We start from the raw sequence: 45,638 nt of genomic DNA on the forward strand, positions 1-45,638 counted from the left end.
AAAGGGAAATCACAGTAAAATTCGTGCACTAAAATCGTCTCTGTCTGAATGCAAAACAAAATACTTCAGACCGGAGCAGCTTCAAAAGCATAAAATAAGGACATCTTATGAAAAATAAGTACATTGCTAGCTTCGAGCAAGCACAAATCGCTAACAAAAACGTTCCTGAGTTCCGCGCAGGTGATACTCTTCGTATTGCTGTAACCATTACAGAGGGCGAAAAATCACGTGTTCAAAATTATGAAGGTATCTGTATCTCTATTCGTGGAGAAGGTACTGGTCGTACTATTACTGTACGTAAAATCGGTGCTAACGGTATCGGTATCGAGCGTGTATTCCCAATCTACAGCGATAGCTTAGAGAAAATCGAAGTTCTTCGCCGTGGTCGTGTACGTCGTGCGAAATTGTTCTATCTTCGTGACCTTGCTGGTAAAGCTGCACGTATTAAAGAAATTCGCCGCAAATAATCCCCCTTGCCGCACTCTCTTGCGGCAAACTCATTACATTCCCTACCAATCTTTTTTATTCGAACAAGCCTAAGCTTATTCCCCTTTTAACGCCCGTTCCATATCCCGTTTGAGACTTTTCTCTTTCAAATCATCCCGTTTATCGTAGAGCTTTTTCCCTTTAACGATAGCCACTTGCATTTTGGCGAGGTTTTTGTCATTGAAATAGAGACTGAGCGGCACAAGGGTAAACCCCTCTTTCTCCACCGCTTTAAACATCTTGTCGATCTGCTTTTTGTGCAGAAGTAGTTTACGGCTTCCTCGTTCTTCGTGGGTGTAATAATGATGGGTTGTATCGAGTACACCGATATGAACACCAAAAACGAATGCTTCACCTCGTACGATCTTGATAAAGCCGTCTTTGAGATTGACACGTCCTGCACGGAGCGCTTTGACTTCAGAGCCTTTGAGGACGAGACCCGCTTCGAATTTCTCTTCGATGTAGTAGTCAAAAAAAGCTTTTTTATTGGTGGCTATATTTTCGCCCATGGTTATTGGTCCTTGATTCTAAAAAAACTGCTTCCGCTTCCTGAGAAAAACCATCCTGTTTTTTCTTGTAAAGTTGGGTAGCATCCTAGTGCGGCAGTGTAAAGATCGTTTGCCTCTTTAGCATTTACAGAGGCTAATATCTCTTTTGAGGAAGAGGCTTCCCATTTGGTAATCTCTTCCTCTGTAATTGGGGCATAGTAGTGTTCACGATAATAGCGATAGACGGCTGGAGTACTGATTTGAAGCTCAGGTGTTGTAACTTCAAAATCAAGGAGCGGTTCATTAAACGGTTCAACAATCTCACCGATCCCACGTACATTAGCACTTTCAAAGCCATAGACGAAAAAGGGGACATCGGCTCCGACGTTGGCACCGATCTCTGCGAGTTCTTCGATGCTTAATCCTAATTCCAACTCTTCATTGCACATCCGTAAAAAGGTAGCGGCATCGGAGCTCCCTCCCCCTAAACCGGCAAAAGAGGGGATTTTTTTTTCAACACACACAGCATGGTTCTCAAAAAAGGTTGAAAGATTATCGGATCGGGTGGCACTTTGGAGATATTTATAGGCCTTGTAGATGGTGTTAGTGTAGACTTCACAATCAAAATCACCTCGAATTTCAAACTCAGGAGTCGATTTCGGTTCAAACCAGAGGGTGTCAAAAAGTGTATTGACTCGCATAAAACGGGAGCTTAACGTATGATAATCACCCCGCATTCCGGTGATTTTTAGAAAAATATTGACTTTGGCGTAGGCACGATATCGGATCATAACTTTAGTTTTTGTACCAGTTGTTGAAAGAGAGACTCATCATGTCCACAAGAGGCTTCTTTATTAGAATCTTTAACCGCACGAACAAGTTCACTGCGTAATACACGAATATCATGTGGAGCATCAATCCCAAGTTTAACAACCCCTTTTTCGATTGATACCACTTTAACGGTGATTGTATCGGCGATAATAATCGATTCTTCGGCTCTGCGGGAGAGGATCAGCATGCTTCAACCTTATTGAGAATATAACGGACACCCTCGGCGGTAATCTCTATAATGGAGATGGTATCGCCGTTGTCGATCCAGTAGGTTCCACTCTCGTTTAGATCAAAATCTTCACGTGCTAATGGTTGACCTAAAAGAATTGTTTGTAATGTGCCATTATAGCGGTTTTTGGTGATGGCGAGAGAGGTTTTTATATCCAACTCTTTTTCATTTTCATAAACAAATTGCCCCTCATTAAGTCGCTCTAATGCACTAAGGGCACCATTTAAACCTAAACGATTGGCAATCATCTCTCCGAGCGAGCGAATATAGCTGCCCTCTGACACGGTTGCTTCGAAGGTGACAAATGGATGGCAATAGTGGATGAGAGAGAGATCATAAATCGTCGAGGTGATTTCATGTAAATCAACCTCTTTTCCCTCTCTGGCGAATTCATAGGCTCTGCGTCCTTCGATACGTTTAGCGCTGTATTTAGGAGGCAGATAGGTAAGAGAGCCCGTGAGAGAGAGACAAACAGCTTTTAGCTGTTCAATACTAACAGGTTGTGTGACCTCTATCGTCTCAATTTTTTCGATGTCTAATGTTGGAGAATAGGCTCCTAGCCACAATGTGGCACGATAACGCTTTGGGGTTTTGTTTAAAAAGCGGAAAAGGCGTCCATGATTGCCGAATGCGATAATGAGTACCCCTTTGGCAAAAGGGTCTAAGGTACCGGAATAACCCGCTTTTTTAACCTTATAACGTCGTTTGAGCTGTCCTAAGAGTTGGTTTGAGCTAATACCAGAGGGTTTATAAGCAACGAAGAGGCGATTCATAAGAGACTACAGCTTTTCGACAAATGAGGCCAAAATATCACGTTTATTGCCTCCGAAATTAATGCTGAGTTTGAATTCTCTGCCCGATTTACTAACACCTTCGACCCGTCCGGCACCGAAGATTTTATGGCGCACCAAATCCCCTTTTTTATAGGAGGTGTTTTTTTCTAAGATCAAAGAACCCTCACACAACCCCGCCTCATTGATAAAACGGCTCTTTTGCAGATCAGTACGACGTCCTTTGTAGAAACGGCTGTTGACGTTAGAGAGGGTGAGGTTATTTTTGGCTCTGGTGATAGCAACGTATCCTAATCGGCGCTCTTCTTCAAGATCACTCCCGTCTCCGATGAGAGGTAAAAATCCTTCTTCCATTCCAATGACGAAAAGATGTTCGAATTCAAGCCCTTTGGAAGCGTGGATGCTCATGATGTAGATACTTTCACCCTCGACTTGGTCTTGTTCGCTTTGTAAGGTGATGTCGTTTAAAAATTCTGCAAGTGAGCTTTCCGGATTTTGTTTGACATAATCACGAAAGAGTCCATAAAATTCGTCGACGTTAGCAATCTTTTCCGCTTCATCCGGAAGCCCTTTAAGGGTCTCTTTGATTTTAAAACGCTCTTCAAGCAGGTCAATAAAGCGGTAAATAGCCTCTTCGGAAACACGACGTAATTCGAGAATTTCATTGATAAAATCACGCAACTCTCCGGCACTTTTTTTCCGTACTAACCCTTCGAGTTCACTGTCACTGAGGGTCGCAATAAACTCAAACATTGATTTCTCTGCCTCGATAGAAGAGAGTTCGATTTTGTCGATGGTTGCTTTGCCTAAGCCTCGTTTGGGTTTATTGATAATTCGTTTGAGTGAAAAATTATCATGAATATTGGTAATGACCCGTAGATAACTGATGAGGTCTTTGATCTCGGCACGATCATAGAAGCGTAAACCACCGACGAGTTTGTAGGCGACTCCGGCACGATTTAGCCCCTCTTCGAGAGATCGGCTGAGGGCATTGATACGGTAAAGGACAGCGATTTCATTGGGGCGTACACCTTGTGTAATTAATCCTTTAATCGCCTTGGCTATCTTTTGGGACTCTTCACTCTCATCGTTGGAGGTGATGGTTTGAACATCGTCTCCCCCCTCTTTGGTAGCAAGAAGTGTTTTCCCTAAACGGGAACGGTTGTGCTCGATAAGGGCATTTGCCACAGTGAGGATCGGCTGAGTAGAGCGGTAGTTGTATTCGAGTTTGACCACCATTGCATCGGCAAAATCTTGATCGAATTCGAGGATATTGCGCACATGCGCTCCGCGCCAACCGTAAATGCTTTGATCATCATCACCGACGACACAGAGGTTGTTGTGGGTAGAGCATAGTTTTTGGAGTAGGCGCAATTGCAGTTCATTCGTATCTTGATACTCATCGATCATGATATAGCGGTACTTCTCAGAGGTTTGCTTGCATAAATCGGGATGTTCATCGAGAAGCTTATAGGTAAGACAGAGTAAATCATCGAAATCGACAAGATTATTTTTAAGGAGATACGCTTCGTACTCTTCATAGATCTTAGCGATGTGTTTATAGTTGGTGAGCTCAGCTTGTGCGTATGCTTCTGTGGGGTCAATGAGCGAGTTTTTATAGCGTGAGATTTCACTGGCGATAAGCGCCGTAGGGAGATCGGCATTGATTTTTTTAATGATCTTTTTTTTGTCATCCGTATCGATAACCACAAAATTATTGCCGCGTCCGAGTAAATGGATGTGAAATTTAAGAAAAAGGAGTCCGAATTTATGAAACGTACACAGCAACGGAGGGTAGGAATTTTGAGTGATTAGTCCCATCGCCCGCTCACGCATCTCTTTTGCTGCTTTATTGGTAAACGTCAATGTTAGAGTGTTGCCGGCTGGAATCCCTACTTGATCAAGAAGGTAAGCAAGACGGGTGGTGATAGTTTTGGTTTTACCACTTCCTGCTCCTGCTAAAATCAGCAAGGGACCATCAATCCGCTCCACCGCACTGCGCTGTGCTTCATTGAGATTTGAGAGAATTTCATCCATGCCGTTGTCGCCTTACTTATATTAATAGTTAATTTATTATAACCCAAGTTTTCTATTTTTTAAATTCCTTTGGCAATCTGGAATAAAAAGTAATTTTCAACTCTTGCATTGGTTATAATAATGAGTTATAATAGTGCTATTCATTCAGCTTATAGGAATTATTATGTTAAAAGATTTTGCAAAACTCATGACCTTTTTGACAGTTGTGAGAGAGAAAAGTTTTTCAAAAGCATCCGCAAAACTCGGTATTTCTCAGCCAGCGGTAACGCAACAGATTAAATTTATCGAAGATTACCTCGATACCCGTGTAGTTGAGCGTAAAAAGAACGGGATTAAACTTACTAAAGAGGGTGAAGACCTTTTCCGTATTGCGATCAAACTCGAAAAAGCAATCCAATCGAGTGAAAAAGAGCTTCTGAAAATCATCAATAAAGAGTTTACTTTTGTGGTAGGTGCTTCGTACGCTATCGGTAACTACGTATTGCCTTCTTATATCGGCCAACTGAAAGAGAAAATTAACAATGAAGTCCATATTCGTGTTGCTTTTTCAGAAGAGATTGTGGATCAATTGATTGATAAAAAGATTGACATTGCATTGATCGAATCACCGGTATTTAAAGATGGTTTGATTTACCGTGAGTGGGAAGAGGATGAGTTGGTCGTTTTCTCTAATCAGCCGATTCCAAAACAACTTCGCAAAGAAGACTTGTACAAATTTGATTGGATTTGCCGTGATGAGAACTCTCATACCCGTAAGTTGACGGCAGAAGTATTTGAAGAGATCGGCGTTGAGTGTTCTGGATTCAATGTAATCGGTGTTGTCGCAAGCTCTACAGCGATCAAAGAGACATTGATGCGTTCACCAAAAGATGCGGTTCGTCCTGTCGTATCGGTTATTTCCCGTCACGTTATCAGTGATGAAGTGGAAGAGGGAAAATTATTCGAAGCGCGGATCAAAAACTATAAAATTAAACGCAAGTTTTACATTGCCTACAGTAAAGAGCGTAAACACGATGCGTTTATCGACAATGTGGTCACTTATCTACTTGGATTAAAATTGTAATTTAGTTTCGTTCGTGGTGAGCTCACGTGCCCTTTGGGTATGTCGAACCATGAACACCCTTCGACATGCTCAGGGCGAACGGGATTAAGGATTTTACTTCTTCTTCAAAAACTTCTGATTTTCAGGATTCGCGAGTAACGCACTCATCGAGTTCTGAACCCCTTCATGCTTTTCGATATTAATAGCTGGGTGATGCTCTTGCGGAAGGGCGAGATTGACGAATGCAGGGGTGTCATCAATAATAATTTGAACAATAGAGAGTAGTGGAACCGAGACGAAACTACCGATATTCTCTTGACCGAACCCTGCTTCAAAAATCAAAATATCATTATCTATCCGCGCACTTTCAAAGGTATATCCTGCTAAAAAAAAGAGGGTCATTGCCCGAAATTCTTCGTTAAGATGTTGTGGGAGAGGAGGGTCAAATGTCACCTGTTCTATTTTACATAAAATGCCAAAATTTTGGTCATTTTCAAAAAGGTAAATAAGCATATCCCGAACATGGTTTTCCATTAAACGGGCGAATGAAGAACTTTTGATAATATCGAATAACATTAGTGCTGACCTATTTTTTAAGTAATTATACCATTTTCGACTTCAATGAATCCCATCATCGCATTCATTATGGCGATATTGCTTGCGCGCTCAAGATCTTTTTCGTGTAAAGGTGCAGGAAAAACAAGGCCCTGATCAATTAGCCTCGCACGTGTAGTTCCCATGAGTAAAGGTTTATCAGGTGTGAGCCATTTCCCCTCAATGAATAAGGCGATATTACTGATCGTTGTATCGGTGAGAAAACCATTCTTAATAATAAGAACATCGTCACATCTTCCGCGTTGCTCATATAAAGTATTTAAACACTCTCTGTTTGCATATTTCAAAGAGTAATCCACGTTGTCGACATACACCCGCTTCAGTGAGTCGATTTTTTTAGGGAGATAGGGGAGAAATTCCAGGAAAAAAGTATCGGCATTGTAGAGAAAGCGGCATCGGTAGAGAGCATTATCTGGTGGGGTAATCAGGCTGGCTAAATCATAGTACTTTTCCACGCCTAGTGAATAAAGAGTACGTTCTAAGCGTATTTGATGAAAGGAGAGATGTTGAGCCTCTCCATCGATGCACCGAATTGTCTCTAAAAGCATTTATGATTCAAACAACGGTGTACTAAGATAGCGCTCTGCAGTATCACATAGAATGGTGACAATCACTTTCCCTTTGTTTTCAGGGCGTGCTGCAATCAGGGAAGCAGCATGGACGTTAGCCCCCGCAGAGATGCCGACAAGGAGTCCTTCCGTTTTTGCAAGTGCTTTTGAAGCAGCGATTGCTTCTTCGTTGCTAACGGTAATAACTTCGTTATATAAGGTGGTATTGAGAACATCAGGGATAAATCCCGCACCGATTCCTTGGATCTTATGAGCTCCCGCTTTACCGCCGGAGAGAACAGGAGAATCTTTCGGCTCTACCGCGATGATTTGGATATTCGGTAAAGCGGCTCGGAGTGCTTCACCTGTTCCCGTGATGGTCCCGCCAGTTCCGACAGCGGCAATAAAGATGTCCACCTGAGTGTCAGTATCTCGAAGAATCTCTTGTGCGGTGGTAGTACGATGAATATCTGGATTCGACGGATTAGCAAACTGTTGTAAAACGATAGCATTTGGATGGGACGCTACGAGAGCATTGGCTTCATCAATTGCTCCTTTCATTCCTGAGGCAGCAGGAGTAAGTACCAAATTGGCACCGAGTGCTTTAAGGAGATTGCGTCGCTCGATCGACATTGATTCTGGCATAGTGAGGGTGAGATTTAGTCCGAGTGCGGCGCAGATAGAGGCAAGGGCGATCCCCGTATTGCCGCTAGTGGGTTCAATAATAAGGGTGTCCGCATTGATTTTCCCCTCTTCCATAGCTGTTTTAATCATGTTAAACCCGATGCGGTCTTTGACCGAGCTGGTAGGGTTCATAAATTCACATTTTCCTAAAATGGTTGCTTCGGTGTTGCTGGAGAGAGCATTTAGCTGTACTAGGGGGGTGTTGCCGATGAGTTCAGTAATGTTTGCCGCGATTTTCATGAGATAACCCTGTTTTTTTGGTCATTATAATAGCAAAATTTGAAAAAGCCAATATACCATAGTAAACAACTATGTTTAATAAGGCTCTTTAGTTTGGATTATTGCAAACAAATCGATACCCTATTCCAAGCTCCGTTTGGATGTAGGTAGGTGAGGTGAGATTGGGTTCAATTTTTTTACGCAGTGCATTGATATAGGTACGTAGGTATTGCATCTCGTGCTGATACCCTATTCCCCATACCTCTTTGAGAATTTTACTGTGAGTGAGGACTTGATTACGGTTAAGCATCAGGAATTTTAGGAGGTTGAATTCCGTAGGGGTGAGTTTGATAGGGAGAGACTCTTTGGTAAAGGTAAATTGTTCAATATCGATCTGCAAAACATCGCAAGTAATAATCGAACTGGAGGTATTGTGAACCAAAAAACGGCGTTGTGCAGAACGTACACGAGCAAAAAGTTCATTCGTAGAGAACGGTTTAGTGACGTAATCATCGGCTCCTTCATCCAGTGCGCTAATAATCTCTTCTTCATCACTTCGTGCGGAAACAATAATAATAGGGATTCTGAGTTGAGAGCGGATGGTACGAATCAGCTCTTTACCGTCTCCATCGGGAAGACCCAAATCGAGTAAAATAATATCGGGACTGCGTGTTTGAATCTCACGGAGTGCGCTTTGTTTGTTTTTGGCTAGGAGTGTTCGATGTCCTTGCTGGGTAAATGCCAACTGTAAAAGGCGACTGATCGCTTCGTCATCTTCGACGATTAAAATGAGCTGATGCGGTTTCATAAGGTCTCCATATCTAAAGATGCAGGGCGTTTGAGTATCGGTAATGTCACTTCGATACGGATGCCGTGATCAGAACTGAAAGCACGGATCTCGCCATGATGGGCACGGGTTATATCTCGTGCAATCGAGAGACCGATGCCACTGCCGGAGATATCTGCTGTATTTCCCGCACGGTAGAATTTTTTGAACAGATTATCCAATTCCTCTTGGGGAATTGGGGGACATTCGTTAAAAAAGAGGATCTGTAATTTCTCCTTGCTTACGGTGATCGAAATTTCAATCGCTTTTGCGTTATCGGAATATTTCAAAGCATTATCGATGAGGTTCACAAAAAGACGCATCAGTAAGCTACTGTCGCCAAAAAAGAGGGGAATATCATTCTCAATACGGAACACAACTCTCTCATGCAGGACATCACTGCGAAATTCTCGAAGCGCTAATGCGATCAGATCTTGGAGATCGCACCACTCTTTTTTTAGAGGTGTTTGTGTATCTTGGAGTCTGGCACTATCGAGCAGACTGCTGATCAACCGATTCATTTGACGGCTTGATTCGATGATTTGTGAGAGTGCTTTATAGCGTAACGCGGGATCGAGAGGATGGGTCTCGACTAAAAAGGTTGCATTCCCCATTATAGAAGAGAGAGGAGTTTTGAGATCGTGCGAGAGGGTATGGTACAAAATCTCTTTCATACTGTTGAGATGGATCCGTTTTGCCTGAATGGTGATGATGTATCCGACGATGTAAAAAATAATAAAACTCCAAATATAGATCATCTCATGAACGATCAAACTAAGCGTAGGGGGAATATAGAGTGCTAAGAGGGCAATGGAGAGGGTTGTGACGATCATGCTGGAGCGGATGTCTCCTCGAAGCGCAATAACAATAACCGGCAAAAGGTGGATCAAAATAATGTTAGTCATTGCTAGCTCATACCTAAAGGTGAGTGAAATCGCCGTGATCAGCACAAACAGCACGAGAGTGACAATGATATGCCGATATGAGTAGAATAATTGCATGAGAGTATTGTAGTGAGGTTTGGGTGAATTTAGGCCAAGAAATAATAGGCAGATTTTTTTTTGATACCGTTTTGATTTCGATTGATTTAGTATTCCACCATTCAAATATTCCAAAAGGAAACCTATGCAAACAACGAAAATTAAAAAAATTTTGATTGCCAATCGCGGTGAGATTGCTTTGCGGATTATCCGTGCGTGTAAAGAACTCGATATAAAAAGTGTAGTTGTTTTTTCCGAAGTGGATGTGAACGGGGTATGGGTTCGTAAAGCGGATGAGTGTTATCCGATTATGGGAGATCCGATTGCAGCGTATCTTGATTATGAGCGTATTATTTCTTTGGCAAAAAAAGCGGAGTGTGATGCAATCCATCCGGGATACGGTTTCTTGTCCGAGAGTGCCGAATTCGCACAGGCATGTATCGATAACGGGATCATATTTATCGGTCCAAAACCGGAGCACGTAGCCCTTTTTGGGGATAAAATGGCATCGAAAGTAGCGATGCGAGCAGTAGGTGTTCCGATGCTTCCAGGGACGGATGAGCCGATTGACAACATCAATGATGCCGAACAGATTGCTGCAGATATCGGATTTCCGGTGATTATCAAGGCAGCATTTGGAGGAGGTGGACGTGGGATGCGTATCGTTCAGAAAGCCTCTGATTTTAAAGAGATGTACGAATCGGCAACGAAAGAAGCATTGCGCTTTTTCAGTCGAGGTGAAGTATTTATCGAAAAATATCTCAAAAATCCTCGTCATATCGAGATTCAGATTGTTGCGGACAAATATGGCAACGTCGTTCACCTCGGAGACCGCGATTGCTCGATACAACGTCGTCACCAAAAAGTGATCGAAATCGCCCCTTCGCCGTTATTAAACGAATCAGTACGTCGTGAGCTTTATCGTGTATCGACCAAAGCGATGTTCAAACTCGGATATGAGAGTGTGGGGACGATCGAGTATCTGGTGGATGCGGATGATAATTTTTACTTTATCGAAATGAATACCCGCGTTCAAGTTGAGCATCCGGTGACTGAAGTGATTTCTGGGATCGATTTGATTCAGCGAATGATTCAAATCGCAGAAGGAGATCCGCTCAAATTTTTGCAAGAAGAGATCAAATTTCGAGGATATGCGATCGAGTTTCGTATCAATGCGGAGAATCCAAAAATGAACTTTGTCCCCTCGCCGGGATTGATTACTAACTACCTTGCTCCAGGTGGCCCGGGGGTACGTTTGGATTCTATGGCGTACACCAATTATCAGATCCCTGCAAACTATGATTCGATGATCGGGAAACTGATTGTTTCGGCATTGACATGGGAAGATGCGGTTCGTAAAGCACGACGTGCATTGGATGAGTTTTTGATCGAAGGGGTTCCTACTAATATCGCGTTGCATCGTCAAATCGTTCGTGATCAAGATTTTATCGACGGGAAACTCGATACGGGGTATTTAGATACGAAACTGAGTGAATTTAACCTCGAAGCAATCCATAATATGGATGATGAAGAGGCAAAAATGAAACAAGTACAATCGATCATTAATGTGATTAAAGCGAATAATCTAAACGTTCGACACTAAGAAAACGTCACCCAAAAGTTAAACGGTTTTCAAAGATACGTGAGTTGTAGATCATGAGAATATCTACGAAACGATAACTAAATGATAAAGGATTCATGTGGATTTAACCGTTATTTTAGGGATTGTTGGTGCTGTCGTTGCGATTTCAGTGGGGGATATATTAGATGGTGGGAATCCTTTACATCTAATTCACTTAGCATCTCTTATCATTATTTTTCCTACGGCAATGCTTGCTGCTATGGTTGCCACAGATGGTGAATTTGTTAGGGGGGCCTTTAAAAATTTAGGATTTGTGTTTAAAAAAAATCCTGTCGATCTAGAAGCTAGAATTAAACAGATTATTGAATTATCTTTACAAGCTCGTCGTGATGGTTTGCTCTCACTTGAAGCTCAAGTGGCTCAACTCGATAATCCCTTTTTAAAACAAGGTCTCAGTATGGCAGTCGATGGGAATGAAGTCGATACGATTATCGAAACACTGGAGCTTGTCATCGAAGAGACAGAACATTATTATCACGGTTCAGGACATTATTGGGTTCTTGCGGGGGAGACGTCGCCCGTTATGGGACTCATCGGGGCAGTTCTTGGTCTAATCCTTGCACTCAAAAAACTTGATAATCCTGCTGAAATGGCAGCTGGTATCGCCGGTGCATTTACTGCAACTGTTACTGGAATTTTTTCATCTTACGTACTGTTAGGTCCGCTTGGTAGAAAAATGATCGCCAAATCGCATCATATCATCAAAGAACAAAAATTGATGCTAGAAGGGATAATTGGTATCGTTCATGGAGATAACCCCCGTACTCTTGAAGCAAAATTACTTAATTTTCTCCCTCCGGGTGAAGCAAAACACAGTTCATTTAATTAAGTAAAACAATGGCAAGAAAACATAAATGTAAAAAATGTCCTGAATGTGAAGGCGGAGAGAAATGGGCGGTTCCAACAGCCGACTTTTTCAGTCTCCTTTTAGCACTTTTTATTGCTTTGTATGCGATTGCATCGGTCAATAAAGAGAAGTTGAAAGCGATTAAAGAGGAATTCGTCAAGATTTATGAATACGCTCCAGTCGATGAGAGAATTAATCCTGTTTTACCGATGATTCCTGATACAAAAAATCCTGATCCTGATGCAAGCGGCAAGCCTAGCGGTCAAGCCTTAACAGAGCAGGGAGGTTCAGTTTTGATTGGGGCAGAACCGACTGAACAAGAACTTAAAGATAGTGTTAGTAAAATTCAGCAAGAGCTACAGAATGCTTCCATGGGTGGAGGCGAAGGTCCTCTGGATCAAACGATGGATGGAGTTTTGCTAAAATTACCGGCTGCAATTCCGTTTCGAGGAGCCAATGCAACAATCGATGATGAAGAGATGCATATGTTTATACGTCGTGTTGCAATGATTATCGAAGCACTCCCGTCTAATGTTGATATTTCTGTGCGAGGTTATACCGACAATCAGCCACTTCCGAAGAACTCTCCATTTCGAGATAATATTGAACTCTCGGCAAAGCGTGCTGAAACCATAATGCGGGAACTTATAAAAAATGGAGTTGCTTCTGATCGCCTTTCAACTGCGGGTTTTGGTTCTGCAAAACCAATCGCATCCAATAATACGGAAGCAGATCGTGCTAAGAATCGACGGGCAGAATTTTATATTTTTATTTCGAATGAAATTCCATTAGACGCTGAGAAAAAACAAACAATTTTAGATGCTTTTAGTAAATTAAAGTAGTTGATTTTAGTCGATTGATTTACTAACCGTTTGCCCTCCTTGGCTACGATACTCCTAAGTTAGTGGGTATGCAATGTTTTTTTATTGTATTCCACCTTAAAAGTATATCTTTCTTAATAGCTACAAAGAAAGATTACTTTTCCTTCACGTTCTTTCACCCTCCTAAAGGAAATTTATGATCAAAAACAATCTTATCAACTTCTTCAAACTTGAATCGGTAACCGGTATATTGTTGGTTATAGCTACGATATTAGCCATGATTATGGCCAATACCTCTTTGCATACATGGTATGCATCCTTAACAGAGATTCCCGTTGTGATCAGTTTTGGAACTTTGGTAATTGCAAAACCTTTATTACTTTGGATTAATGACGGTTTGATGGCCATTTTCTTTTTTATGGTGGGATTGGAGATTAAAAGAGAGGTGATCGAAGGATCGCTTCGTGATCCGAAAGCGATTGCGGTACCTGCTTTTGCTGCTATCGGAGGGATGCTTGTCCCTTCCCTCATTTATGCGTGGTTTAACTGGGATAACCCAACGGCAATCGGTGGATGGGCAATCCCCTCTGCTACCGATATTGCTTTTGCATTAGGTATTCTAACCTTATTGGGTGATCGTGTTCCCAAAGGGCTAAAGCTCTTTTTATTGGCACTTGCTATTATCGACGATTTGGGTGCCATCATCATTATTGCCTTTTTTTATACTGCTGATTTATCAATCCTCTCTTTTATTATTGCCGCTTCAATGATAACGATTTTGATCACTATGAACCTTCGTGGTAATACTAATCATGCCGCGTATATCCTCGTGGGTATTGTGTTATGGACTGCGGTACTGAAATCGGGTGTTCATGCTACATTGGCGGGTGTTATATTGGGGCTTATCATCCCTTTGAAAAACAATCAGAGTAACTTTTATGCGTTGGAACATTCGCTTCATGCTCCCGTGAATTATGTGATTCTCCCACTGTTTGCTTTTGTCAATACGGGGATTGGTTTTTCAAACGTATCTGCAAAAGATTTTTATGACAGCGTCACGTTAGGTATTGCATTAGGGCTCTTTTTCGGAAAACAAATAGGTGTATTTGCTTTTAGTGCTTTGGCGGTATGGATGGGAATCGGAAAACTCCCTGAAGGGATGAATTGGAAACTGCTTTACGGTGTGTCGATCTTGAGCGGAATCGGATTTACGATGTCTTTGTTTATTGGTTCACTTGCCTTTGAAGGGGCACGTATAGAGGGAATTTCACTAACGGACGAGCGATTGGGAATTTTGATGGGATCGATTTTATCGGGAGTTATCGGATATGGGGTCTTAAAATTCTTTTTGCGCAAGGCGCATTAGTAAAGGATTCCGCTTCCCCCGCCGTTCGCGGCATGAAAAACTATCGTGTTGTTTTTCCGTGCATAAAACCGGATCAATAATTTTTGCACCGTCGGTTCGATGGAGGGTTTGAACCATCCGTTATTACTGACTGCGATCATATAGCGAACCTCCGGGGTATAAAGCTCTTCTCGGGTTGCTTCGTAGCAGACGGCGTTGCGGAAATGCACCCCTTTAACCTCAAAATCGGTCGGTTTGTCTGCCGTTACGAAATCGGCTCCTCCTCCGAAAATCTCACGATTGACCCATCCTCGTAAAAATTCAGGGAGGGGAATGTACTCGCCGAAGGGGACGAGGATCGTTTTTTTCGCGATCGTAAGAGTGCCTTCGCTATAGAGATAGGAGACGTTATAGTTGAGATTGTCCTCTTTATGGAGGGTTCCTGTGAGAATAGCAATATGCAATGAACGTGCTGCGAGTGCTTCAGAAATAGTGTCGTGTTCATTCATATAGATCGGAAATGCCGATTCGGGTAGAACTACGAGATCGTACCCTTGTGCAATAGCGTCATCAATAGCGGCAAAGTTTTCTGCTAAGGTTTGATCCAAGCGTTCATTTTGCCATTTGAAATCTTGGGAAATATCGGTAGAAACCAGTTTGATCTTTACATCAGGAACCGGTGGTGGAGTGTAGGCCGTTTCAACGGCTCCGAGAAGGAATACGAGGGGGATGATTTTTTTGACATTCTCAAAGTATTTTGTTGATGCAAGGGAGAATAGAATAAGTGCAAATTGCCATTTTTCAAATCCCATATAACTTTCGACAAAAATAAGTTCCGGCTGCATCCAGTTAAAATCCATCGGCCATACAAATGTGAGACCAAAGAGAATAAGGGCACGAAGATAAGCGTTAGTGGTAAGTGCCATGGTTCCATAGTAGAGAGAATAAACCATTCCAAAGCCCAAAGCAACGAGCCATGTCGCCCATCCAAGACCGTAATATTGAAAACTAAATCCGATCCAATAGCACCACAACAGACCGATGAAAAAGCCGCTGAGGAGAATGGTTTTTTTGGAGACGAATAAAAATCCGTACAGGGCAGAAAGCCCTAAAATAGTGTTGAGGAATTTGGATGTGAGATCAAAATGTTCAAAATAAAGAAATGCACTAAAGCCAAGGGCTATCCCCACAGAGAGGTAAAGTTCGCGATAGGTGATTATTGGTAATTTCATGATGGAATTATACCTCTGTTAGTCACATTTGAGTATAATGCCCCAATTTTATAGAATCAAGGTAGCGCAATGGAATTCGTTTCTCAAATCCTCCCATTTGTCTTTTTGATCGCGATTATGTACTTCGTGATCATTCGTCCTCAAAACCAACAAGCCAAAAAGCACAAAGAGATGCTAGAAGCCCTTGCAAAAGGGGATAAAGTGGTTACCAGTGGCGGTTTGATCGTGGAGATCAAAAAAGTAGAAGAGGGCTTTTTTGCCGTTAAATTAAATAATGAAACCGAAGTACGTCTTGTCAAAGACGCGGTTGCACGAAAGTACGAGGATGAAGTTTAATTATCGCGTCGTTCTTTTAATTATCGCTACGGTTTTCGGTCTTTTTTTCTCGTATCCTTCGTTTACACAAAGTTCGGAGGGAAAAAAAATCACTCTAGGGCTTGACCTCCAAGGTGGATTGCACATGCTTTTAGGGGTAAAAACTGAAGAAGCGGTGAACTCGCAAATTAAAGCGTTGGCTTCGGGAATGAAGCATTTTGCAGAACATAATGATATCTTGATCGAAGGGTTGAGTGTTCAAGAGGGGAAAGTCGCTTTTGAACTTCTAGACAGTGATGATGCCAAGGCTGTAGATGAACACCTTAAAACACTTGAGGGGACAATTGTCCATGCAAATGAGGGGAAATATAGCGTTTCCATTACCCCAGAAGCGGTCGAAAAACTGAAACTGCAAGCGGTTGATCAAGCGATCGAGACCATTCGAAATCGTCTCGATCAATTCGGTCTCGCTGAACCTACGGTTGCAAAACAAGGGCTTGATAAAATCCTCGTTGAACTACCGGGTATCAAAACCCCTGAAGAAGAGCAACGTGCACGTGAGCTGATTTCTCGTGCTGCCAAACTCGAATTGATGGCAGTGGATGAAGATCGTGCAATGCGTGTGAATGATCTCAGCAATGCAGAGGCGTTAAGTTTCGGGGACGTGATCCTCGAAGATGCTCTTGCCCCTGAGGTTAAGCATTTGGTAAATGAAATCCCTATTTTAGATGGGACGATGCTGACCGATGCTCAAGTCGGATATGATCAAAACAACCGTCCGGTGATCAATTTTTCACTAAACGCTGCCGGCGCACAGATTTTTGGTGACTTTACCGGTAAAAGTGTCGGTAAACGACTCGCCATCGTGTTGGATGGAAAAGTGTACTCTGCTCCGGTGATCAATGAGCGGATCGGTGGAGGATCGGGGCAAATCAGTGGAAACTACAGTGTAGCCGAAGCAAATGATTTAGCAATTGCACTGCGCTCCGGCGCCTTGCTCGCTCCGATTTACATGATGGAAAAACGCTCTGTGGGACCAAGCCTCGGAGCGGATAGCATTAAAGCCAGTATGGTAGCATTGATCGGTGGATTTGTATTGGTCGCTCTCTTTATGATCGTTTATTACGGAGCGGCTGGTGTGGTTGCAAATATCGCACTGGTAGTAAACCTCGCACTGATTCTCGCCGTTATGGCACTCTTTGGGGCGACGTTGACACTTCCGGGGATGGCAGGGATCGTCCTTACCGTCGGTATGGCGGTTGATGCGAATGTCATTATCACCGAACGGATACGTGAATTGATCCGTCAAGGGTATTCAGTGCGTAAAGCGATCGAAGCGGGATACGACAACGCGATGCGGGCAATTTTGGACGCTAATATCACCACATTGATCGCGGCGGTTGTGTTGTATGTGTATGGCACAGGTGCGATCAAAGGGTTTGCAATCACGATCAGTATCGGGATTTTGGCATCGATGCTAACGGCTATTTTGGGGACACACGGGATTTATCAGATGTTGGAAAACCGTATGTCTAAATCAAAAACACCGGGTAAATATTTCGGGATAAAGGGGTAAGTATGGAATTATTTAAAGCTGCCCGCTCAATCCCTTTTATGGGAAAATCGAAAATCGCGATTATTATCTCCATCATAATGGTCTTGGGTTCGTACGCACTTATCGCTACGAAAGGATTTAACTTTGGGATTGATTTTGTCGGCGGGACGATTGTTCAAGTCAAATATGAGGGGACCGCGCCGATTGATGAGATGCGTACACGCCTCAGTGGAAATGCCATGTTTGAAGGCTCTTCCATCAACGAGTTTGGTTCGCCTGATGAAGTTGTCATTCGTCTTAAAAGCAGTTCAGAGAGTGTGACTCAAGATATTGGTGATGCGGTACGTGAGAAATTGGCGGGAACAGGTCAATTTGAAATTCGTCGCGTCGATATCGTTGGGGCAAAAGTTGGGAGTGAACTGCGCGAAAAAGGGATTATGTCTCTCACTCTCGCAATGATCGGGATATTGATTTATGTCGCTTTCCGCTTTGAATGGCGTTTTGCTGTAGCATCGGTTTTGGCATTGGTTCATGATATTTCGATTGCGATGGGGGCTATTGCCCTTATCGGTTTGGATGTTAATCTTGATGTTCTTGCAGCCTTACTGACGGTCTTAGGATATTCGATTAACGATACCATTATTGTTTTTGACCGTATCCGTGAGGGAATTACCGATTCAAAAGAGACGAGTTTAGTAGATATCATCGATGAATCGATTACAAAAACTCTTTCTCGTACAACCTTGACGTCATTAACGACCTTGTTGGTAGTTGTGGTATTGTTTCTTTTTGGCGGAGAGATTATCCACGCCTTTGCGTTTACCTTACTCGTGGGTATCGGCGTCGGAACTTACAGTTCGATTTTTGTTGCATCACCGATTTTACAGTGGTTTGGATTTGATGTGAAGAATTATCGTGCTAAACTCTCACAAAAGGCGGCACGTCAAGCGGAAAAAGAGCGTCTGCGTGCACAGTTTGAGCAAGGTGTAGTTTAAAGGAGTCATTTATGGATTGGGGTAAAGTAGTTTATGTATTTTTCACGCTGATGAGTTTAACCTCTACAGCGGCATTTTTATACGATCATACATCAATCATGTTGTTTATTGCAGCCAGTTTGAACTTGATTTCGACGATTTTGAAATTGGGTGTTCGTAATCTTTTGGCGGCAGAATTACTCGCGGCGTCGTTGGTTGCGGATCTTCATTTGATTCCTGCGTTCATCTATATAGAAGTAGTTGGTAACTTAGGTTGGGCAATGTCATTAGCGATCGGTGCATTGATTGCCAATCTTTTTTCTATCGGGATGGTTTTTATCGAAAGTGCCAAAGCCAAAGAGAATTATGAATAATAGGAGTTTTGTTTGAATTATACCCCTGCATCTATCGAATCCAAATGGCAGAATCTTTGGAGTGCAACCAAAGCATACGAACCTAGTGATGATTTTTCAAAACCAAAAAAATATGTTCTCAGTATGTTCCCTTACCCATCAGGGCGTATCCACATGGGACACGTCCGTAATTACACCATCGGTGATGCCTTTGCCCGCTATTATCGTCAGCAAGGTTTTAATGTTCTCCATCCGATCGGATGGGACAGTTTCGGTATGCCGGCGGAAAATGCGGCGATTAAACACGGCGTTCACCCGAAAAAATGGACCTATGAGAATATCGCGACGATGCGTGGCGAGTTGGCAGGTTTGGGGCTATCGTTTTCAGAAGATAGAGAATTTGCTACTTCGAATCCTGAATATACAGCCTTTGAGCAGGGATTTATCATCGATATGTTCAACAAAGGGTTGCTATATCGTAAGCAAGGATTTCTCAACTGGTGTCCGCACGATTTGACTGTTTTGGCAAATGAGCAAGTGGTTGATGGGGGATGCTGGAGATGTGGGACGGAGATCGTCCAAAAAGAGATGTATCAGTACTACCTAAAAATCAGCGACTATGCTGAAGAACTCCTAGAATCGCTTAAAACCCTAGAGGGGAAATGGCCGAAACAGGTTTTGACGATGCAGGAAAACTGGATCGGTAGATCGTACGGTTTGGAGTTTGCGTTTAAACTAGATTCGGAGAGTGAAGCGCGTTTGGGTGCCGTGTACCAAAGCTTTGATGTTTTCACCACCCGTCCTGATACGATTTATGGGGTGAGTTATGCCGCTCTCGCACCTGAGCATGAAATCGTTCGCCATATGATCTCGTTCGGATTGCTCGATCAAGCGACAACCGATGCGATTAAAGCGATGCAGCGTGTCAGTGCCCGTGATCGTGCCACAAGCCCGAAAGAGGGTGTATCGCTGGGTATCAATGTGATCCATCCTCTCACGGGAGAAAAAGTTCCGGTCTGGGTAGCGAATTTCGTCCTTACCGATTACGGCTCAGGTGCGGTTATGGCGGTTCCTGCCCATGATGATCGCGACTTCGAGTTTGCAACTAAATACGATTTACCGATCAAATCGGTTATTTTCCCTTCAGAGGGGGAATTGCCAACAGGATGTGCGTATACCGAAACGGGAATTTTACGTGATAGTGCAGAGTTTAGCGGTCTGGATAATATCACCGCTAAAGCCTCCATCATGGATCATTTTGAAGCGAATAAGCTCGGTAAAAAAGTGATCAATTTCCGTCTCAAAGATTGGGGGATCAGCCGTCAGCGTTATTGGGGTGCTCCTATTCCGTTGATCCATTGTGAATCGTGCGGAATCGTCCCTGAGGATAAGGCTAACCTCCCCGTGGCACTTCCTGAAGATGTTATCATTAACGGTGAGGGGAACCCGCTCGAACACCATCCGACATGGAAACATTGTGCGTGTCCGAAATGCGGCAAACCTGCACTCCGTGAAACCGATACGATGGATACGTTCATCCAGTCGTCATGGTATTATCTCCGCTATACGGTTAAAAATGATTACAAAGAGGCTTTGGACAAAGAAGCACTAGATTATTGGATGGGAGTTGATCACTACATCGGCGGGATCGAGCATGCGATCTTGCATCTGTTGTATGCGAGATTTTTTACGAAAATGCTTCGTGATTTGGGATACGTAAGCTCAGATGAGCCGTTTGAGCATCTCCTAACTCAGGGGATGGTTCTAAAAGACGGTGCGAAGATGTCGAAATCCAAAGGGAACACCGTCGATCCGGGTGCGTTGGTAGAGAAATATGGTGCCGATACGGCGCGTCTCTTTATCCTTTTCGCCGCTCCTCCGACCCAAGAGTTGGAATGGAACGACAGTGCGGTTGAGGGGGCATATCGATTCCTTAAACGTTTTGCTGATCGTAGCCAATATGTCAATGTTACTAAAGCATTGCCGAGCATCGATCATGCTTCTTTGACCAAAGAGGAAAAAACAGCTCGTAAAAAAGTGTACGAAGCGCTTAAACGTGCCCAAGAGGTTTATGGTGAGCGTCATACGTTTAACACCATGATCGCGGGTGTAATGGAAGCGATGAATGCACTGAACGAGCAAAATAACCGCGATGTCTGGACGGAGGGTTACTGGATTTTGACCTCTGTACTGGAGCCAATCGTTCCTCATATTTGTTGGGAACTCTCAACCGAGTATTTCGGCGGGAAAAATTTCGGTGTTCAAGTGGTACGTGAAGAGGTATTTGAAGTTGATAGCGTAGCTCTCGGTATTTCGATTAACGGTAAAAATCGTGCCACGATCGAAGTGGGTGTTTCGGAGTCTCAAGAAGCGGTGATCGAGATTGCAAAAGCCGCAGTTGAGAAGTGGATTGAGGGAAAAGAGATTGTAAAAGCGATCGTTATTCCCGGTAAACTTGTCAATCTCGTGATAAAAGGCTAAGAGAATGAAATATTGGATACTGAGCGCTTTGATCCTACTCGGTGGATGTGGCTATCAACCTGCAAGCCATTACGCTAAAAATATAGTAGGAGAAAGTGTCAGTACCGAAGTAGTAATTTCAATGGAAGATCCGCAAAATACGGTAATCATTAAAGATGCCGTTGACATGGCGGTGATTACAAAATTTAGGACGTCACTAGTTGCCAAAAATCTTTCTCAAACTCATCTGAAAATTGCTATTTCGGGAGTTGGATTTACCCCTTTGCGCTATGATACTAATGGGTACGTTATTACTTACCGAACTACCGTTTCAATGTCCATTGAGCGTTCAAGAGATAAAAAGAAAGAACTATATTCGACGCATGGAATGTATGATTTTGCGATAGAGCCTAATGCTATCATCAGCGATCAAGCACGTTTTGAAGCGATTCGGCAAGGTGCACAAAAAGGGATCGATTCATTTATCGCTCAAGTAGCCGCTCAGGGTGCGAAGTCGAAATAAAAGGTAGAATATGACCATAAATCAAATTGTTCGTAACACGGTTGAACGGCTAAAAGCAGAGGGGAAAGTATGGACTCCGGATGCTTACAGCGAAACATTTTGTGCAGAAGCGAAAAAAGCAGGATTTGTGGTTGAAGACTGCAGTGGGATTGATCGCTATCTCTCTTTACTTGATAAAAAAACGGCAGAAGAGATTAAATTATACCGCGTTCGAACAACGGCGGAATTGATTCGATTTTTGATCTCAAAACTCAGTCGTATGAATCCTAATGAAGCATCGATATTGGTAGAATTATTGAGCTCTTTGGCGAAACAAATGGCACTAAGCATCGATGCATTACATAATCCAGAGGCTTCCGCACTCGCTAAAAAAACCGTTACTATCCTAGAAACCCAGGGTGGAGCTACGCAAATCGATCTGCTGAAACAAGCATGGATTAATTTTCTCTCTTTGTATGACGATTCATTTTTTATGAAGTTAATCCCTTTTGGTTCCGTTGATGCTACGAATTTACGTCGAACCATTGAAAATCTTAAGTTTCATGAAGGGGTTCCGGAAACTTCAGACTATGTAAAAACGGTTCGCTTACTGGTCTCCTCACTCGTCCCCTCGATTGCTCCGACTATGGATGCTTCAACAATTGAACTTTCCCGAAAATTGCAAAATAACCCTGCCTATGTTGCTACCGCAGAGTGCGAAAAAGAACTGAAAATGGCCATTGCTATGCGGGTCGCTCTCGATAAAGAAAGTGTTGAAGAGATGGTGAGTGCACTGGACATACTTCTCGAAAAACTCTCCGCTCAGTTGATTGAGTTGATTGAACGGAGTGAAAATTCGACTACTGAAATTAGAGAGGTTAAACGCGATCTCGAAGCATTGGAAAATGACAAACCGACTGATTTTAAAACAGCGCATAAACGTCTTTATAAAATTGCCAGTACTTTAGAAGAAAAAGTAGAAGTATTAAGCAAAGATCTAAAAGTCCACAATGAAAAAGTGACCCAGATGGGGAAAAAGATTACGATGCTAGAAGAGGAATTAGCACAAGCCACCCAAGCATCACGTGAAGATTTTTTAACCAAATTATTTAATAAACGGGCAATTGAAGAGTATCTTAAAATCAAAGAAGCTGAATTTGAGCGACACGGGCGCAGTTTTTGTGTTGCAATGCTTGACTTGGATTATTTTAAAGCGGTAAATGATACCTATGGGCATGATGCGGGAGATGCAGTTTTGCTCGCCTTTTCTAAAATTCTCAAAGAAGAGGCACGTACCAGTGATATTGTTGGGCGTTATGGAGGGGAAGAGTTTCTCGCAATTTTAGGAGATACCGAACTCTCCGGTGCGAGAGTATTTTGTGAAAAAGTACGTAATCATGTTGAGCAAGCTCATTTTATGTATCAAGGGCAGCGTATCAGTGTCAGTGTCAGTATAGGTGTGGCTGGGCGTAGTGATTACCCCTCTTTGAAAGCTTTGGTGAACGGGGCAGATGAGCGGCTTTATGATGCCAAACGTAAAGGGCGAAATCGCGTAGAGCCCGCATGAATTTAGACGATTTCCTCTCCGCAAAACCTCTTTTTTACGATGTGATCGATTACGAGCGCTTTCCTAGCGCGTATCGACAGATCAAACACTCTTTAGCGATCCCAAAAACAATTCACCTCGTCGGAACCAACGGCAAAGGCTCAACAGGGCGTTTTTTGGCAACTGCACTGCACCGTGCAGGGCAAAAGATCGGGCATTACACCTCGCCTCATATTTTGCGATTTAACGAGAGGATATGGTTGGACGGCTCTGAAGTGAGTGATGATGTTTTAGAATGTGCCCATCAGAAGCTTTTATCTCTATTATCCACGGCAATCGCACAGTCGTTGAGCTATTTTGAATATACGACACTCTTGGCGATGGTGGTGTATGAGGGGTGCGATTACGTCGTATGTGAGGCGGGTTTGGGCGGTGAGCATGATGCGACTGCTGTTTTTGATAAGGTTCTGAGTATTTTTACCCCGATCGATTTTGATCATGCGGCGTTTTTGGGCACGTCGATCGATTCTATTGCGACGACGAAACTGCGAAGTATGCACTCTATCGCTTTGTTGGGAAGACAAAAAGACTCCGAAGTGGAGTCGATAGCTCGCCGCATTGCAGAGGCAAAAGGGTGCACGCTTTATACCTTAGCGGAGCGTTTGACTCCACGTATCGAAGAGATGGCATTGCAACTTGCCATGAAAAATGGTCTCAGCGATTATTTACGTGATAATCTGACATTGGCGATGGCGGCGTATGAGATATTGGGATATGAAGCAACGGAAGCGCTGTTTGATCAGAGTGCGTTGTTTGGGAGATTGAGTAAAGTAGCCACCAATATTACCCTCGATGTGGGGCATAATGCCCTTGCGGCAGAGTCGATTGCTAATGCCTATACTGGGAAAAAAGTAACCTTGATTTATAACACCTATGGGGATAAAGATTACCGCGAGATTTTGAGTATATTAGCACCCATCATTGAATCGGTTGAGATCATCGAGGTGAGTGAGGGGCGGATTGTTGAGCGTCATTTGCTTGAATCTGTTTTACGTGAGGCAGAAATACCGTTTAGTCTATTTGATGCACTCCATGAAGATAAAGAATATTTGGTTTTCGGCTCGTTCAGCGTCGCCGAAACGTTTTTAAAGAGGATAAATGTCACAAGCACGATGGTATGAGTACCTAAAAAACAACCCGAAAAATCGCCCTGAAATTCTCCTCTGCGAGGATGCTAAAGAGGCGTCGGAACTGAGCGATGTTTCGACCTTTTTAGAGGTACCCCATATCGTATTACCCGATTTTCGTGCAACCTATATGGACGACTTACGCCCGTTTTCTGAGGAGCTTTTTGCCCTCTTTGCCGCACTTCGTACCTATCATACGTCGTCCAAAAAACCGCTGATTATAGCACCTCTTAAAACCCTTCTTTTTCCAATGCCCGATCCCTCACTGCTTCAAAGCGAGACGATTGAATTCGCTTCACGGATTGATTTGGGTGCGTTTAAAGAGAAGCTGATCCACTGGGGATACACCTTTGTCGATATGGTGGAAATGGAGGGGGAGGTATCCCATCGCGGTGACATCCTCGACATCTATGTCCCTAACCAAAGCAACCCGTACCGTATCAGCTTGTTTGATGATGAGGTCGAAGAGATCAAAGTCTTCGATGTCGAAACCCAGCGTACCGACAAAGAAGAGTTAGCGAGTATTGAGGTGACGAGCGCCTTTTTCTCCCTCGATGCACAGCAGTACAAACATTTCGAAAAAGCGATAGCTCAGGCGCAAAGCGACAGTTTTGTGAAAGACATCGCTTCGCTCGGTTTTTGGGTATTGGGAGAACACGGAGTCGATTTGTGTGAAGGGAAGAGGGTTGCGCGTATCCGTGAGATGAAAAGCGTCCTCGATGAAGCGTACGGTCTTAATCAGCCTGTATTGCCACGCGAACGATTGGAAGTCGACATCCTCCCTGAATCTGAAAAATACACTCCGTTAGGAGGTGGAAATTTCGAGACTCTTAGAAGTGTCCATAAAGCTAAAAAATTCACCCTGATCGCCGCGAGCGATACGCAGCTCAAAGCGGCGGGGATTTTTGATATTAAGGGAATCACGGTAAAAACATCAGGGATCGTCCTCAACCTGATCGGCCCTGATGAGATCATATTCTCCCTTAACCGCCATGAGAAAAAACGGCGTCGCCGTCGTACTTCCATTCTACTCGATGATCTGAAAGTAGGGGACTACGTCGTCCACGAAGAGTACGGAGTGGGGATATTTGTCGGGATCGAGCAGGCGGAGATTCTAGGCGGGATCAAAGACCTTGTCGTCATCAAATACATGGGGGATGACAAACTTCTCCTCCCCGTCGAAAATCTCGATGCGATTGATCGCTATATCGCCTCAGGTAGCCTTCCTGTCCTCGATCGTCTAGGCAAAGGGAGCTTTGGTAAACTCAAAGAATCGGTCAAAGCGCGACTGTTCGAGATCGCTTCGGAGATTGTGGGGATCGCGGCGAGCCGTGCCCTGATCAAAGCATCCGTCATTAACGTCGATGCGGGGGAACTGCGTCGTTTCCAAGCAGAATCAGGATTCGATTATACTCCTGACCAAGCGAGTGCGATTAGCTCCATCGTCCGTGATCTCTCTTCGGGGCAGATTATGGATCGTTTGCTCAGTGGGGACGTCGGATTCGGGAAAACAGAGGTGGCGATGAACGCCATTTTTACCGCCGCAAAGGGGGGATACCAATCGCTCCTCGTCGTTCCGACAACTTTGCTCAGCTCTCAGCACTTCCAGTCGCTCAAAGCCCGTCTCGCACCGTTTGGACTTCGTGTCGCGAAATTGGATCGATTCGTCAGTACCAAAGAGAAAAATGCGACACTGCGAGCACTCGAAGCGGGGGAGCTTGATTGCGTCGTCGGAACCCATGCCCTATTTGGGGTGAGCTGTGCGAAGCTGGGGATTGTGATCATCGATGAAGAGCATAAATTCGGGGTAAAACAAAAAGAGAAACTCAAATCGCTCTATGAGAACGTCCATCTCCTCAGCATGAGTGCGACGCCGATCCCGCGAAGCCTCAACCAAGCCCTAAGCTCGATCAAAACGATGTCTGAGCTCCTCACCCCTCCAAGTGAGCGTTTAGGGGTACGGACGTTTGTGAAAAACTACGACGAAAAACTGATCAAAGAGGTGATTTTGCGCGAACTTCGTCGCGGCGGTCAAGTGTTCTACGTCCACAACTCGATCGATTCGATGATTATCAAATCGGGGGAACTCAAAGCGATCCTCCCAGAATTGCGTATTCTCATCCTCCATTCTCAGATCAGCGCGACCCAAACCGAAGAGGAACTGGCGAAGTTTGCCGATCGCCAATACGATGTACTCCTTGCCACCTCGATCATCGAATCGGGGATTCATATGCCCACCGTCAACACGATGATCATCGACGGGGCGGATCGCTTCGGAATGGCGGATCTGCATCAGCTTCGCGGTCGTGTCGGACGGGGGCATATCGAGGGGTATGCGTACTTCATCGTCGATGACAAAGACCACCTCACCGAAGAGGCAAAAAAACGGCTCGTGGCGTTAGAGTCGAACTCTTTCTTAGGCTCAGGTTCGATGTTGGCGTACCACGATCTCGAAATTCGCGGAGGGGGAAATCTCGTCGGTGATGCCCAAAGCGGTCATATCAAAAATATCGGATACGCTCTTTATCTGCGGATGTTAGAGGATGCGATCAAAATTCTCACCAATCAATCGACCGCCGTTCGTGCCAAAGTGGATATCAAACTCACCGTAAGCGCCTTTATCAGCGATGAGATCGTGAGTGAAGATCGTCTTAGACTTGAGCTCTATCGCCGCCTCAGTCAGTGTGAATCTCCGAGTGATATTTATGAGATTGAAGAGGAGGTGGGAGATCGTTTCGGCAAACCTGATACGCCGACGAAACAGTTTTTTGAGATCATGGTAATCAAACTCCTCTGTATCGAGAAGAAAATCAAAATGGTGAGCAACTACAATCAAAACATTACGATTGAGTATACAAGCGGTATGAAAGAGACATTACAAAGCAAAAGTAAAGACGATGATGATTTGATTGGTACAGTTTTGAACTATCTACGTACACTAAAACCAAAAAATGGCTAGAAATTTTATCGAATCAATAGCTATATAACGTATTTGTTCGTATTTTAGATGTATAATTTATCAACTGATCTGAGGGAAAACGATGGATAAATCGGTAACATTACAACTGTTGGGAGATGCGAAAAAAGCCCATGTAAAATGGGTGCAGCGTGCAAAGCTGTTAATTGAAGGGCTGCCGATAGATGAAGGTGCTATCCCTTTGAGTTGTACCGATTGTAATTTCGGTCAATGGTTTTATGGTGAAGGACAAAAACTCAATGCATTAGGCAATATGTCATGTTTAGGCGATATTGAGAAGGCACACTTTACACTTCATGATCAATACATGAATATTTTTAAAATCTATTTTGCAGATAATGATCGTTCGTTTTTTTCAAAATTGTTTAGCTCTAAAAAAAAGGTCACTGAAGAAGAAAAAGAGATGGCAAAAGAGCATTTTAGAAAACTTCAAGCTGCCTCAGATGAAGTTCTGGATCATCTTGGAAGACTGGAACGCCGATTATATGCAATCCCTCAAAGCTCTTTTGATTCCAGTGAAACAGGTCTTTAGCGTTTAGATGAGTTTTTGCTCCTATTTTGATACGTATCAATGTCGTTCATGTGGATGGATCGACTACCATTATGCCGAACAGTTGAAACTCAAAAGTGATCATCTTCATACTCTTTTAAATACCTATCAACCGCGTGATTGGCTCAAACCTGCTACCTCAACGCTCAAAGGTTTCCGCAATAAAGCTAAAATGGTGGCTACCCCGACACCGGAGGGGATAGTTCTCGGACTCTGTGAAGAGGTAAGCCTGATTGAGTGTTCATTGTACGATTTGAGCATGCAAAAAGCTTTACACACCATCCAAGAGTGGCTTCGAGAATTAAAAATCAAAGGGTACGATGTCAAAAAGAAAAAAGGGGAACTAAAGTACGTTCTTCTTAGCCGCAGTAAAGCTAATGGCTCGATGATGCTCCGTTTTGTATTGCGATCACATGGAATTATTGCAAGATTAGAGAATGCTCTTGGTGATTTACAACAACGTGTTCCGGAGCTCAAAGTAATTACTGCGAATATACAGCCCGTACACATGGCGATTTTAGAGGGGGATGAGGAGATCTTTTTCACCGAAGCACGTCGTCTCGAAGAGCGGTTCAACGGTATCCCCCTCTATATCCGTCCTAAAAGTTTTTTTCAAACCAATCCCGAAGTTGCCGAAAAGCTCTACCGCACGGCAAGCGAGTGGGCAGGTGAGAGTAAACCGAAGATTTTATGGGATCTGTTTTGCGGGGTAGGGGGATTTGCTCTGCATTGTGCCGCGCCGGATCGTCATATCATCGGAATCGAGATCGAACCTGAGGCGATAGAGTGTGCCCGTGATTCAGCTACACAGTTAGAGATGAAAAATCTCCGTTTCGAATCTCTTGATGCAGCGAGTTTCGGAGCAACGGCGGGAGAGAAGCCTGATGTGATTATCGTTAATCCCCCTCGGCGAGGATTGGGTGAACAGATATGCAAATGGCTAATGCGTGTAGGAACGGATCGTATACTCTATTCGAGCTGTAATGCAACGAGTTTAGCCAAAGATCTTGAAATCCTTGGTGGATACAGTGTAAATCGGGTTCAGCTTTTCGATATGTTCCCCCACACTGCCCACTATGAGGTTTTGGTGGAACTGGTACGAGAGTAAATATCTCCAAAACACTCAATTTGTGTCAAATAGAGTCTAACCTCAAATTCGAGCTGATGATAGTCCGGTTCGATATGGGTGCAAAGTTTATAAAACGCTTTATTGTGCTCTTTCTCTTTGAGATGGGCAAGTTCATGGGTTACGATCATCCGTAAAAACGGTTCAGGTACTTTTTTAAATATATGGGAGATTCGAATCTCATTTTTCGCTTTGAGCTTCCCACCCTGTACCCGTGAGACGAAGGTATGAGTTCCGAGCGCGGAACTGAGATCACGGATCTTGGTGTCATAAAGAACCTTGGAGATTACGCCAGAACTGCGAAAATGGGTGTTTTTAATGGCCATAACGTACTCATAGAGGCTTTTATCTGTGTTGAGTGTATGGGTATCGGGATATTTGAGTAAAAGGCGCTCGCCAAGGGTATCCGTATCGATCAGTTTTTTTACCTGCGTCCGTATCTCTTGGCTGTAGTGGGTCAAATATTTAAGTGATTGCATACGCAATTGTAGTATAGTTACACAACATAATGCAAAGGTTCGGGATGGAACATCAAAAGATCGACGAACTCGTCGCTAAGATCAAAGCACTCGAATCGGAGCTGGAAGCGGAACTGCACCAAGAGTATGAGAAATTTACCTGCGAAATAACGAAAAAACGGGAGGAACTTCTCGCCTCTTATCGAAAAGAACACCAAGGGTTATTACGCTATTTGGCGACGACACCGATGTTGCATCTGCTGAGTGCACCCATAATTTGGGCGGTTATCATCCCTGCCATTATTCTTGACGCATTTGTAAGTGTCTATCAGTGGATCTGTTTTCCGATCTATAAGATCACCAAAGTCAAACGACAGGACTACATTATCTTCGATCGTCATAGGCTCGGCTATCTCAACAGCATCGAAAAACTAAACTGTCTCTATTGCAGTTATTTCAACGGATTGATGGGGTACATTAGCGAGATTGCCGGTCGAACCGAACAATACTGGTGCCCGATACGCCATGCATCGCGGGTCAAATTTATGCACAACAATTACAAAAAATTTTTCGATTATGGAGACAGTGAGAACTTTCGTCAAAGAAGCGCAGAGCTTAGAGAGGATCTCAAAGAGGAGAAAGAGTGAAAATAGCGTTTATCGGAGATATCGTCGGCCGTCCGGGACGGACGATGATAAAAGAACACCTTACAAAGCTTAGACGTGAACACGAAATTGATTTCGTCATTGCCAACTATGAAAATGCTTCGCACGGTTTCGGGGTGACACTCAAAAATGCCCAAGAGTTGATCGGAATGGGGATTGACTGTATGAGCGGTGGGAACCATACGTGGGATAAAAAAGATATTCTTCCGCTATTGGAGACATTGCCTCTTTTGCGTCCGCATAACTACCCTGAAGGGGTCAAAGGGACAGGCTGCAAGGTTTTCGACGTTGCAGGAGAAAAACTCGCTGTCCTCAATATTATGGGACACTACGGAATGCCGTACGTCGATAACGCGTTTCGATGTGCTCGTGACACCGTTGCAAGTCTCAAAAATGACGGGATCGATCATATCTTCCTCGATTTCCATGCCGAAGCCTCCAGCGAGAAGCGTGCGATGATGATGCTCCTTCAGGGAGAGGTGAGCGGTATTATCGGAACCCATACCCACGTCGGAAGTGATGATTTTCAGATTGCCAAAGGGACGGCGTATCTCACCGACATCGGTTTGAGCGGGTGTCGCGACAACGTCATCGGGATGGATTCGAAAGTTCCGTTAGAGCGATTTATCACGGGAGTATCGGGACGGTTCGAAGTGCCTGAAAAATGCCGCAAGATTCTCCAAATTGCTATAATGACATTCGATGAGGGGAAATGCACCGAAGCATTCAAACTCAAAATATTTGATGACGGCAGAGTATTCCGCACCGATGCGTGGTGCGAGGAATAAAAGGAGTAGAGATGGAACTTTCCGATTCTTTCGAACTTTTCAGTGCATTGGAGGGCCTTAAACTCTTAGAGGAGTCTCCTCCGCTATGGTGGCCTGCCTATGGTACTTTTGAAGTGGTAGTCGGTGCTATCCTCACCCAAAACACCCAATGGTCACGTGTTCAAATCTCCCTCGATAACCTCCGTATCAAAGAGTTTCTCGCCCTTCATGTCTTAGCCCATTGCGATATCGAGGAGCTAATGGAACTGATCCGACCCAGCGGTTTGTTCAAAGCCAAAGCCCAGAGCCTCATCCGCCTCTCTTCCGCTATTATTGATGATTTCGGCGATTTCGAGACCTTTGCCCTCAGTGTTGATCGAGAGTGGCTGTTATCTCAAAAAGGGATCGGCCCTGAGACAGCGGACAGCATCCTCTGCTACGCCTGCGCCCGTCCCGCGATGGTCGTCGATAGCTACACGGCGCGGCTGTTAAATGCGTTCGGATATGAGTTCGAGAGTTACGATGAGTTGCAGGAGTGGTGCGAAGAGGGAATCAGAGGTTATTTCGATACCGTTCAGCTCCCTGCCGCTTACGCGCGCTTTCATGGGATGATAGTGGAGTATGTGAAGAGCAATAGCAAGGGGAAAGTGGTGAACATCGAATTTATAAATTCAATTATGTAACATATAAGCCTGATTCGATTTTACATTCGTATGCCAAAAATGTACAATTTTCTCAGATAAGAGATTTGAAAAGGAAAGATATGAATGATAGAACATTAAAAGAAGCCGAAGAAGTTCTTGGAAAACCATTTCTCCCAGATTTCTCAGAGTATACGAGAAAGATACGAAATTATGTAATGGTAATTGGAAGCATTTCTATAGTGATGATTTTAAACCATCTGAATTTATCAGGTGAGGTTACATTACTTGGATTGAAATTTCAGAATATGGATATGAAGATCATATATCAAATACTTTTAGCTACTGAAATTTACTTCTTATTACATTTCATGTGGCTTGCAATCGACAATTTTTTTGCGTGGAGATTACGGTTTAGCGGTACACATAAAATCTATGGAGGTGGGTTTGCTTTAGGAGGAGGTGCAGATAGTTTACCTGACCCATCTCAAACAACTTTATATTTTTGGTGGTCGAGGGAAGCTCATACTTTATCTAACACTCAAAATGAGATTGCAAAAATAACAAGTGGTATTGCAAAATTAGAAGAAAAGCTTGATAAGCATGATTTAGATGAACTTAATAAACATATTAAAACTTTGAACACTACTTTTACAAAAACAGCAGAAATTGTTTCAAGTACTCGTATTCCTGACTCTCTTATACTTTATAACAATTGGTTTAAATATTTTCATAACGTGCAAGGATGGCGTTGGATTATTATTGAATTAGCCTTACCAATAGCAATAGGGGGTTGGTCTATTTTTTTACTATGTCAAAAATATTGTCTTATCAAAATATTTCTTTAACCCGTCCAACTTCCCTACTTTTCTTATGAAAAAGAAAAGGAGAATAAAGCTATCTTTAAATAACGAGTGCTAAAATACGTGTATTAATACGGATTTTAACGAGTGTTTATCCGGAATGGGGAAAAAGATGAGAATAGCATACACACAAGATGAACTCGTAGGGACAACTGAATTGGCAAAAAGTTTTGGTGGTTTTATCGATAAAGTGGTTGATAAAACATTAGAAAAAATTGCGATTGTACGACACAATAAACCCGAAGCCGTCATTCTTCCAATTGCTGAATATGAACGGATGAAAGAGATTTCCGATCTCGTAGAAGATATGGAGATTGCGGCGATGATTGCAGAGCGTGACCCTGATGGGACACGCAAAGGGACAATTTCTCTCGATGAATATCGCGCTACTCGTGCGGCAAGAGGAAAAAAAGTTGTTTGAAATCGTCCTCTTTCCTGAAGTTGTGGCAGATCTTGATCTGCTGAATGATGATGTGTATGCAGAGGTAGATCACTATTTTGAGCGGCTCAAAATAAATCCTCTCGCGTGTAGTCTTCCCCTTCACGACTTAGATGGAAGAGACCTTCGCGGATATCGAAAAATATATGTTGCCAACGCAACGTATCGCATTATTATCAAAGTCGAGCAAGGGGTAACAAAAATTGTGGAAGTTGTAGCCGTAGGCGAACGCAACCGTATGAAAGTCTATACGGATGCTTTTGCACGGATATTATCTCGGCAGAAGTAAGTCAAAACACCTCTTTAACCCGTCCCACTTCCCCACTTTTCTCTTTAGCGGAAAAGTAGCAAAAGAGCATACTGCGATCCAAGAACGCTCGTTCCTCACTTTTATCCTATTAAGATAAGATACCTCTCATATTACGCGAGCAAATTATCAGGAGTCTATGTGGTTAAATTTTTTGTTATGGCGCCTATTTTTATCGATTACAACGGCGATTTGGTAGAAGAAAATTTGGTAGTTTTTTCTTCTGGGAATAAAAAAACCGTTGAAACGATCGTGACGGGTGCAGGATTAAAAAAATTTTCCTCAGAAGTATTTCATTACCACGCCAATCAGCAAGAAGTTTTAAATATCGCTAATGCGTTGGCGCAAGAGCGAAACCTCTACCCGTACTATCTGGAAATATCACACAAGAGTACAGCTGAAATATCAACGGTTGCTTCATTGATTGTGGATGACAATTTGAAGTTTTTGGTGGCATTTGAGATCGAATGTACCGGATATACGGATGCAGGAGAGTTTATTTACGAATCTCTGAAAAACAGGTCTCCGATTGAAAATCTTGGCTTGAGCGGATGGTGTGATGAGGTTTTAGCCAAAGCAAAAACTGTCGTTTTGGATATTATGGGGCAATGTGCAAAATCGATAGGTGTATCAGCCCCTCTGGGGGCATCGTTCGTCCTCGATTCGTTTTATCCGCTGGTGATATCTGATGAAGCGGCACAGATAGACATGTCGGAACTTTTCAGTAATGAGGAGAGCAGTGCTGAGCAGAGTCATTCCACACTTGGCGGTGATAATAAAGAGGCTTTTGTCCGTATCGGGTGGAACTATGGGCTCTCTTTGGGTCTTAACGATGCAACGGCAAATCTAAAAATAATCAGTTTTTTACTTTTTTTACAGAGTTATTATTATCAAATGCGGTTTTTTAAACTTTATTTTTTGAACAAACTCGAAGATTTGATTGTCCAAAAAGAGATATCCAAGACGGAGAGCGAGACTTTTGCCCGATTAAAGCTCTCATATCACAAATTTACCCTCCATTTTATGAACTACAAAACCGGACTGAATCCAAAGTATTATTCGGAATTTGAAAAAGTCGAATTGCTGTGGCATTTGAAAGACGATATGAAAATTATCGATCGCGCTTTTGAGATACAAAATGAGCGAGCCGATAAACTCTATCAGGCAACCGTAGAAAAAGACAACGATACCCAAAATCTCGCTCTCAAGCTAATCACGGTACTGCAAATATTCGGTATCTACAGTATCTATTATGACGGACTACAGTTGTCGAAAGAACCGATTTCCTACTTTAAGGGGGCGACACTCCTAGCCGTTATCTTGAGTGTCGTGATCGTGGCGCTGCTGTGGAAAAACGGGTTCAAAGCGGTGTTTGCGAATAAGAAGCGCGATTAAGAGGGGATACCGGAGAGAAAGATGATCTGGTCTCTGAACTCGATCATCTCTTGGTCTGCATGGATGGATTCTAACTGTGATATCCCCTTTGAAATCTCTTCATCGGTAAAGTTTTGCAGATTAGACATAAACCGGTTTCGCAGCATCCCGTACCATCGCTCTTTGGGCATACTAAAGACAAACTCCTCTGTTATCGAGGTAGGGTTGATTCCGGCTTCGAGCAGCTCTTTTTTCATCGATTCAAGTGCGGGTTGTCCCTGTGCAAACGTTTCGAGTGCTGCTGCAAAAAATGGCAACGGGGTATTTTTCGGACGGGTGACGATTAACAGTTTCCCCTTTTCACTCAGCTGACGACGGATTCCTTCAAAAAGTGTTTTACGTTCATCTACAAAATGAACCATCTCTTTGAGTAGTATTTTGTCATAGCGGATATCGCGTTCGGAAAACGATAACGCATCAGCGCAGACAGGTTCGAGGTTATCGCTTTGTTGTATCTGGGAGAGCATATTTTCTGAGGGTTCTACGCACAGCGGTTTGTTATGAAGGTCCGCTTTTTTAGCGATGAGTTTGGTGTAAAATCCCGTTCCGCCCCCAAGATCGACGAATCGATCATCGGGCATTAAATTCAAAGTGGAGACAATAGTCGTACTCATCCAGTTTTGATACTCGGGTGTCATCTGCCAAAGGCCGTTAAATTCATCGGCAATGCTGTCAAAATGGTTCTCTTTTTGTACGTTCATCTTTAAAACACCTCTTTGACTCGTCCCACTTCTCCGCTCATGAGGCGTACTTTTATTCCGTGCGGATGATTCGGTGATTTGGTGAGGATGTCACGAACGACCCCCTCTGTGAGTCTCCCCGTAGATTGATCCTCTTTGAGGACGATGCTCACCCGTTTTCCTGACATGATATTTTTACGTTCTTTACCGTCCATAGTTGATCCTTTTTCTTATGGATGCAATGATAGCGGATAGAACCGCATTTGCATACCCAAAAATAGTATATACCAAAGGGGACTTATGACGATTGACGTCAATCTATGCCGTGCTGATGAAACATTTTTAGCCGATATCGAAGAGATTATGGAAGATACGATGGTGCAGATGTTTATCCTCCATCCCAAATCGATTTCCGAGATAGAGGAAACCCAAGAGATTGCGGATGAGTATGAGAGTATCTTTTACTCTGTTCCCCTCTCTTTGCAGGATAATGCGGGGAGTAAGTGTGTTGCCTATTCTATCACTAGTGAAGCAGAGAGTATGCTCCTGAGCATTGAAAAGCCGATAGTCATCGATGCTGAACTATTAAATGATGCGATGATCACGAAACTGAGCGGATCAAGAGGTATTATCCTCAACCCGGCTCAGGAGTACAAGGCGTTAGAGGGATTTTATCTCGCGATGGGGATTGGAAATATCGGAGCGTTTGAGACAGAGGTATTAGCACAGATGAGTATGGACAAGATTGTTCTCCAAAGTACCTATCCGAATCATGGGTTTGATGAGATTATGGAGTGTGTCAAAGTGATCTCCAATGCGATGTTTAGACCGGAGCAGAGTATTATCGCCCGTGCGACGAAAAGTTCACTCGAATTATTCGGATTTCGTAAGAGCTGAGAAGTAGAGTATGAACACTAAAGACGTTATAATTCTAATTATTTTACAATTTTAGGAGAATCAATGATCCGTTTCGTATTGATTTCGCTCATGGGTATGTTAATTTTAGGCGGCTGTACGGCCAAAGAATTTAGCGATGGTGTGAGTGACGGTGTGGATGATGTTAAACGTGTGATTCGCGGGACCAATAACTAATCCCGCATCCTCGTTAGCACGCCAATACTTCGATAATGTCTACCCCTTTAGGGACGAGACATAAAAAACTGTAGGTTTCATCTCCAAGGGTCTCATAACTGTGAGGAACTCCGGCGGGGATGAGTAACGCATCTCCCGCACCCGCTTCAATCGTTTTATCTCCGATGATCACTTTCGCACGTCCACTCAGGACATATTGTTCATGTTCAACCGTATTGGTATGTAGCGGCATATGACCACCTGCGGCGATGGTAAAGTTACGCATGGCAAAAGTGGGGGATTCATCGGGTGAGAGAAGCATTTTCATGGCCACACCTTTACCCGCTTTTTGGGGAGTTGCTTCGATGGTGTCAATTTGTTTGTGTAGAAACATAGTTGCCTCGTAATAGTGAATTACGAAAGAGTAGCATAGGAGAGTTAAAAATTTCTAACGGACATAACGGAGCATCTGCCCCTTAAACGGTAGGGTAAGATAGGTCATATCCAAAGGTCTGCTCTGAGTAAGGGAGAAATCGAGATTCACCATCTTTTTACTGAAATTGGAGTGGTTTCCGCGCCCGGGATCGACAATGATCACTTCGCAATGCTCTTTGGTATGGCGATCGATAAATCCCGCTAAAAGGTTAATATGGTCTCTCTCATAAAGAAGATCACTTCCGATGATAAGATCGAATTCACCCAGCGTATCGTCTAAATCTCCCCACCCTGTACGGGTAAAAGGGATAAGTTTGTCGTTATTGATACGGACATTGACGTCCATAAAGCGTTCGGCTTCGGGATGGTAATCGGTGGCGGTGATATCGGCAGCTCGGTGATTGAGGACAAGGCTAGCGAGTCCAATCCCACACCCCACCTCTAAAATCCTCTTATCGGCAATATCAAAATCACTCATCAGATGAGCTAGAATTTTACTCGAATCCCAGATAACTCCAAACAGCGGCCATGACGCGGAGGATATCCCGAGGTTGTGTGCCATATCGTCGGTATCGTGATATTGTTGAGTATCTCTGAGGGTTCGGACGTGGATGTCAGCGTTGATAAATTCGAGGGTTTGATAACGGAATCGTAAGGGTGAGGTCATAGCTACCTTGCGCTTACGCGCGAAGGTTTAGCCACGATGGAGGATTATCGAAACTGAGTTCACTTTCGTGCCAGTCAGTTTTTTCGCCGTTTCGGGCGTGGAGTTGCCCGCCGATCAGGGTATATTGTAACCCTGTTACATTACTGGTAAGTTTTTTACCCTCTTTTAACGCATCTAAAACGGCTTCTCTGCTTTCCATAGTGGTCCTTTTAAAATCGGCTTGGAAAAACACCTACATAGTGTCTTAGTAAAATGATTTGTGGAAGAAATGGAATCTTTCGCATAAATGCGGAAAGCTTTAGGGGATTGCAAAGGACAAAACTGTCCTTGCCATCCAAATGAGCTTAGCTCATTTGGATGTGTAACACAAGTAGAAGTTACAGAGCTGTAACGTTTTCTGCTTGTGGACCTTTGTCACCTTGACCTACTGTGTAAGTCACTTTTTGACCTTCGTCAAGAGAAACACGGCCATAACCAGTGCTGTTAATTTGACGGAAATGTACGAATACATCTTTCCCGCCGTTATCTTGTTGGATAAATCCAAAACCTTTTTCGCTGTTGAACCATTTAACGGTTCCGTTTAGTACGTCTGCCATAGTAAACCCTTTGTTTTAAAAATACACTTCGTTGCCAAAGTGGTCGAAAATATAAAGTGGAGTATTCTAAGGTAGATCGTACTGTTAACTAAAAGGTCTTCAATAAAAAGCAAACCAAAGATGAAACTCTAAATCATCTTTCTTAATGACAAGTATAGCTGAATAAAAACTTAATAGCAAGGTTTTTCTTAAACTCTTTTTAAACTTTCGATTGAACCGTAATCTTGGTTGCTTCAAATAGCTCAGCGGCTTTTTGGATCATCGGTTCTTTGAGGACATCACTGCCATCGAACTCTTTAACACTGCTCTCATCGCATTGACTAACACAGCTTCCGACACCGATTTCAACATCTTCAACCATCGAAACAGGTTCGTCGAAACTCTCTTGAATAGCAGATTCAATGAGATCAGGCACTTCTACTTCTGCGATTTGCGGAGCAATCACTTCTGACTGTTTTGTGCACCCTTGCGATTTGATTTGAGTGGTAATCCCATAAATCTCTCTCACAAATTGGCGGATGATCCCAAAACTGTTTTTGAGGAGCTCTTTATCATCACCCTCTGCACAGCTCTCCCAGGTCAGTGTTTCATTCTCAAACGAGAGGAACATAACATTTTTTTGGAAGCAGATACCTAATTCTAAACTTCGATCACTAATCCGTTCACACAGTTGCTCGTAAAGAGATTTGACAGGCGGCGGCGTCTGGGTGACGTGGATGGTCGGTGCTTCAGTGACGTTTGCGATAACTGGTGCTACGGTTGTAACGTGGTTCGTAACGCGTGATTCAAGCGATTCGATCATTTCATCAATCTCTTTGATCTTGAGTGATTCGATCATTTTAAAGAGGGCGAGGCTAACCACAAATCCACCGTCTGCATTAATCGCAAAAAGGGTTTTGGCATCACTGAGGATTCTGAAAAATCGCTCGATGATCAGGGGACTGAATCGGTGATCCCCCTCATAAAGGCGCTCTTTGAGATAGGCGATTAGCTCATCAACAACCATCTCCGACTCATACGCTTCGAGTTCTTGGAGCATTGGAGTTAATGTCGCACGATCTTTGGCAAAAATAGCGTCAAAAAGACGGCTAATGTAATCGGGATCGAGAAGCCCCAACATATCGGCAACGGTTTTAACATCTACGAACCCTTTGGAGTAGATGATGGCTTGATCCATGAGGGTGAGGGTGTCACGGAGGCTTCCCGAACCGCTACGTGCCAAAATATCAAGTGCTTCGGCTTGGTACTCGATGTTTTCGAGATGGAGGATGTGACTCAGATGATGGACGATGTTCGGGTGGCTAATTCGTTTGAACCGAAAATGTTGTGTTCGGCTCAAAATGGTCGGGGGGAGTTTAAGCGGATCGGTCGTCGCGAGGATGAATTTGACATATTCCGGTGGCTCTTCTAGGGTTTTAAGGAGGGCATTGTGAGCCTCTTTGGTAAGCATGTGCACTTCATCGATGATAAAAATTTTAAACTTTGCACTTGCAGGGCGATATTTGGTATGTTCGATCAAATCGCGGATGTCATCGATTTTACGGCTTGATGCTGCGTCCATCTCGATAATATCGATGTGACGACCCTCATTTGCCATGACACAGTGGCTACAGACATCACAGGGTGCAGAAGTGGGGCCATTGTCACAAATGAGCGATTTCGCAAAAATCCGTGCTGTAGAGGTTTTACCCGAACCACGTAAACCTGAAAAGAGATAAGCGTGAGAGAGCCGCTTGGAATCCAGTGCGAGGGAGAGGGTTTGGGAGATACTCTCCTGTCCGATAAGCTCTTCGAAACGTCGCGGACGGTATTTGAGTGCTAATACCTCAGAATTTTGAGCCATGCTGTCTCCTTTATACGTCCGAGGAGTAAAACCCCTCGGTCTACGTTAACACTGGGTTTCCTTCGGCAGGATGCCCACGCGCAGTATACCGCGCTGTTCCTGAAAAATCCTATTATAAGGACAACCACTCTTTGGCGACGCGGCGAAGCCCTTCGGGATTTTCGGAAGCGAAAAATTTGAGGCTGGTCTCTTCATATCGTTTCGTAAAGTCGTAATGGCTCTCCAAATATTCGACGATCGCTTCGCCGGAGTGAATCAGGGTGCTTTTTCCTTCGAAATAGCCGTCAATCGCTCGTGCGACGAGGGGGAAGTGGGTACATCCGAGTATGATCGCATCGGGTGTTTTTTCTAATGAACTGAAATAATGGTGCAATGCACTTTGGAGTACTTCACCCTCATAGAGCCCCTCTTCGACGATAGGAACCAGCAGTGACGTTGCGATAGCGCTGAGATTTTTATACCCTAATTCGTGCAGCTTTTTTTCATAGGCTCCCGATTTGACGGTCGCTTTGGTTCCTAAAATGAGGATATTTGCATCGGCATCGCCAATAGCGTTTTTGAGTGCCAAAACCCCCGGATCGACCACTCCGATAACGTCACAATCGCTGTGTTCTCTCATCTCATCGAGAGCATAGGCACTGACGGTATTACAGGCGGTGATTAGGAGGTCGATTTCAAAATTTTTGAAAAATTCGAGGGCTTCGAGGGAGTAACGAATGATGGTGTTTTGATCTTTGACACCGTAGGGGACACGGGCGGTATCGCCGAAGTAGATAATCTCTTCAAAGAGTTTATGTTCCAACAGCGATTTTACGACGCTTAGCCCTCCAACACCGCTGTCAAAGACTCCAACTCTCATCTTATTTAGTCGACTCGTTCATACTGTCGAGGAATTCGATATTGGACTTACTTTTGAGCATGGTACTGTAGAGGAAACGGAGTGCTTCCACTTCGTCTTCTTGTTTGTGTAACATAGAACGAAGGACAAATACTTTTTGCAATACTTCCGGTCCAAGGAGGAGCTCTTCTTTTCGGGTTCCTGATTTGAGGATATCGATAGCCGGGAAGATACGGCGATCGGAGATTTTACGGCTGAGGACAATCTCGGAGTTTCCGGTTCCTTTGAACTCTTCGAAAATAACTTCATCCATACGGCTTCCCGTATCGACAAGGGCAGTTGCGATGATGGTGAGACTTCCGCCGTTTTCGATGTTACGTGCCGCACCGAAAAAGCGTTTCGGTTTATGGAGCGCATTAGCATCGACTCCCCCTGAGAGGACTTTTCCCGAACTCGGAGTAACGGTATTGTACGCACGAGCAAGTCGGGTGATGGAGTCGAGGAGGATCACGACGTCTTTACCAAGCTCAACGCGTCGTTTGGCACGCTCGATTACCATTTCAGCCACTTTGACGTGATTTTTAGCCGGTTCATCGAAGGTTGAACTGTAAACTTCTCCTTTGACGGAGCGCTCCATATCAGTAACCTCTTCGGGGCGTTCATCGACGAGGAGAACCATCAGTTCGATTTCAGGGTGGTTATTGGTGATACCGTGAGCGATCTCTTTCATCAGCTCTGTTTTACCTGAACGTGGAGGGGCGACGATAAGACCGCGTTGCCCTTTACCGATAGGAGAGAACAAGTCCATCATCCGTCCCGTTAGTTTGGTCGGCTGATATTCGAGTTTGATCTGCTCTAGTGCATAGAGCGGTGTGAGGTTTTCAAAGAGAGGACGTTTTTTAGACTCTTCAGGTGGGAGATAGTTGATCGCTTCGACTTTAAGAAGGGCATAGTAGCGCTCTTGATCTTTCGGTGCACGAACCTGTCCCGTAACGATATCTCCGTTACGCAGAGCGAAGCGACGGATTTGGGTGCTCGATACATAGGCATCGTGCATGGAGTCGCTGAAGCTTTGGTCTACCGCGCGTAAGAAGCCGTAACCGTCTTGCATAATCTCTAAAATACCGGTAAAGAGGATGAATCCCCCTTGCTGAACTTGTGTTTTTAGAATTTCAAAAATAAGATCTTGACGTTTAAGTTCGTTAGGATCTTCAATGCTTAATGAGGTAGCAATTTCGAGAAGGTCTTCGAGCTTTTTAGTACGGAGGGCTTCAATCGTGAATCCATCTACAGGGACATGGGTACGATTTTTTGTGTTGTTTCGAGGAGTTTTTGCGGTATCGCTCATGCGTGGAGTGCCTTAAAGTGTCTGGATTTAATCGGCGAGTTCTAGGTGAGATGTCATTGACAGGTCATTTTTTTGTTTTGACATTATAAACTATAGCGAAGCGGGTTGTCAAGCGGTGAGAAAGACTAACGTATTAATACGATTCCTATAACTTTCAACTTAATCTTAGTTTTTAGTGGATAAAGTTTAAAGTATTATAGTTTTTATTTATGTGAACCCATTGAAAAAAATTCCCTACTTTAAAGATAAAGGATTTTAGAATGTTATTTTTCTATCAGTTTTCCATACGTACGATTTTAAAGGTTGTGATGGGAATTATCACCTTTTTTCTCTCTATTAGCGTATTGATCAGTTATAACTTGGTGAATGAAATCGAAGAGATGCTTGAAACTCAGAATTCAAAAACAATTCCTCAAGCAATGCATTATATAGATCTAAAAATTAGTGTTATTCAGATTCAACAATGGTTGACAGATATCTCGGCTACTCGTGGACAAGACGGTTATGATGACGGATACGCAAAAGCGCAAGAATATTATAAAAAAGCGTCTGGGACGATTGATAAAATGATTGCGGAACATGAGGATGAGCCTGCGGTAAAAGCCGATTTGGAAAAATTCAAGAAAAATTTGGATGATTACTATTCTATTAGTAAAAAAATGGCGGAAGCATATATTGAAGGTGGGTCGCCTGCAGGAAACCCATGGATGGGTAAAGTCGACCCTTATGCTGAGGAACTGGCAACGCGTTTAGATGTTTGGGTTGATCAGCATATTAAAGAAGTAGAAGATCAATCTGCCGAAATAACCGCACTCTCAAACAGTGTCAAAATCAAAAATTTTTTACTCTCCAGTGCATTGTTCTTAGTAGTTGCGATTGGATTTTGGATTATCCGTATTGTGTTGGATGGTGTGAAGCAATTAGTAGAACGTATTGAATATTTATCTGATTTGGATCTGAGTAAAACCATGTCACTTAAAGGAAAAAATGAGATTGCACAGATAGCGAAACACCTCGAAAGTGTTCGTCTCCATTTGAGTCATTTTATCGATCAGGCTAAAATGACTTCTAATGAGAATGCATCTGTTGCGCATCAACTTTCAGTGACTTCGTTGCGGGTAGGTAGTTCCGTCGAAGAGTCCTCAAAAATCACCGATCAAGTCTCGAATAAAGTTGAAGACATTACCCATGATATCGATGAAGTTATCACTCACGCTCAACGCAATAAAAGTGAAATAAAAAAAGCTGGCGATGCACTGCTACGGACAACAGAAAAAATCACTATTTTGACTGGACAAGTACAACAAAGTGCACAGGTCGAAAATGAGATGGCAATTCGTATCGAACAACTCAGCAGCGATACTAAACAAGTCAAAGAAGTTTTGGGAATCATCTCTGACATTGCTGATCAAACCAATCTTTTGGCATTGAATGCGGCTATCGAAGCGGCGCGTGCGGGTGAACATGGACGGGGATTTGCGGTCGTTGCTGATGAGGTACGAAAACTTGCTGAACGGACTCAAAAAAGTTTGTTAGAAATTCAATCTACTATTAATGTCATCGTCCAAGCAATTATTGAAGCGAGTGAAGAGATGAACCGTAATTCAAAAAATATGCATGCGTTAGCAGAAACATCACATGAGGCAGAAGCGGAGATTGTGACTGTTGCCCAAACAATGTCTCAGGCTATGAGAACGACTGACGAAACAGTGAGTATTTTTGCCCACACAGCTGAAATGGTTCAATCGATTGCCGGTGAAGTGAAAAAAATTAATGATCTTGGTTCTATTAATACCCGAAGTGTTGAGGAAATTTCGAAGGCTGCCGATCACGTTAATGAGATGACTGAGAATCTCAATACTCAATTAAATCTTTTTAAAATCTGACATTATTTCTCTATGCATCGATAATCTTTAGTATCAGCCTTTTTTCAGCGGATTTTCTCCTCTGATAATCCTCGACAGGTATCAAACTTATTAAAGATGTGAACGCTTTTTGCTACACTGATTTTTATAAGTGTAATAAACATATTTTAAAAGGTTCATTTTGTTCGATTTTTTAAAAAAGAAAACCGAAGAAACTGCCCTGATTGAAACGGTAGAAGCTCAACGAGATTTTACGAATTCAATCGGGATGGAGTTTCTCTACATTGATGGCGGAGAGTTCATGATGGGACGTAATCCGCAATACAATGAAGGGGGAGACGTCGAATCTCCCGAACATCCTGTCAAAATCAGCGGATTTTGGATCGCAAAATATCCCGTGACGCAAGAACAGTATTTTAAACTTACACGTGTCAATCCATCGTATTTTAAAAATGATAAAGTGGAAGAGGAAAATTCACGCCGACATCCAGTAGAACAAGTGAGCTGGTTTGATGCCAAGGGATATGTGGAGTTAATAAACCGGTATGAGGGCAAAACACGCTTTTATGCGCTACCAACGGAAGCTCAGTGGGAATATGTTGCAAAAGCAGGAGGTAATACCCGTTTTACGTTTGGTGATTCTGAGGCAATGCTGGATGATTATGCTGTATATGAATACACGGCAAATGTTCGAACGGCAACAGTAGGGACCAAACAACCTAACCGATTAGGGATCCATGATTTGATGGGGAATGTATGGGAGTGGTGTGAAGATGACTTTTTTGCCAACTATAACAGTGCGCCGAGTGATGGAAGCCCCCGCATTGGCGGAGCTGAGGGAGAGTCGTTTAAAGTGCGTCGTGGTGGAAGCTATAAAACGGGGTATATGTGTTTGCGGAGTTCATTCAGGGGATACTCTCGCCCCGATTTTATCTCGAACGATCTAGGTTTTCGGCTTGTGATTAATGGGGATCCGTTACATTGATTAGATAAACTCACCGCTTTCGTAGAGCCATTTCCCCTTTATTTTTAAAAAGCGGCTTTTCTCTTTGAGGATACCGCGATCTAGCAGTGCTTCAAATGTTACAAATGCTTCTGTTTCTCCATCGATAACTTCTACAATTTTTAATCCATTAAATCGCGTGCTGTCCGAAAACTCTAAAATACTTTCTTTCCAGTGTGTTAGATCCTCCGTAAAATCAGTGTTATCGGGATGTGTTGTAGTCATGATGTATTCACTCAAACCAAGGGCAAAGGCACTGTAACGTGAACGCATCAACTTTTGGGCATTCGAGGGAAGTATCCCTTTATGATAAGGTAGACAACAATGTTTGTATTTTTTGCCGCTGTGACAGGGGCAGGTGGAATTGAGAGAAATTTTCATATTGTCTTCGTTTTTTTTAGTTTATTATAGCGTAAGTATTGAAGCGGTATGCTATGAGATTATTATTCAAAAAAGGACAACAATGGAAGATATGCATTCTTTGATTCGAGAAAAACTTCGAGCCTTTCG

Annotated in this window: 50 protein-coding genes; 28 read left to right on the top strand and 22 right to left on the bottom strand. The window is 43.4% G+C overall.

The genetic code is table 11. The features are described 5' to 3' along the window. The first annotated feature begins 107 nt into the window (after positions 1-107). Entirely contained in the window at positions 108-467 is a 360-nt protein-coding gene (gene rplS, locus PHR02_RS04605; RefSeq protein WP_299989612.1) for a 50S ribosomal protein L19, read from the top strand. A gap of 75 nt (positions 468-542) precedes the next feature. Here the strand turns inward: rplS and smpB are convergent, their stop codons facing one another. Genes smpB through PHR02_RS04630 form a run of 5 tightly spaced genes read right to left on the bottom strand, consistent with a single transcriptional unit; the run spans position 543 to position 4,862 of the window. Then, positions 543-995 (bottom strand): SsrA-binding protein SmpB, encoded by a 453-nt coding sequence (gene smpB / locus PHR02_RS04610; RefSeq protein ID WP_299989614.1) that lies wholly within the window; start codon positions 993-995, stop codon positions 543-545. Between the two features lie 2 nt (positions 996-997). Further along, positions 998-1,765, bottom strand: a complete 768-nt coding sequence (locus tag PHR02_RS04615; protein ID WP_299989618.1) for a 4-(cytidine 5'-diphospho)-2-C-methyl-D-erythritol kinase — start codon at positions 1,763-1,765, stop codon at positions 998-1,000. Continuing rightward, positions 1,762-1,992 (bottom strand): carbon storage regulator CsrA, encoded by a 231-nt coding sequence (gene csrA / locus PHR02_RS04620; RefSeq protein WP_299989620.1) that lies wholly within the window; start codon positions 1,990-1,992, stop codon positions 1,762-1,764. Before csrA ends, PHR02_RS04615 begins: the two co-directional genes overlap by 4 nt. Beyond that, positions 1,986-2,807, bottom strand: coding sequence for a tRNA pseudouridine(55) synthase TruB (gene truB, locus PHR02_RS04625; protein ID WP_299989623.1), 822 nt, complete (start codon positions 2,805-2,807; stop codon positions 1,986-1,988). Before truB ends, csrA begins: the two co-directional genes overlap by 7 nt. Positions 2,808-2,813: 6 nt before the next feature. Next, on the bottom strand, positions 2,814-4,862 hold the full coding sequence (locus PHR02_RS04630) for a UvrD-helicase domain-containing protein (RefSeq protein WP_299989626.1): 2,049 nt from the start codon (positions 4,860-4,862) through the stop codon (positions 2,814-2,816). A 163-nt stretch (positions 4,863-5,025) separates the two neighbouring features. Between PHR02_RS04630 and PHR02_RS04635 the strand changes: the two genes are divergently transcribed. After that, entirely contained in the window at positions 5,026-5,925 is a 900-nt protein-coding gene (locus tag PHR02_RS04635; RefSeq protein ID WP_299989629.1) for a LysR family transcriptional regulator, read from the top strand. Positions 5,926-6,018: 93 nt separating this feature from the next. Here the strand turns inward: PHR02_RS04635 and PHR02_RS04640 are convergent, their stop codons facing one another. From PHR02_RS04640 to PHR02_RS04660, 5 genes are all read right to left on the bottom strand, one after another. Beyond that, a complete protein-coding gene (locus tag PHR02_RS04640) occupies positions 6,019-6,480 on the bottom strand; it encodes a hypothetical protein (RefSeq protein WP_299989631.1) in 462 nt (153 codons plus the stop codon). Between the two features lie 17 nt (positions 6,481-6,497). Beyond that, a complete protein-coding gene (locus PHR02_RS04645) occupies positions 6,498-7,067 on the bottom strand; it encodes an aminotransferase class IV family protein (protein ID WP_299989634.1) in 570 nt (189 codons plus the stop codon). Next, positions 7,068-7,991: a cysteine synthase A gene (gene cysK / locus PHR02_RS04650; protein WP_299989637.1), complete on the bottom strand. Its 924-nt coding sequence runs from the start codon at positions 7,989-7,991 to the stop codon at positions 7,068-7,070. It abuts the gene before it with no gap. An 88-nt stretch (positions 7,992-8,079) separates the two neighbouring features. After that, entirely contained in the window at positions 8,080-8,778 is a 699-nt protein-coding gene (locus PHR02_RS04655; protein WP_299989638.1) for a response regulator transcription factor, read from the bottom strand. Further along, a complete protein-coding gene (locus PHR02_RS04660; RefSeq protein ID WP_299989641.1) occupies positions 8,775-9,797 on the bottom strand; it encodes an ATP-binding protein in 1,023 nt (340 codons plus the stop codon). The genes PHR02_RS04655 and PHR02_RS04660 overlap by 4 nt, the downstream gene beginning before the upstream one ends. A gap of 124 nt (positions 9,798-9,921) precedes the next feature. Between PHR02_RS04660 and PHR02_RS04665 the strand changes: the two genes are divergently transcribed. The 4 genes from PHR02_RS04665 to nhaA all read left to right on the top strand — a co-directional run bounded on the left by PHR02_RS04665 (position 9,922) and on the right by nhaA (position 14,452). After that, positions 9,922-11,379 carry an acetyl-CoA carboxylase biotin carboxylase subunit gene (locus tag PHR02_RS04665; RefSeq protein ID WP_299989643.1) on the top strand — a complete coding sequence of 486 codons (1,458 nt, stop codon included), beginning with the start codon at positions 9,922-9,924 and terminating at the stop codon, positions 11,377-11,379. Positions 11,380-11,476: 97 nt separating this feature from the next. After that, positions 11,477-12,247, top strand: a complete 771-nt coding sequence (motA, locus tag PHR02_RS04670) for a flagellar motor stator protein MotA (protein ID WP_299989646.1) — start codon at positions 11,477-11,479, stop codon at positions 12,245-12,247. An 8-nt stretch (positions 12,248-12,255) separates the two neighbouring features. Next, positions 12,256-13,107, top strand: coding sequence for a flagellar motor protein MotB (gene motB / locus PHR02_RS04675; protein WP_299989650.1), 852 nt, complete (start codon positions 12,256-12,258; stop codon positions 13,105-13,107). Positions 13,108-13,282: 175 nt separating this feature from the next. Beyond that, positions 13,283-14,452, top strand: coding sequence for a Na+/H+ antiporter NhaA (nhaA, locus tag PHR02_RS04680; protein ID WP_299989653.1), 1,170 nt, complete (start codon positions 13,283-13,285; stop codon positions 14,450-14,452). Here nhaA and PHR02_RS04685 read toward each other — a convergent pair. Beyond that, positions 14,449-15,663 carry an apolipoprotein N-acyltransferase gene (locus PHR02_RS04685; protein ID WP_299989656.1) on the bottom strand — a complete coding sequence of 405 codons (1,215 nt, stop codon included), beginning with the start codon at positions 15,661-15,663 and terminating at the stop codon, positions 14,449-14,451. The genes nhaA and PHR02_RS04685 overlap by 4 nt on opposite strands. Positions 15,664-15,732: 69 nt before the next feature. On the opposite strand from PHR02_RS04685, the gene yajC reads away from it, so the two are divergent. The 11 genes from yajC to rlmC all read left to right on the top strand — a co-directional run bounded on the left by yajC (position 15,733) and on the right by rlmC (position 29,190). Then, positions 15,733-15,999, top strand: a complete 267-nt coding sequence (gene yajC, locus PHR02_RS04690; RefSeq protein ID WP_299989659.1) for a preprotein translocase subunit YajC — start codon at positions 15,733-15,735, stop codon at positions 15,997-15,999. Next, complete coding sequence (secD, locus tag PHR02_RS04695) at positions 15,989-17,554, top strand: protein translocase subunit SecD (protein WP_299989662.1); 1,566 nt, start codon at positions 15,989-15,991, stop codon at positions 17,552-17,554. Before yajC ends, secD begins: the two co-directional genes overlap by 11 nt. Positions 17,555-17,556: 2 nt before the next feature. Next, positions 17,557-18,528: a protein translocase subunit SecF gene (gene secF / locus PHR02_RS04700; protein WP_299989665.1), complete on the top strand. Its 972-nt coding sequence runs from the start codon at positions 17,557-17,559 to the stop codon at positions 18,526-18,528. Between the two features lie 11 nt (positions 18,529-18,539). After that, the gene (locus tag PHR02_RS04705; RefSeq protein ID WP_299989667.1) at positions 18,540-18,881 is read left to right on the top strand and encodes a DUF6394 family protein; all 342 of its coding nucleotides are present in this window, start codon (positions 18,540-18,542) and stop codon (positions 18,879-18,881) included. Positions 18,882-18,893: 12 nt separating this feature from the next. Continuing rightward, positions 18,894-21,341, top strand: coding sequence for a leucine--tRNA ligase (gene leuS, locus PHR02_RS04710; protein ID WP_299989670.1), 2,448 nt, complete (start codon positions 18,894-18,896; stop codon positions 21,339-21,341). A gap of 4 nt (positions 21,342-21,345) precedes the next feature. Then, on the top strand, positions 21,346-21,843 hold the full coding sequence (lptE, locus tag PHR02_RS04715; protein WP_299989673.1) for an LPS assembly lipoprotein LptE: 498 nt from the start codon (positions 21,346-21,348) through the stop codon (positions 21,841-21,843). Between the two features lie 10 nt (positions 21,844-21,853). Beyond that, positions 21,854-23,389, top strand: coding sequence for a GGDEF domain-containing protein (locus PHR02_RS04720; protein WP_299989676.1), 1,536 nt, complete (start codon positions 21,854-21,856; stop codon positions 23,387-23,389). Next, positions 23,386-24,549, top strand: a complete 1,164-nt coding sequence (locus tag PHR02_RS04725) for a Mur ligase family protein (RefSeq protein WP_299989680.1) — start codon at positions 23,386-23,388, stop codon at positions 24,547-24,549. The genes PHR02_RS04720 and PHR02_RS04725 overlap by 4 nt, the downstream gene beginning before the upstream one ends. Further along, complete coding sequence (locus PHR02_RS04730; RefSeq protein ID WP_299989683.1) at positions 24,527-27,514, top strand: DEAD/DEAH box helicase; 2,988 nt, start codon at positions 24,527-24,529, stop codon at positions 27,512-27,514. The genes PHR02_RS04725 and PHR02_RS04730 overlap by 23 nt, the downstream gene beginning before the upstream one ends. Before the next feature lie 82 nt (positions 27,515-27,596). Then, a complete protein-coding gene (locus tag PHR02_RS04735; protein ID WP_299989686.1) occupies positions 27,597-28,064 on the top strand; it encodes a CZB domain-containing protein in 468 nt (155 codons plus the stop codon). Positions 28,065-28,071: 7 nt separating this feature from the next. Beyond that, positions 28,072-29,190: a 23S rRNA (uracil(747)-C(5))-methyltransferase RlmC gene (gene rlmC / locus PHR02_RS04740; RefSeq protein WP_299989688.1), complete on the top strand. Its 1,119-nt coding sequence runs from the start codon at positions 28,072-28,074 to the stop codon at positions 29,188-29,190. Here rlmC and PHR02_RS04745 read toward each other — a convergent pair. Then, positions 29,157-29,687 carry a YgjP-like metallopeptidase domain-containing protein gene (locus tag PHR02_RS04745; protein ID WP_299989691.1) on the bottom strand — a complete coding sequence of 177 codons (531 nt, stop codon included), beginning with the start codon at positions 29,685-29,687 and terminating at the stop codon, positions 29,157-29,159. The genes rlmC and PHR02_RS04745 overlap by 34 nt on opposite strands. A gap of 44 nt (positions 29,688-29,731) precedes the next feature. Between PHR02_RS04745 and PHR02_RS04750 the strand changes: the two genes are divergently transcribed. From PHR02_RS04750 to PHR02_RS04780, 7 genes are all read left to right on the top strand, one after another. Then, on the top strand, positions 29,732-30,313 hold the full coding sequence (locus tag PHR02_RS04750; protein ID WP_299989693.1) for a hypothetical protein: 582 nt from the start codon (positions 29,732-29,734) through the stop codon (positions 30,311-30,313). Continuing rightward, positions 30,310-31,119: a TIGR00282 family metallophosphoesterase gene (locus PHR02_RS04755; RefSeq protein WP_299989696.1), complete on the top strand. Its 810-nt coding sequence runs from the start codon at positions 30,310-30,312 to the stop codon at positions 31,117-31,119. The genes PHR02_RS04750 and PHR02_RS04755 overlap by 4 nt, the downstream gene beginning before the upstream one ends. 11 nt (positions 31,120-31,130) lie before the next feature. Further along, positions 31,131-31,781 carry a 3-methyladenine DNA glycosylase gene (locus tag PHR02_RS04760; RefSeq protein ID WP_299989699.1) on the top strand — a complete coding sequence of 217 codons (651 nt, stop codon included), beginning with the start codon at positions 31,131-31,133 and terminating at the stop codon, positions 31,779-31,781. 80 nt (positions 31,782-31,861) lie between these two features. Continuing rightward, complete coding sequence (locus tag PHR02_RS04765; protein WP_299989702.1) at positions 31,862-32,587, top strand: hypothetical protein; 726 nt, start codon at positions 31,862-31,864, stop codon at positions 32,585-32,587. Between the two features lie 127 nt (positions 32,588-32,714). After that, positions 32,715-33,023 carry a type II toxin-antitoxin system Phd/YefM family antitoxin gene (locus PHR02_RS04770; protein WP_299989705.1) on the top strand — a complete coding sequence of 103 codons (309 nt, stop codon included), beginning with the start codon at positions 32,715-32,717 and terminating at the stop codon, positions 33,021-33,023. Next, on the top strand, positions 33,016-33,330 hold the full coding sequence (locus PHR02_RS04775; protein WP_299989708.1) for a hypothetical protein: 315 nt from the start codon (positions 33,016-33,018) through the stop codon (positions 33,328-33,330). Before PHR02_RS04770 ends, PHR02_RS04775 begins: the two co-directional genes overlap by 8 nt. Before the next feature lie 159 nt (positions 33,331-33,489). Beyond that, positions 33,490-34,743, top strand: a complete 1,254-nt coding sequence (locus PHR02_RS04780; RefSeq protein WP_299989711.1) for a hypothetical protein — start codon at positions 33,490-33,492, stop codon at positions 34,741-34,743. On the opposite strand, the gene PHR02_RS04785 is transcribed toward PHR02_RS04780, so the two are convergent. Both PHR02_RS04785 and PHR02_RS04790 read right to left on the bottom strand, forming a co-directional pair. Continuing rightward, positions 34,740-35,483 (bottom strand): methyltransferase domain-containing protein, encoded by a 744-nt coding sequence (locus PHR02_RS04785; RefSeq protein ID WP_299989713.1) that lies wholly within the window; start codon positions 35,481-35,483, stop codon positions 34,740-34,742. The genes PHR02_RS04780 and PHR02_RS04785 overlap by 4 nt on opposite strands. 2 nt (positions 35,484-35,485) lie before the next feature. Then, complete coding sequence (locus PHR02_RS04790; protein ID WP_294870613.1) at positions 35,486-35,677, bottom strand: YwbE family protein; 192 nt, start codon at positions 35,675-35,677, stop codon at positions 35,486-35,488. Between the two features lie 85 nt (positions 35,678-35,762). Between PHR02_RS04790 and PHR02_RS04795 the strand changes: the two genes are divergently transcribed. Together PHR02_RS04795 and PHR02_RS04800 are read left to right on the top strand one after the other, a co-directional pair. Next, on the top strand, positions 35,763-36,359 hold the full coding sequence (locus PHR02_RS04795) for a hypothetical protein (protein WP_299989716.1): 597 nt from the start codon (positions 35,763-35,765) through the stop codon (positions 36,357-36,359). A gap of 63 nt (positions 36,360-36,422) precedes the next feature. Next, on the top strand, positions 36,423-36,554 hold the full coding sequence (locus PHR02_RS04800) for a hypothetical protein (protein ID WP_299989719.1): 132 nt from the start codon (positions 36,423-36,425) through the stop codon (positions 36,552-36,554). Between the two features lie 13 nt (positions 36,555-36,567). Here the strand turns inward: PHR02_RS04800 and PHR02_RS04805 are convergent, their stop codons facing one another. The 7 genes from PHR02_RS04805 to rho form a co-directional block, all read right to left on the bottom strand. Next, on the bottom strand, positions 36,568-36,927 hold the full coding sequence (locus PHR02_RS04805; protein WP_299989722.1) for a cupin domain-containing protein: 360 nt from the start codon (positions 36,925-36,927) through the stop codon (positions 36,568-36,570). A gap of 54 nt (positions 36,928-36,981) precedes the next feature. Further along, a complete protein-coding gene (locus PHR02_RS04810) occupies positions 36,982-37,635 on the bottom strand; it encodes a methyltransferase domain-containing protein (RefSeq protein ID WP_299989724.1) in 654 nt (217 codons plus the stop codon). 13 nt (positions 37,636-37,648) lie between these two features. Beyond that, a complete protein-coding gene (locus PHR02_RS04815) occupies positions 37,649-37,834 on the bottom strand; it encodes a hypothetical protein (RefSeq protein ID WP_299989727.1) in 186 nt (61 codons plus the stop codon). 178 nt (positions 37,835-38,012) lie between these two features. Further along, a complete protein-coding gene (locus tag PHR02_RS04820) occupies positions 38,013-38,231 on the bottom strand; it encodes a cold-shock protein (protein WP_294896378.1) in 219 nt (72 codons plus the stop codon). 199 nt (positions 38,232-38,430) lie between these two features. After that, on the bottom strand, positions 38,431-40,074 hold the full coding sequence (locus PHR02_RS04825; protein WP_299989731.1) for a DNA polymerase III subunit gamma/tau: 1,644 nt from the start codon (positions 40,072-40,074) through the stop codon (positions 38,431-38,433). Positions 40,075-40,186: 112 nt separating this feature from the next. After that, on the bottom strand, positions 40,187-40,933 hold the full coding sequence (gene murI / locus PHR02_RS04830; protein WP_299989732.1) for a glutamate racemase: 747 nt from the start codon (positions 40,931-40,933) through the stop codon (positions 40,187-40,189). Position 40,934: 1 nt separating this feature from the next. Then, a complete protein-coding gene (gene rho, locus PHR02_RS04835; RefSeq protein ID WP_299989734.1) occupies positions 40,935-42,260 on the bottom strand; it encodes a transcription termination factor Rho in 1,326 nt (441 codons plus the stop codon). A 260-nt stretch (positions 42,261-42,520) separates the two neighbouring features. On the opposite strand from rho, the gene PHR02_RS04840 reads away from it, so the two are divergent. Further along, the gene (locus PHR02_RS04840) at positions 42,521-44,146 is read left to right on the top strand and encodes a methyl-accepting chemotaxis protein (protein ID WP_299989737.1); all 1,626 of its coding nucleotides are present in this window, start codon (positions 42,521-42,523) and stop codon (positions 44,144-44,146) included. A gap of 160 nt (positions 44,147-44,306) precedes the next feature. Then, complete coding sequence (locus PHR02_RS04845) at positions 44,307-45,110, top strand: formylglycine-generating enzyme family protein (protein ID WP_299989739.1); 804 nt, start codon at positions 44,307-44,309, stop codon at positions 45,108-45,110. On the opposite strand, the gene PHR02_RS04850 is transcribed toward PHR02_RS04845, so the two are convergent. Further along, on the bottom strand, positions 45,111-45,509 hold the full coding sequence (locus PHR02_RS04850; RefSeq protein ID WP_299989742.1) for a YchJ family metal-binding protein: 399 nt from the start codon (positions 45,507-45,509) through the stop codon (positions 45,111-45,113). Positions 45,510-45,638 lie beyond the last annotated feature (129 nt).

It is taken from the genome of Sulfuricurvum sp. (assembly GCF_028688295.1).
Classification (GTDB): Bacteria; Campylobacterota; Campylobacteria; order Campylobacterales; family Sulfurimonadaceae; genus Sulfuricurvum.

Excerpts from the sequence above, each read along its gene's own strand:
- rplS (WP_299989612.1), top strand. The coding sequence starts at position 108 with ATGAAAAATAAGTACATTGCTAGCTTCGAGCAAGCACAAATCGCTAAC.
- smpB (WP_299989614.1), bottom strand. The coding sequence starts at position 995 with ATGGGCGAAAATATAGCCACCAATAAAAAAGCTTTTTTTGACTACTAC.
- PHR02_RS04615 (WP_299989618.1), bottom strand. The coding sequence starts at position 1,765 with ATGATCCGATATCGTGCCTACGCCAAAGTCAATATTTTTCTAAAAATC.
- csrA (WP_299989620.1), bottom strand. The coding sequence starts at position 1,992 with ATGCTGATCCTCTCCCGCAGAGCCGAAGAATCGATTATTATCGCCGAT.
- truB (WP_299989623.1), bottom strand. The coding sequence starts at position 2,807 with ATGAATCGCCTCTTCGTTGCTTATAAACCCTCTGGTATTAGCTCAAAC.
- PHR02_RS04630 (WP_299989626.1), bottom strand. The coding sequence starts at position 4,862 with ATGGATGAAATTCTCTCAAATCTCAATGAAGCACAGCGCAGTGCGGTG.
- PHR02_RS04635 (WP_299989629.1), top strand. The coding sequence starts at position 5,026 with ATGTTAAAAGATTTTGCAAAACTCATGACCTTTTTGACAGTTGTGAGA.
- PHR02_RS04640 (WP_299989631.1), bottom strand. The coding sequence starts at position 6,480 with ATGTTATTCGATATTATCAAAAGTTCTTCATTCGCCCGTTTAATGGAA.
- PHR02_RS04645 (WP_299989634.1), bottom strand. The coding sequence starts at position 7,067 with ATGCTTTTAGAGACAATTCGGTGCATCGATGGAGAGGCTCAACATCTC.
- cysK (WP_299989637.1), bottom strand. The coding sequence starts at position 7,991 with ATGAAAATCGCGGCAAACATTACTGAACTCATCGGCAACACCCCCCTA.
- PHR02_RS04655 (WP_299989638.1), bottom strand. The coding sequence starts at position 8,778 with ATGAAACCGCATCAGCTCATTTTAATCGTCGAAGATGACGAAGCGATC.
- PHR02_RS04660 (WP_299989641.1), bottom strand. The coding sequence starts at position 9,797 with ATGCAATTATTCTACTCATATCGGCATATCATTGTCACTCTCGTGCTG.
- PHR02_RS04665 (WP_299989643.1), top strand. The coding sequence starts at position 9,922 with ATGCAAACAACGAAAATTAAAAAAATTTTGATTGCCAATCGCGGTGAG.
- motB (WP_299989650.1), top strand. The coding sequence starts at position 12,256 with ATGGCAAGAAAACATAAATGTAAAAAATGTCCTGAATGTGAAGGCGGA.
- nhaA (WP_299989653.1), top strand. The coding sequence starts at position 13,283 with ATGATCAAAAACAATCTTATCAACTTCTTCAAACTTGAATCGGTAACC.
- PHR02_RS04685 (WP_299989656.1), bottom strand. The coding sequence starts at position 15,663 with ATGAAATTACCAATAATCACCTATCGCGAACTTTACCTCTCTGTGGGG.
- yajC (WP_299989659.1), top strand. The coding sequence starts at position 15,733 with ATGGAATTCGTTTCTCAAATCCTCCCATTTGTCTTTTTGATCGCGATT.
- secD (WP_299989662.1), top strand. The coding sequence starts at position 15,989 with ATGAAGTTTAATTATCGCGTCGTTCTTTTAATTATCGCTACGGTTTTC.
- secF (WP_299989665.1), top strand. The coding sequence starts at position 17,557 with ATGGAATTATTTAAAGCTGCCCGCTCAATCCCTTTTATGGGAAAATCG.
- PHR02_RS04705 (WP_299989667.1), top strand. The coding sequence starts at position 18,540 with ATGGATTGGGGTAAAGTAGTTTATGTATTTTTCACGCTGATGAGTTTA.
- lptE (WP_299989673.1), top strand. The coding sequence starts at position 21,346 with ATGAAATATTGGATACTGAGCGCTTTGATCCTACTCGGTGGATGTGGC.
- PHR02_RS04720 (WP_299989676.1), top strand. The coding sequence starts at position 21,854 with ATGACCATAAATCAAATTGTTCGTAACACGGTTGAACGGCTAAAAGCA.
- PHR02_RS04725 (WP_299989680.1), top strand. The coding sequence starts at position 23,386 with ATGAATTTAGACGATTTCCTCTCCGCAAAACCTCTTTTTTACGATGTG.
- PHR02_RS04730 (WP_299989683.1), top strand. The coding sequence starts at position 24,527 with ATGTCACAAGCACGATGGTATGAGTACCTAAAAAACAACCCGAAAAAT.
- PHR02_RS04735 (WP_299989686.1), top strand. The coding sequence starts at position 27,597 with ATGGATAAATCGGTAACATTACAACTGTTGGGAGATGCGAAAAAAGCC.
- rlmC (WP_299989688.1), top strand. The coding sequence starts at position 28,072 with ATGAGTTTTTGCTCCTATTTTGATACGTATCAATGTCGTTCATGTGGA.
- PHR02_RS04745 (WP_299989691.1), bottom strand. The coding sequence starts at position 29,687 with ATGCAATCACTTAAATATTTGACCCACTACAGCCAAGAGATACGGACG.
- PHR02_RS04750 (WP_299989693.1), top strand. The coding sequence starts at position 29,732 with ATGGAACATCAAAAGATCGACGAACTCGTCGCTAAGATCAAAGCACTC.
- PHR02_RS04760 (WP_299989699.1), top strand. The coding sequence starts at position 31,131 with ATGGAACTTTCCGATTCTTTCGAACTTTTCAGTGCATTGGAGGGCCTT.
- PHR02_RS04765 (WP_299989702.1), top strand. The coding sequence starts at position 31,862 with ATGAATGATAGAACATTAAAAGAAGCCGAAGAAGTTCTTGGAAAACCA.
- PHR02_RS04770 (WP_299989705.1), top strand. The coding sequence starts at position 32,715 with ATGAGAATAGCATACACACAAGATGAACTCGTAGGGACAACTGAATTG.
- PHR02_RS04785 (WP_299989713.1), bottom strand. The coding sequence starts at position 35,483 with ATGAACGTACAAAAAGAGAACCATTTTGACAGCATTGCCGATGAATTT.
- PHR02_RS04790 (WP_294870613.1), bottom strand. The coding sequence starts at position 35,677 with ATGGACGGTAAAGAACGTAAAAATATCATGTCAGGAAAACGGGTGAGC.
- PHR02_RS04795 (WP_299989716.1), top strand. The coding sequence starts at position 35,763 with ATGACGATTGACGTCAATCTATGCCGTGCTGATGAAACATTTTTAGCC.
- PHR02_RS04800 (WP_299989719.1), top strand. The coding sequence starts at position 36,423 with ATGATCCGTTTCGTATTGATTTCGCTCATGGGTATGTTAATTTTAGGC.
- PHR02_RS04805 (WP_299989722.1), bottom strand. The coding sequence starts at position 36,927 with ATGTTTCTACACAAACAAATTGACACCATCGAAGCAACTCCCCAAAAA.
- PHR02_RS04810 (WP_299989724.1), bottom strand. The coding sequence starts at position 37,635 with ATGACCTCACCCTTACGATTCCGTTATCAAACCCTCGAATTTATCAAC.
- PHR02_RS04815 (WP_299989727.1), bottom strand. The coding sequence starts at position 37,834 with ATGGAAAGCAGAGAAGCCGTTTTAGATGCGTTAAAAGAGGGTAAAAAA.
- PHR02_RS04820 (WP_294896378.1), bottom strand. The coding sequence starts at position 38,231 with ATGGCAGACGTACTAAACGGAACCGTTAAATGGTTCAACAGCGAAAAA.
- PHR02_RS04825 (WP_299989731.1), bottom strand. The coding sequence starts at position 40,074 with ATGGCTCAAAATTCTGAGGTATTAGCACTCAAATACCGTCCGCGACGT.
- murI (WP_299989732.1), bottom strand. The coding sequence starts at position 40,933 with ATGAGAGTTGGAGTCTTTGACAGCGGTGTTGGAGGGCTAAGCGTCGTA.
- rho (WP_299989734.1), bottom strand. The coding sequence starts at position 42,260 with ATGAGCGATACCGCAAAAACTCCTCGAAACAACACAAAAAATCGTACC.
- PHR02_RS04840 (WP_299989737.1), top strand. The coding sequence starts at position 42,521 with ATGTTATTTTTCTATCAGTTTTCCATACGTACGATTTTAAAGGTTGTG.
- PHR02_RS04850 (WP_299989742.1), bottom strand. The coding sequence starts at position 45,509 with ATGAAAATTTCTCTCAATTCCACCTGCCCCTGTCACAGCGGCAAAAAA.